We start from the raw sequence: 41855 nt of genomic DNA, 5'->3' as shown, positions 1-41855 counted from the left end.
GGGCTTTTGCGTAAAATAATCAAGTAAGGTTGATTTAAGATTCCCATAAATGTACATAATAACCAAAAATCTTAAAAACAAGCCTGTTGATAAGTTTATTTATCCACAGGCTCGAAATTCAGGATAATTTATTTACAAAGGTGACCGAATGAATTTGAAACCACTACTTAGCGAAGAGAAAATTAAAAAAACGGATGAATTATATGATGAATTTCATCAGATTCAAATGGAATATTTAAAGTATTGGCAAGAAACCACTTTATGGCATTGGGAATTTTGGCTATCGATTTCATTAACAATTTTCCCCTGGATTATATGGTTTATTATTCGTAAACGTGGTAGTGAAGCAAGACTTCTTTTGGCGGGGAGTTTTGTATTAATAATTTCTTCTTGGTTCGACTTTCTTGGGGTAGTCTTTGGACTATGGCATTATTCAGGAAAAGCTTTACCTACAATCCCAACCTATTTCCCTTGGGATTTTTCACTGTTACCTGTATGGACCATGCTTTGGTTACAATTCAAACCAACCTTTAATCCTTTTTTTAAAGCAATCATATATTCAGCGCTTACTTCCTTTTTAGGTGAACCTTTATTTGAGTGGTTAGGATTGTACTCATCAGAAAAGTGGAATGTTTTTTATTCCTTCCTGGTTTACATATTTATTTATTTAATTGCTTATAGAATTAGTAAAGCTAAAACATTTGATACCTTATAATTTTGCGAAAAGCTTTAGCGGAATTGTGAAGGTTTACATCTTAAAGTAAAGGGAGCGTACTTAAACAAGCTCAAATACCAAAAAAGTCGATTTCCTACAAATGAAATATGACTTTAGTTATAGGAAATGGGTTTCTTGGTTGCTTCCTATTTGATCATCGATGAAAGCTCAGTATTCCCTATTAGTGCTTTTAAACAGTTGACTAAATTGACAAAGACTCAAAGACTAGCTGGCAACTACACACGGCAAATAAGGGTCAGGCACTACAAAAGACAATTGTCCATTTGGAGTGCCTACCCCTTTGCGGGTTCGTGGTCGTAATTTCTTTTTCTATTTCAAATCAATCAGAATAAAACATTGATCATCATGCTGGACTTGCTTATCCTCGCCTTGGAGAGACCGGATAATCGTCGCTTTTGTTTCACTTAAGGAATCCGCCGAACATTCCTTTAATATGGAAAATAAACTGATTGGCTCAAGCGGCTCGGATACACCATCCGTATACAGGAGCAGCCTGCCACCATTTTTGCAATAAATTTTGTTCGGTGTAAACTGTATGCCTTCGAATGTTCCCAACGGTGGTGTTGTAGTTTTTAACGCTTGTTGCTCCCCGTTTAAGTCTTGGAATATTGCAGGTGGATGACCCGCGTTAACATACTCTATTGTTTTTTTATTAGTGTCAATAACTAGGTAAATAGCTGTGCAATAATGCCAGACGTCTTCGCTGTTTTGGAATAATTCGTGTAAATGGTTGTCTAACTCCTTCATTAATAAGCTAGCAGAAATTCCTCTTGAAATTAATCTTTGGAACAGCGAGTGCAGGGACATGGTTATTAGTGAGGAAGAAATCCCATGTCCCATAACATCCAATAATATAATTCCATATTGATCTTTATTCATTTGATAAAATCCGTAAATATCACCCGATAGTTCACTAGACGCCTTATAGTACGTCTCCATCTGAATACTGTCAGTGGTGATAGCTTTGGTTAGCGATGTTTCCTGTATTTTTTTCGCAAGTTGTAATTCATTTTGGGTTTGTTTGTTGACAACCAGTAGTTGTTCTTGTTTATCCTCTAACGATTGAAGGACAAGCTCTAATTCAGATTTCGCATCCTCAGCTACTTTTTTGGCTATACGTAATTGATTTTCGTACGCATCTCTTCTACGCATTGGTACCATGATACATACGATAATAGGGTCTTCTTTGTTATTGTCCAAAGCGGCATTTAGTAGGATTGGAATATCCTCACCATTTTTGTCTGCTAACGAAAGATACATTTCCTCCACTACCTGTTTTTTCATTATAAGTGGAGTGAAATAAAGCTGGAAAAACACACGTGCAGATTTGGAAAGGATGGCATCAATATGTTTCCCAACAAGTTGCTCTTTATTGTATTGGAGCATTTTTAGTAAAGTCCGGTTTATGGATTGTATAATGCCTTCTTTTGAAAGCGTTAGAAACCCACAAGGTGCAGATTCTAACAGTTCATCCATTAGGCCGCACACCTGAATCCTTTGGAATTTGTTTTACTAATGCCGTTTTTAGATAATCTTGTATTACTATCGCTGTCTCTTCCGGATGACTCAAATGTGGACAGTGTCCCGTTGCCTTCATTTGAACAAACTTGTTATGTGGCAGGTGCTTGCTAACATACTCACCTACAGCCGTTGGGGCAATAACATCATTCGCGCATTGCATAATAAGAGATGGTACAGTAACATTCGGTAGCTCCTGCCGATTATCCGCGAAAAAGTTAGCTTCAGCAAACGTACGAGCAATAATCGGGTCCGTAGAACAAAAGCGATCCTCAAGCTCCAGTGCAACCTCTGGCCGGTTAGGATTGTTTGTAACAGTTGATGCAAAGACATTTGCCCAGCCTATGTAATTTTTCTCCATCATATCCATTAACCCAGTAAGCTCTTCCTTCTCAAAACCACCAAAGTACTCTGGAGGATCATTTAGATAACAAGGTGATGGACAAACCATGATTAAGTTGGAAAAATACTCTGGCTTGCGTAACGAGGCGAGCACCCCAATCATGCTACTAACAGAATGGCCAACAAATATTGCATTTTTTAAATCCAGTGCAGAACAAACATCTATTACGTCCTGCGCATATCCGGAAAGTGTGCTATATTTATCTGAATCAAAAGCGCTTGTATCTGAATTACCCATCCCCACATAATCAAATAAGATGACTTGATAATTACTCTCGAAAGATTCTGAAACGGATTTCCAAACAGTTTGATCACAACCAAAACCAGGTGCAAATAGGATCGACTGTTTCCCGTTACCTGCAACTTTCACATTGTTTCGAGTTAAGATATTTTGGCTCATAATATAGCTCCCTTTTTTTGTTGATTATCTAACTATACGTAAACCTATTTACTATCATAACATTTTCCGTTTTAAAAAAGTTGTTAAATGGTGGGTGAGAGCAGATAAGTATTTAGAAGGTTTTTTAATATAATAAGTCAGCTTTAATGTCTGAAAATTCATATAATCAACTTGATGTAGATAAAAAAGTTAATTATCCATAAAAAAAGGGTAGGGTACTACATAAAGGCAGTTAGTTCTTACGTTATGGCTTGCCTTTTCCTACATTCATAACTGGAATAGTTCATCAAGTCTCGATTTATTCGAGATCAAGAGAAGCCGCAAAAATCTACCTCTTTTATCTATGATAAATATTGCTCAACTGCCCATACTACGAGTAGGCATTTTTTGGGAGGAATAGAAATTAGTTTAAAAGGAAGTAGGTGGATGCTATGAAAGTGGCAGAATTATTTATCAAGTGTCTAGAAAAGGAAGGCGTCGAATATATTTTTGGAGTACCGGGTGAGGAAAATATTGATATAATGGATGCCCTTCATGACTCAACGATTCAGTTTATCTTAACACGTCATGAAACGAGTGCAGCTTTTATGGCAGGGACATATGGAAGACTTACAGGGAAACCTGGGGTCTGCCTTGCAACATTAGGACCTGGTGCAACCAATTTATTAACGGGTGTTGCAAATGCCAATATGGATTTATCTCCTGTTGTCGCGATTACTGGACAAGCAGGTCTTGGTCGTCAGCATAAGGTTTCCCACCAATATTACGACATTGTATCTGTTTATGAGGAAGTAACGAAATGGAACGCACAGATAAAAACGCCAGACATTGTGCCTGAAGTCGTGAGAAAGGCATTTCAAGTAGCTACCCAAGAAAAGACTGGAGCAACCCATATTGAACTTCCAGAAGATGTGGCGAAAATGGATGTTGATAGCTCTCCGCTACCTATAACTAATCATCATCTTCAAGAAGCCGATGAACCAGTGATTACTGAGGCTGCTAAGATGATAGAGCAAGCAAATCACCCACTAGTTCTAGTCGGAAATGGGGTAACACGTGGGAGTGCCGCTGTAGAGTTACTTGCTTTAATGAAGAAGGCAAATCTTCCAGTTGTTCATACCTTTATGGGAAAAGGTGTGGTACCGTGGACAGACGAACATAGTTTACTAACTGCTGGGATAGGGGGAAACGATTATATTACGTGTGGATTTACTGAGTCCGATTTAATCATTGCGATTGGCTTTGATATGGTTGAGTACTCACCAAAAAAGTGGAACCCTGAGGGTAAAATACCAATCCTCCATATCGATACACAGGAGGCAGAAATTGATGCGTGCTACCCTGTTCAGTTAAATGTTGTCGGTAATATAAAAGAAAATATAAAAAATGTAAGCAACGCACTTACCGCAACAGAAAGAAATCTAAATTGGGTGTCACACGTTCGTAATAAAGCATTTACCGAATTGGAAACATTTAAAGATGATACGGAATTTCCTGTTAAACCACAAAAAATTATTTCGGATTTACGTTCTGTATTAGATGAAGATAGTATTGTAATCTCTGATGTTGGCGCACATAAAATGTGGATGGCGAGAATGTACCATTGTTATCAACCGAATACGTGCTTGATTTCGAATGGTTTAGCATCGATGGGCGTTGCCGTACCTAGTGCTATTGCTGCAAAAATGGTTCACCCAGAGCGTCAAGTCGTTGCTGTATGTGGCGATGGATCGTTTCAAATGACAAGTGCAGAGCTCGAAACGGCGATGCGGTTGAATTTGCCGATTGTCATTCTATTGTGGCGTGATGATGGTTACGGTTTAATCGAATGGCATCAGATGAAGGCTTTTAACCGTTCCTCCCATATTAAATTTGGTAATCCGGATTTTATTCAGCTAGCAAAGTCCTATGGATTCGAGGCATTAAACGTTGAAAAGACAGAAGATTTAAAAGCCACCATAGCAAAAGCGGTCTCACTTAACAAGCCAGTGCTCATCGATTGTCAAGTTGATTACCGGGAAAATATGAAGCTTACTGAAAGATTAGGAAACATTATTTGTTAAAATGGAGGTCAGAGTATGATGCAAATTGGTTCCATTATTAACGGTCAAGAACGAATGGAAGATCACCGGCAAACCATGACTGTTATTAACCCATTTAATAATGAAAAAATAGCAGAATTAAAACTTGCAACTAAGCAAGATCTAGAAGATGCTGCACAAATTAGTTTTGCTAAGTTTCACTCCACAACGAAAGTAATGCCGGCCCATCAACGTGCAGATATTTTACGAAAAGCAGCAGATTTGTTAGTTGAAAAATCAGAGGACTTCGCTACGATCATCTGCAAGGAAGCAGGTAAACCAATCAAGTATAGCCGCGGGGAAGTGGAGCGGTCTGTTCAAATTCTCCGTTTTGCTTCTGAACTAGCGAAAAATATTACTGGTGAAGTTTTACCAATGGATGCTGCTATTGGTGGGGAGCACCGGATGGGCTTAGTGAAGCGCGAGCCTTTAGGGGTAGTAGGAGCGATCACGCCGTTTAATTTCCCATTAAACCTTTCCCTTCATAAGCTTGCACCAGCCATTGCAGCGGGTAATACAGTCATTTATAAACCAGCAGAAAAAACACCGATATCAGCGTATATGCTTGTCAAACTGTTTGAGGAAGCTGGATTGCCAGAAGGTGTCATCAATTTACTGATTGGAACTGGAAAAGAGGTTGGTGCACCGCTTGTGACCCACGAGAAGGTTCATAAAATAAGCTTTACAGGTAGCCTTCCAGTTGGCAAATCGATCAGGGAAACAGCTGGTTTTAAGAAAGTGACATTAGAGCTTGGGTCGAACTCACCGAACATTCTATTTGAAGATGCCAACATAGACAATGCTGCAACAGAATTAGTAAAAGGTGCTTTTGCATTCTCCGGTCAAGTGTGCATTTCCGCTCAACGTATTTATGTGCATAAAGCTATCTTTGATCGTTTCCTCGAGGATTACATCAGGAAAACAAAAGCATTACAAATTGGTGACCCTATAAGTGATCAAACAGATATTGGGCCAATGATTAACGAAGATGAAGCAAAACGAGCGAAACAATGGATTGATGATGCAGTTAAAGAGGGGGCGAAAATTGAAGTTGGTGGGGAACGGAATGGAACGATTTTATCCCCTACCATCATGACCAATGTCGATGAAAATATGAAAATTATTGCAGAAGAAGTCTTTGCACCAATTGTATCTGTTATTCCTTTTGAATCCGAGGAGGAAGTGATTCAGTACGCCAACAATTCCATTTATGGATTGCAGGCTGGTGTGTTTACAAAAGATATAAATCGCGCCTTACGCGTTGCAGATCGTTTGGAAATGGGTGGCGTCTGGATTAATGAAATTTCTACGTATAGACAAGATAATCACCCGTATGGAGGGGTTAAGCAAAGTGGTGTAGGAAAAGAAGGAGTAAAATACGCCACGGAAGACATGACTGAGATTAAATTTATCGGGATTAAAATTGATCAAACGAATTAAATAGTTATCGTGGTCAGAGCCAAGACATCGAGAAATGTTCAACAGGAAGGCTTTGACCTTTTTTTATTACAAGATAAGAAAAAATCCAAACGTGGATAACATCCAGCTTCAGCACTTTTGTTCATAAACGATGGGACATATGTCAGGTGCAATACCCGGAAACTGATGTATAATGAAATCATAGATTACCTAGGGCAGCACCAACAAAAGGTGGTCACCCCAACCAATATGGTCCACAAGTAAATAAAGACACTAGCTACAAGTGCTTAGAAGGATACTGTTAATCACAGACAAGCAAAATAATTAGAATAAACTACTAATTAACCGGAACCTTTTGGGCCGTTTTTTCGTCTATAATTACTAAGTATAAATGTAGAAATTTTTGCTTACATAGTACTTTTTATCAGTAGGGGTGGAGAAAATGAATGTCAGTTTTGGATTTAAGCGTGTGTTAAAGCACCCAAGCATCCTCTTGCTACCAATTGTTTTACAAGTTTTTATTAGTTTTGTAATGGGGTTCGCGCTCATTTTCGGTGTAAACTTAAGTCCTACTTATTCGTTTGGCGACGCAGCCCCAGCAACATCAGATGTGAATTTTCAATTTACTTTACCAGTTTTTCTTCCATTAATCGAAGACATCAACCAATCACTTTCCTTTGTTCAGTTAACGGAAAGTGGCAATTGGATGCTGTCTAGTCTCTATTTTATTTTTTATCAACTTTTGCTTAGTATGACAATGGCGATGTATCTTGGAAAAATCAAACAAGTAATCCTCCTGGAAAGGCATGACGAGCAGTCGCTTTACAAAATTGGTAAGCACTATGTTGGTAGAATATTAGTGTTTCAGTTAGTTAGTTTCCTTTGCCTACCTGGATTAGCCTTGCTGTTACTAGCCTTTTTTCCTTTAGGTATTCTCGCGTTTATTCTGTTAATTTTGTTTTCCCTAACGCCTTATCTCATTGTACTTGAAGACAAATCATTAGGAGATGCTCTCAGTGATTCACCTAGGTATTTGAAAAAGTACTTCGTTAAATTTCTTCCATTGGCATTAGGTGCATCTGTCTCAATTCTGTTTCTATCACTCATTTTACAGTCTTTCCCGTATGCGATTCAGTATTATATGGGCTTTGTTGCTTATACCTTAATCGGAAGTGGCTTTATTACAGCGTTTATGTACCAATTACATACCTTGCTCCATAATAATGATGAGCTGGAAGGCGCTAATGAGGCTACAATACAAGGTCAGGCAAAATGGAGACGTTGGAGTCTTTTCGGTCTGGTTCTTTTTTTACCACTGCTTGGTGTGAAATTTGCTTTCGGGCAACATGTGACCGCATTTCAAAATCACACTGCATTTGAGAATGCAATCTACTATAAATCAAACTGGTCAGATGCGTTTAATGGATCAGAGCAAACGATGACGACCTATGGCTTCGAACAAAATGACGCACTAGAGTTATCGATGCCCTTACCAGACCGAGGGGGAGATCTATACGGGAGAGGCAATCTTACATGGAAGGTCGACAAAGATAAGTCTGCAACAGCGGGTAACTCTACCTCTCATTGGGAGGAAGAAGAATTTGTTACTTCCGAGTTTATTTATCGGTTAGTTCCTGTATCTCAAAATGGCAAAGAGTATTATGCTACAACGAACGGTGGCTATGTTGAACTTGTTAAGGAAAAACAATCTAACGAGCCAATGGATATCGCTATTTTCGTAATGAATGAGGGCAACGATGTGTTTGTTTTTCAGTACAAAAAGCGGTTTAATCCAGAGACAGTCATTCGGATTGATGACGACGGAAAATACTTTGTGCCAAGTACTAGTAGTTCAAATGTAGAGGACTTTAAATATTTTTGGTATTCGAATGAACCGTTTACAAAAGATAGAATATTAAATCTTGTTAGAGCGAAGAATGAAGTATCACAGTTTGGCGGGAACACAGATCGTTATGTTTTTGAATACATGGTAGCTGCGATGCTGCAGGAGGCTGATGGAGAAGCTTTGCTGCGGTTTGACGAATATAGTAAACAACTTAATCTCACAACTAATCTGTCGGACAAAACGGCAATCGAGTGGACGGCAGAATTAGAAAAACTTTATGGTGATGCTGACTTAACAACATTCTTATCTTATTTTAATAAACAAAATGAACAGAACGAGTATGATCAGGTTGGGTGGTCAGACGAGGAAGAAATAAATGCGTATCAAGTGATTGTTCCTTTTCTAGAAGGAAGTATCACACTCAACTGCACGAGAAAAGAAGGACAGTTAACTAATATAGAGGTAGTGCTACCATGAAAATAGATGTTATTTTGCGAGGAGAAGATGTTGTGAGGAAATTTCTACTTGTTGTTGTCTTGTTTTTTTTGGTAGCAGGTTGCTCGAAAGTAGAAGATGATGTAGCAACGATTTCTGCTAATCGAGATTCAGACTATGTCAACACGTTTAACGATCTAAGTTTAGGAATCTTGTTTGATTTTAACTTTTATTTACCCGATGCAGACGGGAGATGGGTCAATCTTTGGGTGGAAAAATACCAGGATGGAAAAATGGAAGCTAAGACTATAGCCCAGTTATCTTATGGTAATAGTCCTTCTGCGGTTGAGGAAGGACATTTAGGATTTGGGATGATCAACCAAAATGATGATGAGACCTCCGTGTTTTTATATGGACCTGGTGTAAGTATGCGGCCTACCTTAGAGGAAGCATTATTACTAGAGAACGCGATGAGCACTTGGGATTACGCCTTGCCAGAGGATGAGAAGGTAGAGCTTAAATTAAACAAACCAACCATTCTTGCAGGATATAGACAAACTAACGGTAACTCCATGCGTACGTATGCTTTTAATGATGAAACATCGGCGGAGAAGATGATAACCGAGGATGACCTGGTACTTTTGTTAAAAATAAAAATAGAAGAAGAACCTCCGCGGGAATAACGAAATTGGAAATCCGGCTACATTATACTTAATTTTTTCACATGAAATGATGCCTTTTATTCATACTAGTAGTAGGAGGCATGAAAGATTATGAAATTCACCTGCTTTACAATTTTATTGATGTTATTCCACCAGGTCAGCGATTCGAATGATTTAATGTTAACTTATAAAGAAGAACCAATCGCAAGTGTTAACCGAAGTGAGTTTATCGCACCAATTGTTGGTGAGCCATTTCTTGATGAACAACGATATGATGATTTTGTTGAAAAGCTGGATAAAGAAATTTATCAAGCTCCGCAAAATGCAATAATCGGCGAAAACGATGAGATTGTCCCGGGAAAAGTTGGCTACAAACTACATCGTGAAAAATTAAAAGAATTATTTTATAGTTATTTTTTAAATGATGAATCATCTACAATAGAAGTTCCGATTCTTAAAGTATACCCCAAGGTAGATAATGAATTACTCGCGACAATCCGCACACAACGGATCAGTCGCTACATTACTCATTTTAATTCAAATAAAGAAGAGAGATCCCATAATATTTCGCTTGCTGCAGAAGCAATTAATAATTATGTCGTATTTCCTGGTGAAACTTTTTCATTTAATGAAGTCGTTGGAAAAAGGACGGAAGACAAGGGATACAAACGGGCTCCTGAAATTGTAAAAGGTGAAGTTACAGAAGGTGTAGGTGGGGGCATATGCCAAATTTCTTCTACATTATTCAATGCCGTTGACCGCGCAGGAGTTCAAATTGTTCACCGACTTTCTCATAGCAAAAGTGTTCCATATGTGCCACAAGGACGTGATGCAACGGTTAGTTGGTACGGTTCCGATTTTAAATTTAAAAATAATTATAACCAGCCCTTACTAATTCGAGCAAAAGCAGTAAGAGGTCAAGTTATCATTGATGTTTATTCCTCTGATTTACTGGAGTACACGCCACGTAAAGTGCCAAATCCTTCTTGGAAACGATAGGGACAGGTCCAATAGCATAATGCTTTGTCACCTGTCCCGGCTATTCTTTATCTCTCCACTAGTTCTAGCTTCTCTCCATTTGGCCCTTCAAAAAAGGCAATTTTAACAGTTCCATTTAAAATAATCCGTGGTTCTTCATCTACCAATTTTACACCAGCGTCTTTCAACTTAGAAAGTTCTGCATCAATGCTTTGAACAGTAAAAGCTAAGTGGTTAACTATTCCTTCATTTGCAATAGAATTACCATTATAGACAAGTTCTACCTCTACACTTGGCTGGTCTTTGAAAAATAAAAAGGCAAGCTCAACAGTATCATTTAACCATTCTCTATTTCTTAATTCTAACCCGAGGATATTTTGATAAAACGCCAAAGACTCGTCCATATCATTGACCATAATTCCAATATGTTCCATTTTCACAAAGCATTCCTCCTGACAGAAATTTTTATGTACTTTACTATCCTTTATTATAATCCTGATTCGGCAGTTTCGATAGGAAAAGATTATCAAAATTGGATGCATGGCATCTTAACAAACGTTGGGGTACACATAGCTGTATGTAAGAATATAGATTTTAATGGGGTTTCAGGCTCCCTTTTCAGGTGCCTGAAACCTTGCAAGGTAATAGCCAAACAGGTTTTTCCTAATCTCTCGTTGCTCCTGCCTCTCTTGAAGTCATAGATCCTTCACCGTTTCTTACATCCCTTTTAATTTGTTGTTTAACCTTTTTTGCATCTGTTCCGGCGAAATTTGGTTTCATCATAGAATTAACATTTTGATTTGCTTGGTTGCCCATAATTCACCTCCAGTCATATGTTATACCCCTATTGTTTAACAAACAGATGTAAGTTATAACTTTTTCAAAATGAATTACTACCTGTTATGAGTAAAGAAATGAACGAAAAGATTAATCGTATAGATAATAATGGAAAACCATTACTTGTTATTTGGGATATAGTAAAATCATTATTTTCATTGTAGGTCCCGTAATAGCGTTGCGATCGGGATTATTCAAATAGGAAGTTGGATTTTTTAACTAAAAGGGTGTTTACGCGATGTATCTGTGCATTTATCATGATATATTAACCTAAACCATTTACTTTAAGAACAAGGAGGCAGTGAGTATGACAAAAAGCAATAAAGATTTGTCGATAGAGCTACGTGATCAGCTAATCAAAACGTTGAAAACACGATTTGAGCAAAATATGCATCGACATCAAACCATTGAATGGGCTAATGTGCAAACGAAGCTCGAGACGAATACGAGTAAGCTTTGGTCGCTTCATGAAATGGAATTGACAGGCGGTGAACCTGACGTTGTTGCCTATAATAAAGAGACGGACGAATATACGTTCTCGGATTGCTGCAAAGAGAGCCCTAAAGGCCGGAGAAGTGTTTGTTACGACCGTGCAGCACTAGAGTCTAGAAAAAAACATAAGCCAGCAAATTGCGCTATCGATATGGCCGCGTCCATGGGTATTGAACTATTAACGGAAGAACAATACCGGAAGCTGCAGGAAATAGAAAAGTTTGATACGAAAACGTCAAGCTGGGTCCTAACACCTGATAATATAAGAAAACTTGGTGGGGGTATCTTTTGTGATCGCCGTTACGATACTGTTTTCACATATCACAATGGAGCAGAATCGTACTATGCATCAAGAGGGTTCCGTGGTTGGCTTAAAATTTAATGCTAAATAGTTCGAGGATTAGATTATTGTTTTTGGCCAAGCACCGTGGTTTTGATTAATTTTCCCCCTTGTTTTGGAGTTTCTACAACTTCACCTTACTTGATGGCTCTTTTTAACTGACTGAAAGGATCAATCTTGTTTAATGATTGATTTTTCGTGGTATCTAGATTAATAGATTATAGAAAAGGAGAGTCGTAGCAATGATAGAGCAAATAGGTGAATCAGCAATTGCTTCTCTAGGTTTTTTCTGGAAAGCAGGATGGGCCTTTGTTGTAGGATACTTTATCAGTTCGATGATTCAAGCGTTTGTTCCAAAAGATAAAATGGTGAAGTATATGGGAGATGCTAGATTAAAATCGGTAGGATTATCGACAGTGTTTGGTGCGATAAGCTCCTCATGTTCCTTTGCTGCGCTTGCGGCAGGGAAAAGTTTATTTAAAAAGGGAGCACACTTTGTACCAACATTAGCGTTTTTATTCGCCTCTACCAACTTAGTGATAGAATTAGGGATTTTAATCTATATCTTTTTAGGTTGGCAGTTCGTGGTTGCCGAGATTGTTGGGGGCATTCTACTTATTTTTGTTACATGGTTACTCGTCCAGTTGACGTACCCAAAACAACTAGTGGAAGAAGCGAGAGACAAGGCCTCAGATGATACTATGGAAGAAGATTTTAACTGGAAAAAGAAGATCAAAACGAAACAAGGCTGGCTACAGGTTGGCCATGAGTTTGTCATGAATTGGAAAATGGTTTGGAAAGAAATAACGATTGGTTTCACTTTGGCAGGGATGATGGCAACGTTCGTTAGCACGGGAACATGGAAGGCATTCTTTTTAGTAGACCAGTCAGATGGGCTGTTAAAAGTACTAGAAAATGCAATAATCGGTCCAATAGTGGCCATGTTAACCTTTATTGGGTCTATGGGGAATATTCCAATCGCCACCATTTTGGCATCAAGTGGAGTAGCTTTTGCAGGAATTATGGCTTTTATCTATTCGGATTTAGTTGTGCCACCAATGATAGCTGTTCATAAAAAATATTATGGCATGAAAACGGCGCTTTATATTGCCGGAGTCTTTTATCTTGCTATCCTAATTACATCGTTAGGAATTCACTATGGTTTTTCCGCCATTGGCTGGTTACCACAATCGGCAAATCAAATCATGGAGGAAAGTCCATTCCAGATTAATTATACTTTTTGGTTAAACATTATTTTTAGCTTCCTTGCGATATTTGCTATCTATTTGAATAAAAAGTTCAAAGAGCTACATTCACATGCGATGATGATGAAAATGGAAGGTGATTCAACGTTTAAAACCGTTGTAACTTATCTATGTATAACCTATTTGGTAGTGGGATTTTTCATATACCTATTTTAAGAGCGGACTCGTTTTGACAAGCTGAAACATCGGGTGACTAGTTCAAACAGGGATGGTGATGACGACCTTTACTAAAAGTGTCCTCAATCACCATCCCTTTGTGCTTACTAAATGAATAATTTACCAGCAACTATTTCGCTTTGTGTCTCGTATTATAAAGATAGTGAAGGGGGAAGGGAATTGGGGAATTTATTATTATTTTCACTAATCATTAGTTTGGCGGTTGCAGTCATTCTTGTACCATTTTCTAAAATTGACGGTAAAGATGCGGGATTACAAAGGTTAGCGGCCCTATTGATGACGATGTTAGTTGTCATTATCATTGTTGTTTTTTATTATTTATCAAATTTGGACCGAAACTTTTCATCTCTATGGTTTTTTGCAATTCTTGTAACAGCAACAGGAGCATTCTTTTCGTTTGGCAAGGAACAGATCGTTAAAGCTTTTCTATTTGTAGCAAGTCTAATCCTTGGATGCTATTTTATTCTCGCACCGCTTTTCAATGCAGAGGAGAAATACCAGTTATCGCAAATGAATGAGAAAGTTGAAATAGAAGTTTTTGACGAGGACGTAACACCAGCCAGTGTACCACCGCAATTTGCCCGCAATAAAATGCGCAAGGCTTTTGGACAGGTACCTAATACAAGCTACTATGAATTAGGTTCTTTACAAATTCAAAAGGTGAATGGCGCATATGTATATGTTGCACCTGTAGAATTTTCGGGACTTTTTAAATGGTGGAAAGGGAATATGACACCTGGGTATTTTCGCTTAAGTGCTACTGATTCTTCAGCGAATCCAACGTTCATCGAAGCAGAAATGATGTATACACCTTCATCCTATTTTCAAAAGAATATTTACCGTCACATTCGCAATCAATACCCACAGCGAATATTTAAGGGCTCGGCGCAATTAGAAATTGATGAAAATGGAAATCCGTACTATATACGAACGTATGGTGAATTTATATCAGCCCGGAATGGATTTGAACCTAGCGGGATTGTGTCCGTTAATCCGAAAACCGGTGAAACGCTATCCTATACATTAGAGGAAGCACCAGCATTTATCGATGGAGCTGTATCTCCGGAGGCCGTTAGCTTAAAAAATAGTTACTACGGAAAATATGTTAATGGCTTTTGGAATAGTTTGTTTGGGAAATCTGGTGTCAGGTTGCCATCAGATGAGGGAACGGAAGCAAATGTTAGTCCTATATTTGCTGGTAATGGTGACATGTATTATTTTACCGATTTCACAAGTCCTAAAGAGGGTGTCGATTCCATGCTTGGGTACTCGATAACGAATGCGCGAACAGGGGAAGCTACTTTTTACACTGGAAATCAACAGAAGTCATATATGGATTCAGCCGGAGCATTGCAAATTATAGAAAAGAAATTCATTGAAAAACAATGGCAAGGGAAAATGCCTATTCTCTATAATTTCTATGGGGAAGCTAGCTGGTTGACCCCAGTTCTCGATTTGAATGGATTTTTGCAAAACTACTTTATTATATCAGCAGCTAATCCTGAAATCTCAGTCTATGCGGATACCCCTAATCAAGCATTGAAAAAATACAAGACAGCTTTGCAACGAGGGGGCACTTCAGTCGACGGCACATCAAAAGCAGAAGAGAAACAACTAGCAGGTACAGTGCTGAGGGTGTACAAAGAAAATAATGAGGATCAAACGATTGTTTCATTTCTGTTAAATAATCGGCAAAATTATATGATTTCCTCGCAGACTGAGCCGTTAGCAATCTATTTGCGTGAAGGCGACGAAGTTCAACTGACTTATTTAGAAACGGGAGAAGCCTTTTTGCCAGTAAAAGAGTTGGTGATTGTTGGTTTAGAATAATTGCTGAACGCTGATTCGTTTCGAAAAAAGTCTTTCATCGATTGGCTGTCTAGCGCAAGGTGCTACTTGCGCTTTTGTTATTTTGTTTCCTAGTACTAGTGTGCTATCATTTTTACTAGTTTATAGTAAATGAGGGGAAAAGCATGAACCGGACAACTATTGGTTATACCATATTAATTGTTTTATTTATCATTGCAGTAGGATTTTTCTTTTACTTCTATCAACAAGTTCAGGTGTATGATAAGAAGTTAAAAGAAGCCACTTCTACTGATGTTCCCCTCTCAACCTATCATTTTGTCTTAATTGGAGAAGAAGTAGATCATGAATATTGGCGCTTAGTTAGCGAAGGTGCTAAAAAAGCGGAGGCAACATATGGTGTTATTGTTGAATATGAGGGACCAAAACGATCTAATCCTGAGGAACAATTAAAGCTGTTAGACATGGCAATAAAGTCTAAGGTAGACGGTATTATTGTTCAAGCACTGAACGAGCAATTCACACCACTTATAAACGGGGCGGTAACGAACGGGATTCCAGTAATTACGGTCGATACTGACGCACCAGGTAGCTTAAGAGATGCATATATAGGAACAGACAATTACCAGGCGGGTTTTCTAGCTGGGAAGGCTTTGATAGAAGATACCAATGGAAAAGCTACTGTTGGCATTATTACAGGTGGAACTGGCCAGGCGTATCAGCAGCACCAACTTCGTGTTCAGGGTTTTAAAGATGCAGTAGATAAGGTAGAAGGAATTAATATTGTAGCAATTGCAGAATCAAACTTAAAACGCGTCAATGCAGAGGCAAAAGCGTACAAGATGTTAACCGAGCATGAGGAGATTTCTGCATTTTATGGAACAAGTTCATTGGATGGTATGGGTGTTGTTGCAGCAGCTAAAACGTTGAAAAGACAGGATAATTTGTATGTTATTACCTTTGATACGGTGGAAGGGAATATTCAATTATTGAAAAATGGAGATATCGATGCCATCGTAGAACAGGAGCCTTTTGAAATGGGTGAAAAAAGTATCGCGATTATGTTGGACATAATCAAAGGAAAGACGGTCAATGATATCTATCAAACGAATTCATCAATCATTCGTAAAGCAGACTTGCCCACGGAGAAGAATAGTGAAGGGGGAAGTCCTCATGATTAAAATTCGGACAAAATTGCTTATTTATTTTGCTATTAGTATCCTTTTGATTGTTCTTTTATTTTTGATTAGGGAACAGAGTAACAAGGAAGTGAAGGAAGTTTATGAAGATAATGAATCCTATCTTTTTTTATTAAACGAAATCACCAAACAGACAAATGACACCTTTCAATCGTTGCAAATATATGTAGATGAACCATTTATAGAAAACTTAACTTTTTACCATGATAATAAGGATGAACTCCTTGAACTGCAACAAGCCTTTTCTGCTAGAGAAAAAGGTGGAATTCAACAAGAAAATTTCTTAAATATCATAACAACTTTTCTTAGGCAAACAGATAAGACAGTTGAAGCGGTGGACGACCAAGACATTAAACAATATTCTGCGTCTTTAAACGAAGTGGAGAATATGTCTGGATATATTCACGAGATGGCTCTAGAGTTAATTGATAGGAGACTGACAAACTCTCAAGCGATTTCTTCCCTTTTAAATCAAAAAATTAAGCAAACGAAAAATATGTGGTTTATGATTATTATTGCAATCATTCTTCTCAGTATACTATTTGCTCTTTGGTTTTCAAATGGAATCACACAAACCATTCAGCGTCTGACTCGAGCCGCGGAACAAATATCAGCTCGTAATTATTCTGAAAAGGATGTCGTTGTTTCTAGAAAAGACGAGCTTTGGTTTTTAACAAAAACGTTTAATGAAATGAAGAAAAATATTTTAGAATCAGTAAGTGAGATCAAAGAAAAGGCAAGATTAGCCCAACTTCTAAAAGAAATGGAATTGAAGAGTTTGCAAAATCAAATTAATCCTCATTTTCTTTTCAATACTCTAAACACCATCTCCAAAACCTCCTATATTGAAGGGGCAGAACGCACTAACGATTTAATCTCATCTGTTTCAGCGTTACTTCGCTATAATATTAGCAATCTCGAACGAGAAACAACACTGAAAGATGAGGTGAAGATTGTAAAGGAATATTTTTTCATTCAAAAAACACGATTTGGGGACCGAGTAGCATTTATCGAAAATATCGACCCATCCTGTTTAGATGTGCCAATTCCGTGTCTAACCCTACAGCCAATTATTGAGAATGCATTTATCCATGGGATTGAAGATAAAGCTTCAGGAGCGAAAATAGAATTAAAGATATACCAAGAGAGGGAAAGGGTATTGATTGAAGTACATGACAATGGGGTCGGAATGGACAAGCAAACGATTGATCAATTGCTAGATACGAGCGACGAGCAAAAAGTGGCGGTAGATAAAAAAGGTTCAGGGCATTCGACCGGAATAGGAATGAAAAATGTTATTAACCGCCTACGCTTATTCCAGAAGGGAAGTAAAGTTACTATCTCTTCAACGTTAGGAAAAGGAACAACAGTTGCGATCAGCTTAAATAAGGGACGGAGGAATACTCGTGATCACAGTAATGTTGGTCGACGATGAACCAATTGAAAGAGAAGGCTTAAGGCTCATGCTTAGTAAAAATCGCTCTAATTTCGAAATCGTTGCGGAGGCCAAGAACGGACAAGAAGCTGTAGAGCAAGCAGTCGAACATCAGCCAGATTTGATATTTATGGATATTAAGATGCCTGAGTTCGATGGGATTGAAGCAATCAGAAGAATTCTTCCGGATCTGCCTCATACAAAGTACATCATGGTATCAGCGTTTGATACGTTTGAATATGCCCGTGAGGCAATGAAATTTGGCATCAAAGAATATTTGTTAAAGCCGAGTGCAATTTCGGAATTATTAGAAGCATTTGATCGCATGGTAGAAGAAATTGAAATGGATAGACAAGACATATTAGAGAAGGAGCAAATCCAGCATCGGCTTGAGCGGGTGAGCGCATTTGTTGAAACGGAATTTATTGTTTCTTTCATGATGGATCATATCCATGAGTTCAACGACGAGGAGTGGGAAGAGTGGCTCGACCTTGAAGATAAACAAGGATTTGTCTCTGTTTTTTCGTTTGAATCAGATAAGAGAAACCCAGATCGTTCTCGGAAGGGGCAATGGCACCAAACGCTGAAAAAAGTGTTACAGGAACAACAATACGTAAGTCTGGTTGGTCCGTTAACAGGGTTTCAAGTACCAGTTTTGACACTGCTTAACAGTAAGGAGAAGCTAGACGATCAATCTCGGGGGCATTTTGCACGAACGATCATTCATCGTGTTCAACACCTACTTACAGATTGTCGGATTGTGACCGGGGTTGGAAATGTCGCGTTAGATGTTGATCATTTCTCCCGCTCCTATAAGGAAGCAATCGATGCACTAGAGTTAGTATATCATCATCCAAGTGCCTCCTATATGCTATATCGTGAACAATCGAATGAAAAGCGTGGACAGCTAGTTCCTTTTGAGCTAGAGCGAGAACTAGTAAGTGCTGTGAAAAAAGGCGACAGTCAAAAAAGTTTTCAACTGTTTGAGACGTACTTTCAATCGATTCAACAGGCCAATGATTTCCAGGTTCGAACGATTCACAAAGCGATGGAAGATTTCTTTATTGTGTTGACTAGATCTATCAAAGAACTTGGATTCAACGAGGAAATAAAAACGAGTCTAGGACAATTCGATTCAACCACGCAGATTAAAGAAGTAAGTAAAACGCATCTACTCCAGATTATCGAACGTATTGAAAAATGGCGATCGAATGGCGTACAAGCATTACTTTTACAAGCGAAAGACTATATGGACAAATACTTTTATCAATCCATTTCTCTTGAAGAAGTTGCCGAGCAGATTGGGATAAGTTCTTATTACTTAAGTAAGCTGTTTAAAGATACCTTTCACGTTACATTCATCGATTACTTAACGAGTACTCGGTTAGAAAAAGCAAAGGAGCTCTTACTTGACCAACAACTACCATTAAAAGAAATAGCACTTAACATAGGGTATAAAGATCCAAACTATTTTAGTAGAGTTTTCAAAAAAGAAATTGGCATCAGCCCAAGTGAATACCGTCTAAAGAACCAGTAATGAAAATAGGGGCATTTCCTATAAGCAAGCACAAAATAATCTAGGTTTTAACAAGAAAGTGAAGATGAAACTGCTACCAGGAATGCGATTGCATGATAATTTAAATATAGGAATTTAAACTACTTCGATTCATAGTAATGAAGAATGAAAACGACACCATTTAAGGTGGTAAGAGTTTAGGGGGATAGGTCAAGGCTCTAGTGGGAGAAAAATACAGACAAAATGAATTTTACAGGAAGAGGGGGGAAAGAAAGAGAAATTTCTCTTTCGAACAACATGAAAAAGAATAGCTATTTTTATATCGTGTTAATTACATTAGTTGCAACACTAGGTGGGCTGTTATTCGGTTATGATACAGCTGTTATCTCCGGTGCAGAAGCATCACTTCAAGCTTACTTTACAGACAATTTAGGACTTAGTTCCCTTGTCCATGGAATCACTGTCTCCAGTGCCTTAATCGGTTGTATTATTGGTGGATTTGTATCCGGTTTCTTCGCCTCGAATTTCGGGCGAAAGTACTCGCTTGTATTAGCGGCCGCTCTATTTTTAATTTCAGCTCTTGGTTCAGCTTATCCTGAATTTTTATTTTTTGCAAAAGGCGATCCAACTACCGCTTTACTAGTTACTTTTAACATCTACCGGATTATTGGTGGTATTGGTGTAGGGCTTGCCTCTGCGATTGCACCGATGTACATTGGCGAAATGGCACCTGCACATATTAGAGGAACATTGGTTTCATTAAATCAATTTGCAATTATCTTTGGAATGCTCGTTGTTTATTTTGTTAACTGGGGAATTGCTAAAGGACAATCACTTGAGTGGATCAATGATATTGGTTGGCGGTATATGTTCCTTTCAGAAGCCATACCAGCATTTTTATTCCTAGTATTACTATTTACAGTGCCCGAGACACCACGCTATCTTGTTTCGAAAAATCAAGATCAAAAAGCGATGACGATATTGTCTAAAATATATGAGAAAGCAACAGCAAAATCAACAATGTCTGATATTAAGGCATCGTTTGATAAAAATCAAGCAAAAGCAAAACTCTTCGCTTTTGGAAAAACTATTGTAGTTATTGGTATTTTGTTATCTGTCTTCCAACAGTTTGTTGGTATTAACGTAGCCTTGTATTATGCACCAAGAATATTTGAAAGCATGGGCGCGGCCAAAGATGCTTCCATGTTCCAAACAATTATTATGGGTTTAGTTAATGTCGTTTTCACACTTATTGCCATTTTCACAGTCGATAAATTTGGTCGTAAACCGTTATTGATTATCGGTTCGGTTGGTATGACGATTGGTATGTTTGGTGTGGCAGGGATGGCTTTTTCAAACGCAATCGGAATTGGTACATTAATTTTCATCATTGTCTATACGGCATCTTTCATGATGTCATGGGGACCAGTAGTTTGGGTATTAATTTCAGAAATTTTCCCAAATAAAATTAGAGGGCAAGCGGTTGCGATTGCTGTAGCAGCACAATGGGCTGCAAACTATTTCATCTCTTCCACTTATCCTGCCATGATGGAGTTTAGTGGTGGATTGACCTATTCTTTCTATGGAGTTATGAGCCTACTTTCTGCAATCTTTGTTTGGAAGTTTGTTCCTGAAACGAAAGGAAAATCCCTAGAGGAACTAGAGAGTGTACTAGTTAAGAAAAACACCGACTCAAACATCAAAGCATCTTAAACGTTTGAAAAGAAACGGTTGTTTAAACTAAAAACAGAGAGAAAAATCTCACAAATATTTGTAAGATAACGTTAATGGGGGAAGAGTGAGATGTTCGCTTACTGATTCTAAAGTGTAATCATATTATCAGGCTTAATCTTGGAAATCACAAAGAAAGGAACTTGGGTAACTCCAAGTTCCTTTCTTATAAGATAAATAGCTTAATACAAAGAACGACTTGTTTTAGAAATAGAAAAAACAATCTCCAAAAAGGTTTCATTCCTCTCAAGCATCCGTCAAAAATGGATGTGGTCGCATGCTCTGTATTAGATAACGAGTTGTATCGTGCTTGCTTCTTTATCTAATTGGAAACTAACTTTTTTGTCACCACAGAGAAGATCGTGTTCTCCTAGGAATCCTTCGAATAAGACAGTTCCATTTTCATCCGTTGTTGTAGTAACATTGGTATTCCAGTCCTGTTTAATTAGTTTCTTTAGTACGTGATACGCAGGTTTTGGACTGTTATCCTTTCTTAAAAATCCAGCCGGAGCACCGAGCCATGCGCCATCATCACTAAAGGACCAGGCTGTTATTGCTTCTACTAGAGGATGTTTAAACAAAACGGAATACATTTCTTCGACTTCCATTGCCTGACGCTCTTCGAATTCTTGGGTAGATGGCCATTCTGATAGTTGATAATCGTTTAAATCTTCAATTTGAGGTGGCATCACGTGTCCTGATGTTAACGTGTTTTCTGTAAAGTGAATGGGAAGACCAAAATGGGAGAACCGCTCTAACACTTCTTCCAATTTCTCACGTCCCCAATAACCCTGATGCTGGTGTGACTGAATCCCAATGGCATCAATTGGTACACCTGCTTGCAGGCAGCCATCAATTAAGATTTCATAGTTAATCGAGGTATTAAAGTCATTGATTAAAAGAGTCGCATCGGGATTAGATTCACGTGTTTTTGCAAACATTTCTTTAACAATACCAACCCGGCCAAGGTCCTTCGCAATTCTTGTGATACCATTGTCATACTTGTCAAAAATCGGCATGATTACCACTTCATTAATTACATCCCACATATCGATTAATCCTTTAAAATCTGATACGTCACGTTCAATCCTGTTGAACTGTGCTTGTAAAATTTCTTCGTTGCTCATATCTAGCAGCCATGGAGCTGTAACAGTATGCCAGCAAAGCGGGTGACCTTTTACAGCTACATTCCTTTCTTTTAACCAGTTGGCTGCAGCCTTCAATTCTTTTGTCTGAGGCTTTCCTTTTTCCGGTTCAAATCTACCCCAATAGAAGGGGAGTGTGCCAAAATTAAATACATCCAGAAATTTATCCAATTGCTCTTCTAAAAACGCCATTCTTTCTGATGGTACATTTTTATTTGCTAGTTCAACCATATCAAAAATTCCAGCACCAAACAAGAACTTATGATTTGTTTGTTTAAGCTCGACTTTTTTCCCTGCGATTGGATTTCCTGAGGAATCTAAAAGCTTAATAGTCTTAGCTGCCATGCGGTGTGAAAACTCATTTGTTTGTCCCATTTTCTAACCTCCATTTTTAAATAGACTATAAAAGAAACCGCTTTCGTAATAATCAATTAAATTTTATCAGACTTTGTTCATTCAGGGAACTAACTATCTTTAGAAAATTTAATTTTTATGTAAATTTTTTATGGTGGGTGGAGGAGGTAAAATGCAATGTCCTCGTGGGCGGACAAGGCTCTGAAAGTTTTCATAGGCGCATTGTCTTTCGGTTATGAAGATGAAAAGTGCACACATGCTGTTACTGGACGTTATCCACGCTTGGATTTATTCATGCTTTCCTATCTTTCAAAGGCAAACCCACAAGCCAAGTGAGCATCACTTATGCTTGTGGGCCGTTTGTTTGAAGTCTTAATTCCTCAGCTGATACGTCTAGTCTTTATTTAATAAGGACTGAAACAAAATGTTAAGGTTTAACCATGTTTTGGTATCTGTTGAGGCATCGGAGTTTTCATCACAGGAGCTAGAAGTCTGCCCTTCTCCAGTTACACTAGCATCTGCTTGACTACTAGATTTCACGTTCAAAAAGTCTAATAAGAAACTAAATTTCTCACGAATACCCAAGCTAAAACCTGGGTTACCATCGCATGAATTATTTGAAACGTCTGTGTCTACACTTCCGTTACCACGTACATCGTCATTATCACTTGCTTCACTGTTTGAATGGTTAGTCGCTTCAGCACCTGCTTTGACAGATGCATTTGTTTCTGTGCTGCCTTTAATTGTAGTTTTTGATTGTTCTTCTGTGTCAATATCAGCAAAAGCATCAACAGAAGCACTAGCTTCCATCTCCGTATTGCTAGTAGACTCAGCAGTTGTACCAATGTCAGTTTGTGTATTACCATCGGCAACTAAACTAGTGTCGTTATTAGTTGATTCACTAGATACTTCTGTGTTCCCATCCGCTTCAACTTGTGTATTCACATCAACGGAAGAATGATTTTTTTCTAATGAGATTTTTCCTTGAAACTCTGAAAAAAGTCCTAATGCAGAATCAAGTCCCGCCGCTTCACCTTTTACAACAAAACCGAATAATCCTGTAGATAAAACGGTGGTTACAGCTAACATTTTCCATGTCTTTTTTTTCATTAGTAAATCGCTCCTTCTTAATTTTAGTCATTATTCATTTATCTAAGTACCTGATTTAGCTTTCATTTACACATTTCGAATAACTGTCGATTTTATTGGGGGCAAATTAAAATTTGTTCGAAAAAATTAAAAGCAGTTAAATTAACCACGGTAACAACATGTTTGATAAAAAGCACGAAAACATGGTATAAGTATAAAAGAAGCAAAGATATCTTTGCTTTTTACTTTTGGACAATGCTTTCGTTCATGGTCCCATAATGAAAGGTTGAATATCACATGACAGATAATTTTTGGCGTGATTTACCACGACCGTTTTTTATACTTGCACCAATGGAAGATGTAACGGATGTTGTTTTCCGTCATGTAGTAAGTGAAGCTGCTAGACCGGATGCGTTTTTTACAGAGTTTACAAACTCTGATAGTTATTGTCACCCAGAAGGTAAAGCTAGTGTGCGTGGGCGTCTGACTTTTACAGATGATGAACAACCAATTGTGGCCCATATATGGGGAGACAAGCCTGAGTATTTCCGCCAAATGAGTATTGGAATGGCGAAGGAAGGTTTTCGTGGTGTGGATATTAATATGGGTTGTCCGGTGCATAACGTAGCAGCAAACGGGAAGGGAAGCGGTCTAATTCGTCACCCCGAAGTTGCAGCAGAGCTGATTCAAGCAGCTAAAGCAGGAGGATTACCCGTCAGTGTGAAGACGAGGCTTGGTTATACAGAAGTAGAGGAATGGCGCGGTTGGCTTACCCACTTATTGAAGCAAGACATCGTTAATCTATCGATTCATCTTCGGACAAAAAAAGAAATGAGTAATGTCGATGCGCATTGGGAACTGATTCCGGAGATTAAAAAGCTTCGTGATGAAGTAGCACCAGATACACTTTTGACAATCAATGGGGATATTCCTGATCGTCAAACCGGTTTGGAGCTCGCTCATAAGTACGGTGTTGACGGCGTGATGATTGGACGAGGTATTTTTAAAAATCCATTTGCCTTTGAACAGGAGAAAAAAGAGCACAGTAGCAAGGAATTGCTGGATCTCTTAAGGTTACATCTTGACCTCTATGATCAATACTCAAAGGAACTCGAGACACGGCCATTTAAAACTCTCCGGCGCTTTTTCAAAATATATGTTCGTGGATTTCGAGGGGCAAGTGAATTAAGAAATCAATTGATGGAAACCGAGTCTACCGACGAAGTACGTGGTTTGCTTGATGCCTTTGACTCAGTGAATGTTGAAACAACTATCATGTAGTAGGTGTTGCCGGGAAATTGATTGGTTGAATTAGATTGAAAAATCGAGCAAGCAACTATACATTCAATAAAAGAGTTGAGGCCAACTAATCAGTCCTCAGGTTAATCAGGTTAATGGTGAAAAATGGAGGATAGTAATCATGGATAATACTTCCAACCGAAAAAACTTAATAGATAAGTTAGTGGAAATCGCTAACAAGCATCATATAAATTATTCAATTCCTGAAGGTGGATCCGACAATGCAGATTTTGCAGATTTTATTTTTAAGCTAGCAGAAGATATGATGTTAGGGGTTCAACTTGCACCAGTTGGATCTGTCAAGCCTTTATTAACGTTTCCCGATGGACAAGAATTGAGTTTTGCCGACCTGGATGAACTGTTACTCGATATCGCTTAAATAACATAAGCGCAGGGAAACAATCATCATAAATTCCGCACCCCATTTCGCAGTATAAAACAGCCAAACAAAAACGCTCAGAAAACCTTCTGAGCGTTTTTATCGTGATACTAAACTAATTATAATGGTCAAATAATTTCATGTATCATGTTTATTTAGTTTTCACCTGGAAAAAGGATAGCTAAAATAACAACATCATTCTCAATCAATTTATAATAAACGCTAAACCTTTTAATAACTACCCCTAGTAACCCCTTTATATTTGCCTAATTCTTCAGTGTATGTTTTTCCAATTAGACGATTCTTTAATAGATCTTCTTTCTATGATAAACTGAGAGATAAAATCGAAAGTCTCTATTCATATTCTCAATATATTTCATAAGCTCTTCTGAAGATTGGATTTTTCCCATAGTAATTTATCGCCACCGATATCCTTTATCTTATAAGATCATAACAACTCATATATGTAATGAATCAAAAATTCTTAGTATGTATAATGCCTCCGTTAATTGAATAACTACATTCAAAATCTTAAAAGCTTCTATAATCAGGGGAATGAGTATAACAAGTATTTTGGTAATGCAGCAGGGTTCTATTACAGTTAAAACGTACTCGTTTAACAAGCTGAAACATCGGGTCTAACTATGGATATGAAAGCCTTTTTATTTCACGGTTTAGAACCTGATTTAATTGGGGATTCCGATTTTGAATATTTTGATAAAGAAGGTAACAAATTAGCTAATTGATATAACAAGTGGAGAGTTGAACAAGAATTTATTGAAAAAGTTGTTAAAAATTCATACAAATGGTTCCAGTTACCTTTAAGGAGCTTAATCGAAATCCTTGCTACGGTCCTCAATAGCTGCACACACCATTCGTAATCTTTTGGGTATAATTGAAACAAGCGAAAAAAGGGAATAGGAGTTGAAGTTCCATATACTCCGGTGAGACAAGTGTTTGTTTTTCTACCTGTTTAAACATTAGCTATGTGATAAAGTATGGAAATAAAGTCTTTGGTAGTTGAGTTGTTGGCCAAATAAGGGATAGACGCTTTATAATGGCGTGTTACCGCAACAACGGTAATGCCATAAACTTTTTATAAGGACAAAGAAATCCCTAGTCAAAGATTTCGAAATAAGATCAAAGTCAGAAATACACCACAACCTGGCTTACAGAAACTTTGGATCTCGTGATTGCATCCTATTTAACCAAATAAGTACCCATGAAGGAGGGATTTCGGTGGAAATCATTATTGGATATTTCTTAGGTGCTTTTGTCTTAGTCTTGCTTTTTATTTCCCTTTTCAAAATGGCATCCAATCGAATGACAAATTCCAAGAGAGAATTAAATGAGAGAATAGATAACTTAGAAAGACGGATAAAGGACTTAGATAATAAATAAGATTCTCTTTAACTATCGAGGCTCCGTTTTTGTAACAAAGACTGGAGAAGATTAGGCGAATCCATTGGGTACCTATTTGCTATGGGCAGCTGTGGCAATAGTACTGATGGATAAGAAATTTCCCCCTGTATTCGACTAACACACCATGTTACTGGAAGTAGTATAATTGAATAAGGGATTAGAAAATGTTACTTAAAAAGATATTGCTAGACTCCCATTTGCTTATAATCATTCGAAAACGAGGGAATTCAATACGGTAGCTCTTATTGTGTTAAATAAATTGTTCAATCACAAAATTAATAGAAGGGGGACGTAATATGAAGAAAATACTATTGGTCTTTGCATCAATAATGTTGATTGTTATTACGGGATGTGGATATTCCCCCGACAGTGATGATGTCGTTAATGAATATGGAAAAATAACAAATATTGAAGTGTTTCAACAGTTTGTGAAAAATGCTAAACAAGGTAAGCAAGATAAGATAAGAATTGTACACTATACTGATGAAGGAGACCCGATACTACGAGATGTCGAATATGATGGGGAAAAATTCACTTCAAAGGTGGACTCTTCAAGAGATAAATATGGTAGTCGAGGAAAAAGTTCCATAACTTGTAAGGCCTTAAATATAGAAGAGGATGGAAAAACAAAAATATATGAATTAAAAGAATGCGATAAACCTGATAGCAACCCAACTTTGTTAGTGATAAGAGACTATTGAATGGATTATTCTGTGTTTGTTTGTGTTGCCCAAAGATTGCCAATCGCACTCTTAGGTGTATTTTTAATAGGGTTAGGAACTACTTGGATTCGTGGTAGTAAAAAGTAGGAATTGCTTAACAAAGGGGGAGAAAATTATTAAGAACCAGAAATGTCTGATTTGCGAAAAAGAGTTTAGTTGGCGAGAAGTAGGAAAGTCCACAGGCAACTTACTTATACGTCCAAAGATTGAGTGTTCCAACTGTGGTGAAGAATACAAAATTACTATTTTCTCTTATATTTTAGCAATTATATTGAGATTAATCCTAATAATTGTAATATCTTCCTTGATAACATTAGCCAATATTCCAAATGGTATTAAAAATATTTTACTTTTGTAATTATAGCATTTTTCTTTTTTATAGAACCATTTTTGATTAAATATAAGAAGGTTAAAGGTTAGTTTTATATATTAAAACATAATTTCAATTGCAGCAAAATTTAATTTGAAGCCTTTCACTTAAACAAGCAGGAGAGTGGAACAATGGTGTTGTCGCGCAAGGCAGCTTGTCTATTGTAAAGAAAAATCATCACCTTATCTATCCAGAGAAGGTTGAACAGGGGGAGATTTTATGAATAGATTGTACAGATGTTAAACTTTGTCAGGTTTTACATTTATGTAGTTTTATGTTGACATAGATAACTTAATGGACTAACATATGTTGCGGGAACGTTCCCTCGCGATTTTAATTTAAAGGAGGTAGAAGATGAAATTAGCATTTATAGGTTGTGGTAACATATCAATTGATCATCTTAAAGGGTTAGCTGAATTAAAGAAATCGGGTAGAAATCCGTTTGAACTCGTTGCAGTATGTGATATTCAGAGCGAAAGGGCAGAAGCGTTTGCCAGTGAAACTACAAGACTACTAGGGAATAATCCTAGTGTTTACACAAATTATCGAGAGATGCTAGAGAAAGAGGAGATCGATGCTGTTTCGGTTTTGCTAAGCCATGATCTACACCACACAGTTGCAGAAGATTGTTTTGCGGCAGGTGTTCATGTTCAAATGCAAAAACCGTTAGCGATTTCGCCATCTTTCGGAAAAAAAATGATAGTGGACGCAAAGAAATATCAACGTGTTTTAACCGTAGCCGAGCCGATTGTACTAGGAGCGGAGGCCGTTGCTGTAGCTCGTGCTGTCAAAGATGGTTTTATTGGCCCCGTACATTTAGTAGTAGACTATGCAGCAACTACCGAGGTAGCTGAACGTGGTTTCTTTGGTGGGACACCTTGGAGGCATATGAAGGGAAATGCTGGTGCAGGTTGGATTAACGATCACGGTGTTCATCATGCGCATCTATTTACAGAAGTTAATGGATCAATTAAAGAAATATTTGCTTATACAGATATTTTTGAAAAAGAGTTGAGTGATGGGAAGGTAACGATTCAACCAACTGGAGAAGATACCGCTGTAACGGTTTTTCGTTTTGAAAACGGTGGCCTCGGACATTGGATGTGTACATCAGCTGCACACGGTGAAGGTACCAATGGAACATGGTTCTATGGTGGAAAAGGGTGTGTACGTCACGGTGAATATGTGTCTTTAGATGGTGGAAACATCGTAACAATGAAGGAACTTATTAAAAGATACGCTGCAGACATTGAAGATAATCCATTTGCTCACTCCTATATAGAACTAAAAGAGGCAATTATAGATGGAATAACACCCATATCAAGTGCTGAAAAGGGGCTAGAAGCATTATCAGTAGTCTTTGCAGCGTTAGAATCTGCTGAAATACATCAACCCGTTAAAATACAAGAGATTATAGACGGAATAAAACATACATATGAAGATACAGTCATCAAAGAAATGGAGGAAATGAAGGCCCAGGCTTAATGGGACCAATAACAATGGCGACGATAATTGATGTGGCAAAAAGAGCTGGAGTATCAAAATCCACCGTGTCGCGTGTTTTGACAAACAGCGGCCGTATTGATGCGGACACGAAAAAAAGGGTAATAAAGGCAATGGAAGAACTAGGTTATCAACCAAGCCGAGCTGCTCAAACCCTTCGTAACAAAAAGACAAAACTTATCGCAGTGTTAGTTCCAAGAGTATCAAATCATTTCTTTTCAACACTCATACAAGGAATGGAACGTGAAGCAGTAAAACACGATTACCAAATCGTTTTATGTAATACAGGAAATGATCCGAAAAAAGAGTATAACTATTTAAAGATGCTAGAGAATCACCAAATAGATGGACTAATTTTAACAGCCTTTCGAAACCCTGTTGAACTTATTCAACAGTTTTCATCATTTGGTCCAATTATCCTTGTAGAAGAATACACAAAAGATGACATATTTCCGACTATTACAATTGATCATCAAGAAGCAGCTTATAAGGCAACAGAGCATCTTATAAAACTAGGACATCAACATATCGGGATGGTCAATGGACCGGAAGAATCGATTATCACAAAAGACCGAGAAAAAGGATTTCTAAAGGCTTTAGAGACTTATCACATTCCTATTCAGGAAAAATGGATTTGTTTTGAATCGTTTGGGATTCAACAAGGAAGAAGATATATACAAAGGGTTTTGAATAATGATTTTTATCCCACAGCTGTTTTTGCAGGAAATGATGAATTAGCCGTTGGTGTCATCCAGGAAGCGAAACAGCAAGGATTGGATGTTCCACAGGATTTAGCGGTTGTAGGGTTTGATGATCAAGATATTGCGACAATCATTGAACCCAACTTGACAACTATTAAGCAGCCCGTTGAACAACTTGGGGAAAAAGCGATGTTGTTGTTAATTGACACTTTACAAGGAAACAAAAACATATCTAAAAAAAAGATTCTTGAAACAAAGCTTATTATAAGGGAATCGTGTGGTATGAGAGTTTAGCCTAAAAGAGGTTTATTAACATACATTTAGAGGGAAATATGCATGAAATATCGTACAAAATGAAGTGAAGTAGGTGAATAGTATGGGAAATAGGGTTGTGATTATTACTGGGGCAAGTGACGGACTCGGTAAAGGAACAGCTGAAATTTTTGTTCGTGATGGCTGGAATGTTGTTTTGGCTTCTCGTACAAAAGAAAAGCTAGAGTTAGTGGCAGCAGAGTTACAGGATGAAAAAGGGGAAGTACTTGTAGTTCCTACTGATGTGTCAAAATATGAACAAGTGCAACATTTGGTTAGACAAACGGTTAAAACCTTTGGAAGAGTTGATGTTCTAATTAATAGTGCAGGCATTGATTACCCCAACTCCATTGAAAAATTAGAGGTAGAACAGTGGAATAAGGTGATTGATGTTAATTTAAATGGGGTCTTTTATTCGTCAAAAGCAGTATTTTCGCATATGAAGGAACAGAAATCCGGTTACATTATTAATATTTCATCCGTTGCAGGGAAAAAGGGATGGCCAAATGCAACAGCATATTGTGCTTCAAAGTTTGCTTTAACCGGGTTTACGCAGGCATTAAATGGAGAAGGAAAGGCACATAACATTCGTTGTTCTGTTGTGTATCCTGGAGGGATGGATACGAACTGGCATGCAGAAAAAAATCCAGAGTTTTTAAATCCTCAAGATTGCGGGAAATTTCTTTTACATATGGTTACACAGAACCCTCGTTTCGTAGTCAATGAAGCGGTCATATCACCTATTGTAGAGCAAGGGTATCCTTAAAATTATTACTAGAAAAAGGAGGGTTAACCTCTTTTTTCTTTTTTAGAGAACATTTATAATTGATTACGGTATGGAGGTATTACACATATGAAGTTACTAACGTTAAACTGCCATTCCTGGCAAGAGGAAAATCAACTAGAAAAGATAACATATCTAGCAGAAACGATTAAAGAAAAATCGTATGATGTCATTGCTCTACAGGAGGTAAGTCAACCTATCGAGGGAGAATTACTATCTGGGCGTGTTAAAAAAGGTAATTATGCATTGGTATTATTGCAAGAGCTTGAAAAGCTAGGCATGATGGATTATGCATTAGTGTGGGATATTTCTCATATTGGGTATGAAGTATATGAAGAAGGTTTAGCGATTCTAACAAAACACGAAATTATAAAGGAACACTCCTTCTTTGCTTCACAAGGCATGGACACTAACTATTGGAAAACACGAAAAATTGTCGGTGCTAAAATTATCTATAATAATAAACCAATTTCCTTCTATTCGTGTCATACAGGATGGTGGCAGGATGAAGAGGAGCCCTTTAAATACCAAGCCGACAACATTCTTCAACAAGTAAATAAAGCAGAGCAGTTTTTTCTTATGGGAGACTTTAATAACAGTACAACAGTAAAAGGGGAGGGCTATGATTATCTCCTTAAACAAGGACTTTTTGATACCTATTCCTTAGCAAAAGAGAAAGATCAAGGTATAACTGTCAAAGGAAAAATTGCAGGCTGGACGGACAATAAAAACGACTTAAGGATTGATTTGATTTTATCAAGTATGCCTGTCCATGTAGAGTTTTCGCACGTCATCTTTAATAATAGTAATAAATCAATGGTATCAGACCATTTTGGTGTTGAAGTAATGCTGTCACTTTCATAAATAAGTATTATCTACTGCGCAGTAGACTTAATTGTGCGATAAACGCTTTTATTTTCTCGTTACTTTGTAAAAAAGTGACGGGAATTTAGTTGTTTTCAACGGTACGCTAGTGAGTTCAAGTATTCGCCCAGTTACTGACATAATGGCATTAAAACACATCATACACATTTTTCAGCATGGGGAATCAGATCTTTCACTGCCGTGGAAACAAAGGTATAAACTGAACACGGACAAAATAAAAACAGGTAAACTGCAAGAAGGCGCTGAAGTTGTACGTGATTTAAGGCGTATGAAGAAAGAGAAAGCGCTCAATACAAGCGAAAAAAAATGTTTGATAACGCATATGAATTTCTGATTAGTGAACTGAGATTAATTAAAGGAATAACTGAAAAACAAATAGAAATTTTCAGTTAGGTGAATGAAAGATAATGGATTACTTCTCCCTAAAATATTCTAAATATTTTGGGAATATGATTTAAAATTTCATTTCAGAGATATTCAACTTACTTTTAGAGCATTGGTATGTCAACACTAGATTGGATAAATGTTTTTGGAGCAATGTTTTCATTCAGCTGGTGTTTGATAATCTAATGAACCAACTGTGGATACGAATACGCAATACCATTGGACCTTATCCATAAGTTTAAGGTAAAGTTCTTGTCAGTCCGGTGTCCGAATTCAGTTTTAATAGTTTGAAAGATAGCTTCTGCAACGGCATTGTCATTGATGTGCCTTTATTTTATCATCGCTCGATTCCAAATGTTTTTAAAAAGTTTTTTTATTCACTTCCCCGATCAGTACGAAATCACTCCATATGATAAAGATTAGTTAATTCCGCACGCTGAACTAAAGCTACATCCTTGTTAAGACCACTGCATCTTATAATTTCACGGTTACAAAGCCGACAATCCGACAAGCCGACCCATCACTTCCAACAAAGCTGAGAGAGTAGCTCTTAGCTTTTTTTTCAATTTTACTTCGACCCAAAAGAAATACCCCTTTTCAGTTCACGTCCGTAAATCCAAATAAAGGGGAGCAATGAAACGAAAGGTAAATCTGTAGCATTGTAATCATTTTAGGTTTAGGAAGCCTATAAAACCCACTTAGAAAATAGAATAGAAAAAAATATTTAACTAAACAGTTCCCTACATTTAAAAGGTATCATCATTTCTTGTTCACCCAACAAGAGCAAGAATGGAACAAGATTATTCACTACTATTGAAACAAATTATACACTTCAATCGTCTAAATCAGTGAAGGGGGTGTTAATGTGATTAGAAAAGTTATTCCATCTTTACTATTTACTACTTTTGTTTTAGTTGTGTTGTACGGATGTAATGGTTCGGGAGAAGGTTCGTATGCTGGGATATTAATGATTGATGGAATAGATTATACATGGCAAGGTGATATTGAAAATAAAGAATTCACTATAGCAAACAAAATTGGAGAAGTTGAAAAGACAGTGGATAAAGAAATAATACCTAAAACTAATTTTTCATCAAATATGTTAGAGGTGGGTGCAGAAATATTCACGTCGAATGAAGACGCTGGAGTTATTATAGTAAAACGTGAACACGATGGCGAATATGATAAATTTATAGAAAAAGGCTACTATAAAGACATAAGAGAAATTGCTTGGAACTTCTTAGTAGATAAAGGTTGGAGCGATAGTGCTAGCGAAGAATGGGAAAGTGCAACGGTAACTAAAATTACCGTGAATGAAGCCTATCATTTATTAGATAATAGTTATGAGGGCGAAGAGGTATTTTCTGTCTCTTTTGCCGACAGAGAGAATGTTGTAACAACTACACCAATAATACTTGTTGATGCTTATAGAAACAAAGAATACATTTCAAGTTAACGAACTCTCGAACCTGACTTATAAAGGTGATTTTGAACAAATCAGTAAGGAACAGGTAGAAGGGGACGGCACCCCAGTTCACTCCTTTTTTGAAGGTGTAAATATGAGTGGTGGTGGTACTAGCAGTAAAATACAAGATACTACTGGATGGAATATTTCGAGTAGTGATTCAGATAAATATGCAATAAAAGACAATGAATTCAAAGTTGTTGTAGAATGGGATAATCAAAAGGAAACTTTTATAATGACCTATAACGATGAAAAAACTTCAAAGGCACAAAGACTTGATAGAGAGGAGGCGCGTAGGTATTTTTATGAGCAGCAAAAATAAACTTGTATAATTTCATTGGTTCGCTACTGGCATAATGCTTGAAGAAGGTTAGTTGGATTTTCGGGGTGTAATTACTAAAACAATGGTTCGTTCAGGGGAGGGCATAGAATGAGATTGTTATCTGCATTTGTTGCTTGGGTTATTATTATGTTTATTGAAGTTGTTTGGCTAGTAATCAATATTTCAGGTGGTGCCAGAAACAAAGAAGAGATTTATGTAGTAATTATTATTTCTCTAGTTATGGGGGCTACTGGACTTAACCTATACAGTAATCATTTACGGAAATGACATGTACAGAGACATTTTGTAATTAAGCTAACGTGGGCAAGAAAACTTACTTGACTGAGTTGGTCGTGAAACTGGCAGGTAGGTAAAAATTTAAAGGGGGGCAAAACTGTGAAGGTAGTATCAGTTTCAGTAGCTGTTCAAATTATTTTAACATTTTTCTTGTTTCTTGTCTTAATAGGATGTTCAAATAATTCTGATGATTTTGATTTTCCTCAACTGACAAGTGAACTTGAAAAATCAGGAGTAAAATACACAGTTCTGGATAATGATCAAAAAGATGAATTCCTTTCTGCTGTGCCTAAAGTAATAAAAGTTAATGAAGATTTTTTCTTGATATTTGAATATCCATCGAACAAAGAGATGGAAAATGATGCTGCCTTGATACGTGAGGATGGAAATATTGGACTTGCTAAAATTGAATGGATCTCAGACCCCCAGTTTTTCAAAAAGGGAAACATTATCGTTCAATATGTAGGGAAAAATAAAGAAATCTTAAACCAACTCGAGAAAATATTCGGGAAACAATTTGCTGGGCGATAGGGAGTCAATTGAGATCCAATCAAAAGGAGATTGGGGTGCAAACATAAAACATCTTTACTTCATATGTTTTCCTGTTATTGGAAAGAGATTTTAATTAATTTTTATAAGGGAAAGAACGAAATGTCTCAATCTATAATTTTTGATATGGATGGAACACTTTTCAAACAGATAAAGAGTCTATAATTATTAGTCCGGAAAGGGCGTATATTGGGGTACGTCTATCAGTTTATGTTCAGATATATCCGAACATAAGTCAGTATCACATTAGGAAAGTAGAGAATCTTTTATGTTGATATCCTCTTATGTAGAAAATCCTTCAGTTTCGTTCGGCTGCTTTTTGACTTTCCACATGTTGCTTAACTGTATTTTAAATTCGCCCTTTTTTCCTTGAATAAAAGGATTTTACCATTTAATGGAAAATGAGAACCTAGAAAAAGTAATAAAGGATATCATTTAATAAAGAAATAGTATTTATGAATGTGAGAGTTTTCACTTAAACTAACTGAACAGCAAAAAAGGAGGAGGAGATAATGGTTAAAACATATAAGAATACCAAAACAGTCTTACTCATGTTTGTACTTATTATTTTTACAGTGGCATGTTCTAAACCAGATATTGAAGGTTATGTAATTGCCATTGATGAGCAGAGACTTTTAGTTACAGAGGATATATCCTTAGAAAAATATGAGGAAATTAAGAATAAAACTGTTAATGAGATAGATAGATTATCAGGACATATAAGCCTTATATATCTAAGTTATGATGATGCAAATGCCTTTACAAAAGGTGATAATGTGCGAGTTTGGATAGACGGCGGAATTGACCAATCCTCCCCAGCGCAAGCAGGCGCAAAAAAAATTGAGGCTATAAAGTAAAGATTTATTAAACAAACGGGGGCTTATCTTTAATAAATCTTTGCAAATACAAAATAAAAATCCATTCTCAAGCTGAATCGCCAGCAGCACAAGCGGGTCTACAAGAACTCGATGTTATTGTTGCTTTAGATGGAGAGCCGATAAGAGACGCGCTTTGGTTAAGAAAGCATCTGAATAGAGAATGGATTTTACAATTTTTCTGTATGTTTTATTATTGCTGAAACAATTTCCTCAAACGTGTATTTATGGTTCACAACATCAACTGTAAAGTCTTGTTCTTCTTCAATTCCCATCGTCCAACGAAAATGGTTTATTTTCAAAAAGACAATTAAGGAAGCAAGGGCTGTTCGCTTATTTGCATTGTGGAAGGCATGGTTCTTAGCTATTGACTCAAAAAATGCCGCTGCTTTTTCGTAAATAGTTGGATAAGCATCACTACCAAACACGGATTGTTTTGGGCGGTTAATAGCTGAATCAAGTAGGTTTGGATCTCTTACACCTAATGGTTCATCTGGGGAATATAAACGAATTTGTACCGTATTAATAGCAATCACTTGGTTTATTGTAAGATAAATGACTTCATCCATTATCTGTTCACTAATCCTTTAAACGCTTTGTCATGCTCATTAATGACATCATTTAAAATATCCATGAATTCTGCATCGACACCTTCAGGAAGTGTTACTTGCTCTTTTTTTCTCAAAACAATTTTCCCATCCTTCACTTCAACTTGGACATCATCTCCTTGTGCTAAGCCCACTTGTTTTAGTAATTCAGTAGGAAGGGTAATTCCAAAACTATTTCCAATCTTAGTAACTTTTCTTTCGAATTGTTCCAAAAAATCACATCCTCGTTATAATTGTTATAACGATTATAACATATAAAAGTGAGTTAGAAAAAAGTCTCTTTGTATGTGAAATGCTACACTTGAAGTAACGGGTGCGTTATTCGAATAAGAAATCGTATAAGGAGGGAGTTCTTTGCAAAAGAAAATAAAAATAATTGTTATTACGGCATTGCTTAATCATAAGCATTTTATCTTATCAATTGTATGTTACACATACTTTATTAAATGTCCAACAAGATAGGGATTTTTCACTTATCGAAACACACTTTAAGGAGTTATCTGACCGTTCTAATCAGGTGCTAACAGAATGGGATGATGAACATTCGGAAGCTTCTACTTTACTTTATAATCAATTTTTAATAACAGAAGGAATGCTTTGGGGCAAACCAGCTACAAAATTCTATAAAGTTAATTTAACCTCCAATCATACTGTAAGTTTCTCTGACTTATCACAATTTATAAGTATCTACCGAGGTACAATTGAAGAGGATTCAAAACAAGTGTCAACAAATGAACGTTTGCGATTCTTAATAAGAAGTTGTCGGATGCGGCAGCTTTTTTTGTGTTAAATGGCAGTATAATTCCACAAGGGGGATTTTCAATGAAGAAAACAATATTAGGAATAGCAATAATGCTTATTTCACTGAACTTAATTGAATGTTCCAAAAAAGATGATCTTCCTTATGCTTACCAGGTGAACAATATAAAGTCATCTATGTTAGCGCAGATGATTCTCCAGATAACGAACACCACGGAGAAAATCATCTAATGGTTAATGGAGTTTAGTAGAAATGAGGGCGATGATTTGGGTCTTATTGTTAATGGATTAGGAATACAAGATATTGAAAAGTTTTTAAATGGTTAAAGACAAAGACATGGTATAATCTGATTAAGAGTAGTGAAGAATGTGAGGGATTCGTTATGTTACATGATGTTCTTCAAGAAAAGCGTGATTTAATTTTGAAAATAGCTGATAATCATGGGATCCAAAATGTACGGGTTTTTGGTTCAGTTGCAAGGCATGAAGATGGACCTACAAGCGACCTTGATTTACTTGTAGAATTTGAGAAAGAGAGGAGTTTGTTTGATTTAATTCGATTTAAACAAGAGATTGAAAACCTACTCAATATTAAAGTCGATGTCGTAACAGAAAACGCGGTTCATTGGAGTATGAAAGAAGATGTGTTAAACGGAGCTATTCGATTATGAAAAATGACAAAATCTATTTGCTTCATATTTTGGAGTGTATAGAAAGTATTGAATCCTATATTCCAAATGGTGAAAATGACTTTTTCAGTTCTAAACTAATTCAAGATGCGGTCATTCGCAATTTGGAAATTGTCGGAGAAGCAACTAAACGTGTATCAAAAGATTTTCGAAACCAACATCCCAATGTGCCCTGGCGTGAAATGGCGGGATTAAGAGATGTTCTGATTCACGATTATTTTGGTGTGGATAATGGAATAGTGTGGAACGTGGTTGAAAAAGAAATACCACTTTTGAAAGATAAAATAACCGATATACTTGATCGATACTAACATATGTAAAAAGGCTTAGGTTGTAAAGAATCTAAAGTCTTTTTTTAAATTGCAAAATTTTATCTTTCGCTAAAAGGTGCTGAAACAAACAAATCCAATAGTTCACATTGATGCTTAACGGACAACTCGTTATGCCATGCAGCCAACCCAGGAAGAAATCGACATTAAAAATGCGATTGACAAAATCCATTTCCGTGAGCCAGCATTTGGTTGTCGTAGAATTCAGTTTGAATTGAACAAGCTCGGATTTAGTATTGGTCTCAAACGCACCCGCTGATACATGCAGGAGATGGATATCTTAGCTTTTTATCCTGGACCAAACTTGAGCAAACGAGATTTACAGGAACGAACCTTTCCCTGCTTGCTTCGTAATGTCACCATTACCCATAGAAATCAGGTTTTGGGGAATTGATATTTCGTATTGCGGAACACACTTATGTATTTTGTAGCTATTATTGACTGGTACCTATGGAAAGTTAATTAGATAATAGCTTAAAAGTGTAGTGAAGAATACATTTCAACTTTCCATAGTCAATACGGCTATAATCTGTATTGTTTTAAGAATTCTGTTAATTCCTTTTTTTCTTTTATGCTATATTTCTCAGTTCCTATCGTACTAACCGCATTATTTTCTTCAATTGCCTTCCTCATAAATTCCGGATTGGTCTTAGCATAAATTTCAGTTGTTATGACAGAAGCATGTCCGAGAAAATCCCTGATGTATATGAGATTTACGCCGCTCAATAGTAAATTTGTGGCTTTGGAATGACGAACCATATGAGCGGATACTGTTTTTGTGAAATACCCCGGATTTTTGTCCCTTGCCATCGCTACATATTTCTGCAAAATATAAGTTACTCCGGGGCGCGTCAGACGATTATTGCTCCTATTAAAGAATAATGGAGATCCAGTTTGATCCATGTCAATGCCATTTGATTTAAAATAGGCTTTTAATATATTTCCAGTCTTAGGCGAAATCGGTATGAGGCGCATTTTATTTCCTTTTCCTATTACCCGGACAGTTATTTTTCCGGATAATCTTAAATCTCCTCTGTTTAGGTGTATCCAGCTCACTAATTCTGGTTCCTGTGTCATAAAGCAACGCAAGAATGGCAAGATCACGAATTCCTTCTCGGGTATGCACATCCGGCTCGGCCAATAACATTTTTATTTCAATGTCCGTTAAATGTTCAGGTGTCTTTTTAGGACTCTTCTTCATAGGTATAGCAAGAATATCACTACACATAGATGCGTATTTAGGGGTTTCTGACAGGACATATCTAAAAAAGGAAGGCAATGCTGTAAGTCTAAGATTTCTCGTTTTGACGCTACAGTTTCGTTCGGATTCTATCCAATTGCAGAAATCCATAATGAATTCTTTACTGAATAAAGAAAAATCAATTTGCTCCTGTCTAATGGAACAAGATTCCCGGCAATATTGAAAAAACAGAATGAATGTATCGCTGTATGAAGCAATAGTATTTTCGCTCAGTCCTTTGTGAAGTGTGAGATGTTTTGTGAAAAAAGCTGTAAGGTGCTCCGGAAAACTATTTTTCATCCCAATTCACCTCCGGAATCATACCCTGTACCAATTCCCGGCTTGATAATGCAACTTCGTCATGTTTGAAATAGGGAAGGCGCAGATATTTTTCTGTAGAACGGATATCTTTGTGTCCAAGATAACTGCAAAGAATCGGCAAACTGTAATATAGATCCATTCCTTCTGATTGCATTTTTTCTAATGCATGGACAGCTTGGGTGTGTCTGATATCATGAACTCTAGGATAACTGCCACTTGGAAGCTTTGAAATTCCTGCTTTGGCATACATATTCTGAATGGTAGACCTTACTGAATGCCTGCTGTATTTTCCGCCATTCGGTGCTGGGAAAAAGTAGCCATCACTATTAGCATTGAATGACATCCTTTTAGCGTAATCCCTGCAAAATTCGGTCATGGATTGTGACATAGGAACAATCCGGCTCTTACCTTTCTTTGATTTTTCTATAAAAAGTATGCCCTTGGTTAGATCTACGTCCTGACACTTTAAAGACAGTGCTTCAGATATGCGCAGCCCGCAACTGTATAAAAGTCGCATAAGTACAGGATAAATTAATGTATATGTCGGATAGCGTGATACGGCTGGCAATTGATCTGAAACATCCAAAATGGATGCAATCTCCTCATAACTAAATATATATGGCACAAAGCTACTACTTTCATTATGACGGCTGATTAATGGATAAATGTATGCATTAATCCCCTTATTCCTCAGGAATGTAGCAAACTGCCGAAGCATTCCAATCCTTTTGGATTGGGTAGAGTAGGTCTCATGTGGTCGTTTGGCGCAAATTTTCTCCACCACACGTTTTATTAGTTCAGGTTCCCTGACATGGTATCTGTTTAGCTGCTGGTTTATGCACCGGAGTGTATATAGCATTGAATCTTCATATTGCAGTCCATATCCGCGTTTATAGGTTACAAAGTCTATGAACAGTTCTTTGAATGGATGGATAGGTTATACTTAGTTGGACAGATTAGTTAAGGTCATATAAACTTGATTCAATGAATGTCGGAGGAGAATCAATGATGACCAAAAGAGAACGAAGATCATTTTCAAAAGAATTTAAAGAACAAATTGTCCAGTTACATGCTTCAGGTAAGCCAAGAGCTGAAATTATCAAAGAATACGAGCTGACGCCTTCTGCCTTTGATAAGTGGGTTCGCCAACATAGCACAACTGGATCATTTGATGAGAAAGACAATAGAACGCCAGAACAAGAAGAATTAATCAAACTTCGTAAAGAAGAAAATCAAAAACTTTTGATGGAAAATGATATTTTAAAGCAAGCAGCGCTGATCATGGGACGAAAGTAGATGTGATCCGTAATAATAGTCACAAATACTCGGTATCAGCAATGTGTCACGTCCTACAAATACCAAAAAGCACGTATTATTATGAAGCGAAAAATCGTGATAATCAGGATGAAGAACTAACAGAATTGATTGGTGAAATTTTTAAAAAACAGTCGAAATATCTACGGACAGAGAAAAATTAAAGAAGAACTGAAAAAACTTGGCTGGCAAGTCTCACGCCGTCGTATTGGGCGCATTATGACAGAACGAGGACTTGTATCAAAAAAATACACAGTAGCTCAATTTAAACCAAGGAAAGCTACTGTAAATGAATCCGAAGTTGGCAATACGCTTAATCGGGAATTTGATCAAGACGAAGAACTAAAAGTGGTTGTGAGTGATTTAACCTATGTAAGAGTAAAGCAAAATTGGCATTATATTTGCGTATTAGTAGACTTATATAATCGTGAAATTATTGGCTACAGCGCTGGACCTAACAAAA

43 protein-coding genes and 2 pseudogenes are annotated in these 41855 nt (G+C 37.1%); 34 read left to right on the top strand and 11 right to left on the bottom strand.

What is annotated here, in order from left to right:
* Positions 1-148 precede the first annotated feature (148 nt).
* Positions 149-715: a CBO0543 family protein gene (locus NC799_RS16205; RefSeq protein WP_272447485.1), complete on the top strand. Its 567-nt coding sequence runs from the start codon at positions 149-151 to the stop codon at positions 713-715.
* A gap of 330 nt (positions 716-1045) precedes the next feature.
* Here NC799_RS16205 and NC799_RS16200 read toward each other — a convergent pair whose 3' ends face one another.
* Entirely contained in the window at positions 1046-2212 is a 1167-nt protein-coding gene (locus NC799_RS16200) for a SpoIIE family protein phosphatase (protein WP_272447484.1), read from the bottom strand.
* A complete protein-coding gene (locus NC799_RS16195; protein WP_272447482.1) occupies positions 2205-3056 on the bottom strand; it encodes an alpha/beta fold hydrolase in 852 nt (283 codons plus the stop codon). The genes NC799_RS16200 and NC799_RS16195 overlap by 8 nt, the downstream gene beginning before the upstream one ends.
* A gap of 431 nt (positions 3057-3487) precedes the next feature.
* On the opposite strand from NC799_RS16195, the gene NC799_RS16190 reads away from it, so the two are divergent.
* The 5 genes from NC799_RS16190 (at position 3488) to NC799_RS16170 (ending at position 10498) form a co-directional block, all read left to right on the top strand.
* Positions 3488-5119, top strand: coding sequence for an acetolactate synthase large subunit (locus NC799_RS16190; protein WP_272447481.1), 1632 nt, complete (start codon positions 3488-3490; stop codon positions 5117-5119).
* A gap of 15 nt (positions 5120-5134) precedes the next feature.
* On the top strand, positions 5135-6577 hold the full coding sequence (locus NC799_RS16185; protein WP_272447480.1) for an aldehyde dehydrogenase family protein: 1443 nt from the start codon (positions 5135-5137) through the stop codon (positions 6575-6577).
* 421 nt (positions 6578-6998) lie between these two features.
* Positions 6999-8879 (top strand): hypothetical protein, encoded by a 1881-nt coding sequence (locus NC799_RS16180; RefSeq protein WP_272447479.1) that lies wholly within the window; start codon positions 6999-7001, stop codon positions 8877-8879.
* Positions 8880-8911: 32 nt separating this feature from the next.
* The gene (locus NC799_RS16175; protein WP_272447478.1) at positions 8912-9520 is read left to right on the top strand and encodes a hypothetical protein; all 609 of its coding nucleotides are present in this window, start codon (positions 8912-8914) and stop codon (positions 9518-9520) included.
* Between the two features lie 90 nt (positions 9521-9610).
* Complete coding sequence (locus tag NC799_RS16170; protein ID WP_272447476.1) at positions 9611-10498, top strand: VanW family protein; 888 nt, start codon at positions 9611-9613, stop codon at positions 10496-10498.
* Positions 10499-10545: 47 nt separating this feature from the next.
* Here NC799_RS16170 and NC799_RS16165 read toward each other — a convergent pair whose 3' ends face one another.
* Complete coding sequence (locus NC799_RS16165; RefSeq protein ID WP_272447487.1) at positions 10546-10911, bottom strand: VOC family protein; 366 nt, start codon at positions 10909-10911, stop codon at positions 10546-10548.
* A 229-nt stretch (positions 10912-11140) separates the two neighbouring features.
* Entirely contained in the window at positions 11141-11293 is a 153-nt protein-coding gene (locus tag NC799_RS16160; RefSeq protein WP_272447475.1) for a hypothetical protein, read from the bottom strand.
* A gap of 328 nt (positions 11294-11621) precedes the next feature.
* Between NC799_RS16160 and NC799_RS16155 the strand changes: the two genes are divergently transcribed.
* From NC799_RS16155 to xylE, 7 genes are all read left to right on the top strand, one after another.
* Positions 11622-12188, top strand: a complete 567-nt coding sequence (locus NC799_RS16155; RefSeq protein ID WP_272447474.1) for a DUF4256 domain-containing protein — start codon at positions 11622-11624, stop codon at positions 12186-12188.
* A gap of 200 nt (positions 12189-12388) precedes the next feature.
* Complete coding sequence (locus NC799_RS16150) at positions 12389-13567, top strand: permease (RefSeq protein ID WP_272447473.1); 1179 nt, start codon at positions 12389-12391, stop codon at positions 13565-13567.
* A 180-nt stretch (positions 13568-13747) separates the two neighbouring features.
* Positions 13748-15418 (top strand): hypothetical protein, encoded by a 1671-nt coding sequence (locus tag NC799_RS16145; protein WP_272447472.1) that lies wholly within the window; start codon positions 13748-13750, stop codon positions 15416-15418.
* Between the two features lie 143 nt (positions 15419-15561).
* On the top strand, positions 15562-16575 hold the full coding sequence (locus NC799_RS16140) for a sugar-binding protein (RefSeq protein ID WP_272447470.1): 1014 nt from the start codon (positions 15562-15564) through the stop codon (positions 16573-16575).
* Complete coding sequence (locus tag NC799_RS16135; RefSeq protein WP_272447469.1) at positions 16568-18028, top strand: sensor histidine kinase; 1461 nt, start codon at positions 16568-16570, stop codon at positions 18026-18028. Before NC799_RS16140 ends, NC799_RS16135 begins: the two co-directional genes overlap by 8 nt.
* A complete protein-coding gene (locus tag NC799_RS16130; protein ID WP_272447468.1) occupies positions 18000-19565 on the top strand; it encodes a response regulator in 1566 nt (521 codons plus the stop codon). Before NC799_RS16135 ends, NC799_RS16130 begins: the two co-directional genes overlap by 29 nt.
* 276 nt (positions 19566-19841) lie before the next feature.
* Positions 19842-21257: a D-xylose transporter XylE gene (gene xylE / locus NC799_RS16125; RefSeq protein ID WP_417006699.1), complete on the top strand. Its 1416-nt coding sequence runs from the start codon at positions 19842-19844 to the stop codon at positions 21255-21257.
* A gap of 305 nt (positions 21258-21562) precedes the next feature.
* Here xylE and NC799_RS16120 read toward each other — a convergent pair whose 3' ends face one another.
* On the bottom strand, positions 21563-22795 hold the full coding sequence (locus NC799_RS16120) for an endo-1,4-beta-xylanase (protein ID WP_272447466.1): 1233 nt from the start codon (positions 22793-22795) through the stop codon (positions 21563-21565).
* A gap of 156 nt (positions 22796-22951) precedes the next feature.
* Between NC799_RS16120 and NC799_RS16115 the strand changes: the two genes are divergently transcribed.
* A complete protein-coding gene (locus NC799_RS16115; protein ID WP_272447465.1) occupies positions 22952-23110 on the top strand; it encodes a hypothetical protein in 159 nt (52 codons plus the stop codon).
* A gap of 57 nt (positions 23111-23167) precedes the next feature.
* Here the strand turns inward: NC799_RS16115 and NC799_RS16110 are convergent, their stop codons facing one another.
* The gene (locus NC799_RS16110; protein ID WP_272447464.1) at positions 23168-23884 is read right to left on the bottom strand and encodes a hypothetical protein; all 717 of its coding nucleotides are present in this window, start codon (positions 23882-23884) and stop codon (positions 23168-23170) included.
* Between the two features lie 276 nt (positions 23885-24160).
* Here NC799_RS16110 and NC799_RS16105 point away from each other — a divergent pair, with 276 nt between their 5' ends.
* The 15 genes and pseudogenes from NC799_RS16105 (at position 24161) to NC799_RS18455 (ending at position 36335) form a co-directional block, all read left to right on the top strand.
* Positions 24161-25144, top strand: coding sequence for a tRNA dihydrouridine synthase (locus tag NC799_RS16105; RefSeq protein ID WP_272447463.1), 984 nt, complete (start codon positions 24161-24163; stop codon positions 25142-25144).
* A 139-nt stretch (positions 25145-25283) separates the two neighbouring features.
* The gene (locus tag NC799_RS16100) at positions 25284-25541 is read left to right on the top strand and encodes a hypothetical protein (protein WP_272447462.1); all 258 of its coding nucleotides are present in this window, start codon (positions 25284-25286) and stop codon (positions 25539-25541) included.
* A gap of 1239 nt (positions 25542-26780) precedes the next feature.
* Positions 26781-26942, top strand: a complete 162-nt coding sequence (locus tag NC799_RS16095) for a hypothetical protein (RefSeq protein WP_272447461.1) — start codon at positions 26781-26783, stop codon at positions 26940-26942.
* Positions 26943-27259: 317 nt separating this feature from the next.
* On the top strand, positions 27260-27664 hold the full coding sequence (locus NC799_RS16090; protein ID WP_272447460.1) for a DUF4362 domain-containing protein: 405 nt from the start codon (positions 27260-27262) through the stop codon (positions 27662-27664).
* Between the two features lie 745 nt (positions 27665-28409).
* Positions 28410-29540 (top strand): Gfo/Idh/MocA family protein, encoded by a 1131-nt coding sequence (locus NC799_RS16085; RefSeq protein ID WP_272447458.1) that lies wholly within the window; start codon positions 28410-28412, stop codon positions 29538-29540.
* Positions 29540-30553, top strand: a complete 1014-nt coding sequence (locus NC799_RS16080; RefSeq protein WP_272447457.1) for a LacI family DNA-binding transcriptional regulator — start codon at positions 29540-29542, stop codon at positions 30551-30553. The genes NC799_RS16085 and NC799_RS16080 overlap by 1 nt, the downstream gene beginning before the upstream one ends.
* 82 nt (positions 30554-30635) lie before the next feature.
* Entirely contained in the window at positions 30636-31337 is a 702-nt protein-coding gene (locus NC799_RS16075; protein ID WP_272447456.1) for an SDR family oxidoreductase, read from the top strand.
* A gap of 87 nt (positions 31338-31424) precedes the next feature.
* Positions 31425-32219, top strand: coding sequence for an endonuclease/exonuclease/phosphatase family protein (locus NC799_RS16070; RefSeq protein WP_272447455.1), 795 nt, complete (start codon positions 31425-31427; stop codon positions 32217-32219).
* 112 nt (positions 32220-32331) lie between these two features.
* Positions 32332-32633, top strand: a pseudogene (locus tag NC799_RS16065) (CarD family transcriptional regulator); the annotation flags it as partial.
* A gap of 856 nt (positions 32634-33489) precedes the next feature.
* A complete protein-coding gene (locus tag NC799_RS16060) occupies positions 33490-34080 on the top strand; it encodes a hypothetical protein (protein ID WP_272447454.1) in 591 nt (196 codons plus the stop codon).
* Positions 34081-34183: 103 nt separating this feature from the next.
* Positions 34184-34411 (top strand): hypothetical protein, encoded by a 228-nt coding sequence (locus NC799_RS16055; RefSeq protein WP_272447453.1) that lies wholly within the window; start codon positions 34184-34186, stop codon positions 34409-34411.
* Between the two features lie 108 nt (positions 34412-34519).
* Positions 34520-34699 (top strand): hypothetical protein, encoded by a 180-nt coding sequence (locus NC799_RS16050; RefSeq protein WP_272447452.1) that lies wholly within the window; start codon positions 34520-34522, stop codon positions 34697-34699.
* A 108-nt stretch (positions 34700-34807) separates the two neighbouring features.
* Positions 34808-35239: a hypothetical protein gene (locus tag NC799_RS16045; protein WP_272447451.1), complete on the top strand. Its 432-nt coding sequence runs from the start codon at positions 34808-34810 to the stop codon at positions 35237-35239.
* A 530-nt stretch (positions 35240-35769) separates the two neighbouring features.
* Positions 35770-36114, top strand: a complete 345-nt coding sequence (locus tag NC799_RS16040; protein ID WP_272447450.1) for a DUF3221 domain-containing protein — start codon at positions 35770-35772, stop codon at positions 36112-36114.
* A 32-nt stretch (positions 36115-36146) separates the two neighbouring features.
* The gene (locus NC799_RS18455) at positions 36147-36335 is read left to right on the top strand and encodes a PDZ domain-containing protein (RefSeq protein ID WP_417006698.1); all 189 of its coding nucleotides are present in this window, start codon (positions 36147-36149) and stop codon (positions 36333-36335) included.
* Here the strand turns inward: NC799_RS18455 and NC799_RS16030 are convergent.
* Complete coding sequence (locus NC799_RS16030) at positions 36303-36701, bottom strand: type II toxin-antitoxin system death-on-curing family toxin (RefSeq protein WP_272447449.1); 399 nt, start codon at positions 36699-36701, stop codon at positions 36303-36305. The genes NC799_RS18455 and NC799_RS16030 overlap by 33 nt on opposite strands.
* Positions 36701-36952, bottom strand: coding sequence for an AbrB/MazE/SpoVT family DNA-binding domain-containing protein (locus NC799_RS16025; RefSeq protein ID WP_272447448.1), 252 nt, complete (start codon positions 36950-36952; stop codon positions 36701-36703). Before NC799_RS16025 ends, NC799_RS16030 begins: the two co-directional genes overlap by 1 nt.
* Before the next feature lie 164 nt (positions 36953-37116).
* Between NC799_RS16025 and NC799_RS16020 the strand changes: the two genes are divergently transcribed.
* The 4 genes from NC799_RS16020 to NC799_RS16005 all read left to right on the top strand — a co-directional run bounded on the left by NC799_RS16020 (position 37117) and on the right by NC799_RS16005 (position 38499).
* Entirely contained in the window at positions 37117-37530 is a 414-nt protein-coding gene (locus NC799_RS16020) for a hypothetical protein (RefSeq protein WP_272447447.1), read from the top strand.
* Between the two features lie 32 nt (positions 37531-37562).
* Positions 37563-37730, top strand: a complete 168-nt coding sequence (locus NC799_RS16015; protein ID WP_272447446.1) for a hypothetical protein — start codon at positions 37563-37565, stop codon at positions 37728-37730.
* Between the two features lie 152 nt (positions 37731-37882).
* The gene (locus NC799_RS16010; RefSeq protein WP_272447445.1) at positions 37883-38170 is read left to right on the top strand and encodes a nucleotidyltransferase family protein; all 288 of its coding nucleotides are present in this window, start codon (positions 37883-37885) and stop codon (positions 38168-38170) included.
* On the top strand, positions 38167-38499 hold the full coding sequence (locus tag NC799_RS16005) for a HepT-like ribonuclease domain-containing protein (RefSeq protein ID WP_272447444.1): 333 nt from the start codon (positions 38167-38169) through the stop codon (positions 38497-38499). The genes NC799_RS16010 and NC799_RS16005 overlap by 4 nt, the downstream gene beginning before the upstream one ends.
* A 540-nt stretch (positions 38500-39039) precedes the next feature.
* On the opposite strand, the gene NC799_RS16000 is transcribed toward NC799_RS16005, so the two are convergent.
* From NC799_RS16000 to NC799_RS15990, 3 genes are read right to left on the bottom strand one after another with little or no spacing between them, the layout of a single operon-like run.
* Positions 39040-39492, bottom strand: a complete 453-nt coding sequence (locus tag NC799_RS16000; RefSeq protein ID WP_417006697.1) for a tyrosine-type recombinase/integrase — start codon at positions 39490-39492, stop codon at positions 39040-39042.
* Between the two features lies 1 nt (position 39493).
* The gene (locus NC799_RS15995; RefSeq protein ID WP_272447443.1) at positions 39494-40057 is read right to left on the bottom strand and encodes a tyrosine-type recombinase/integrase; all 564 of its coding nucleotides are present in this window, start codon (positions 40055-40057) and stop codon (positions 39494-39496) included.
* Positions 40047-40796, bottom strand: coding sequence for a tyrosine-type recombinase/integrase (locus NC799_RS15990; RefSeq protein ID WP_272447442.1), 750 nt, complete (start codon positions 40794-40796; stop codon positions 40047-40049). The genes NC799_RS15995 and NC799_RS15990 overlap by 11 nt, the downstream gene beginning before the upstream one ends.
* A 290-nt stretch (positions 40797-41086) precedes the next feature.
* On the opposite strand from NC799_RS15990, the pseudogene NC799_RS15985 reads away from it, so the two are divergent.
* Positions 41087-41855: pseudogene (locus NC799_RS15985) on the top strand (IS3 family transposase); the annotation flags it as partial.

This window comes from Aquibacillus salsiterrae, assembly GCF_028416595.1.
In the GTDB taxonomy this organism is placed as follows: domain Bacteria; phylum Bacillota; class Bacilli; order Bacillales; family Amphibacillaceae; genus Aquibacillus_A; species Aquibacillus_A salsiterrae.
The sequence above is the reverse complement of the archived record's forward strand: the minus strand, read 5'-3'. Positions and strand labels throughout refer to the sequence as shown.

Bases quoted from the DNA above. Each gene is read 5' to 3' on its own strand.
- NC799_RS16205 (WP_272447485.1), top strand. From the start codon at position 149: ATGAATTTGAAACCACTACTTAGCGAAGAGAAAATTAAAAAAACGGAT.
- NC799_RS16200 (WP_272447484.1), bottom strand. From the start codon at position 2,212: ATGGATGAACTGTTAGAATCTGCACCTTGTGGGTTTCTAACGCTTTCA.
- NC799_RS16195 (WP_272447482.1), bottom strand. From the start codon at position 3,056: ATGAGCCAAAATATCTTAACTCGAAACAATGTGAAAGTTGCAGGTAAC.
- NC799_RS16190 (WP_272447481.1), top strand. From the start codon at position 3,488: ATGAAAGTGGCAGAATTATTTATCAAGTGTCTAGAAAAGGAAGGCGTC.
- NC799_RS16185 (WP_272447480.1), top strand. From the start codon at position 5,135: ATGATGCAAATTGGTTCCATTATTAACGGTCAAGAACGAATGGAAGAT.
- NC799_RS16180 (WP_272447479.1), top strand. From the start codon at position 6,999: ATGAATGTCAGTTTTGGATTTAAGCGTGTGTTAAAGCACCCAAGCATC.
- NC799_RS16170 (WP_272447476.1), top strand. From the start codon at position 9,611: ATGAAATTCACCTGCTTTACAATTTTATTGATGTTATTCCACCAGGTC.
- NC799_RS16165 (WP_272447487.1), bottom strand. From the start codon at position 10,911: ATGGAACATATTGGAATTATGGTCAATGATATGGACGAGTCTTTGGCG.
- NC799_RS16160 (WP_272447475.1), bottom strand. From the start codon at position 11,293: ATGGGCAACCAAGCAAATCAAAATGTTAATTCTATGATGAAACCAAAT.
- NC799_RS16155 (WP_272447474.1), top strand. From the start codon at position 11,622: ATGACAAAAAGCAATAAAGATTTGTCGATAGAGCTACGTGATCAGCTA.
- NC799_RS16150 (WP_272447473.1), top strand. From the start codon at position 12,389: ATGATAGAGCAAATAGGTGAATCAGCAATTGCTTCTCTAGGTTTTTTC.
- NC799_RS16140 (WP_272447470.1), top strand. From the start codon at position 15,562: ATGAACCGGACAACTATTGGTTATACCATATTAATTGTTTTATTTATC.
- NC799_RS16135 (WP_272447469.1), top strand. From the start codon at position 16,568: ATGATTAAAATTCGGACAAAATTGCTTATTTATTTTGCTATTAGTATC.
- xylE (WP_417006699.1), top strand. From the start codon at position 19,842: ATGAAAAAGAATAGCTATTTTTATATCGTGTTAATTACATTAGTTGCA.
- NC799_RS16120 (WP_272447466.1), bottom strand. From the start codon at position 22,795: ATGGGACAAACAAATGAGTTTTCACACCGCATGGCAGCTAAGACTATT.
- NC799_RS16115 (WP_272447465.1), top strand. From the start codon at position 22,952: ATGTCCTCGTGGGCGGACAAGGCTCTGAAAGTTTTCATAGGCGCATTG.
- NC799_RS16110 (WP_272447464.1), bottom strand. From the start codon at position 23,884: ATGAAAAAAAAGACATGGAAAATGTTAGCTGTAACCACCGTTTTATCT.
- NC799_RS16105 (WP_272447463.1), top strand. From the start codon at position 24,161: ATGACAGATAATTTTTGGCGTGATTTACCACGACCGTTTTTTATACTT.
- NC799_RS16100 (WP_272447462.1), top strand. From the start codon at position 25,284: ATGGATAATACTTCCAACCGAAAAAACTTAATAGATAAGTTAGTGGAA.
- NC799_RS16090 (WP_272447460.1), top strand. From the start codon at position 27,260: ATGAAGAAAATACTATTGGTCTTTGCATCAATAATGTTGATTGTTATT.
- NC799_RS16085 (WP_272447458.1), top strand. From the start codon at position 28,410: ATGAAATTAGCATTTATAGGTTGTGGTAACATATCAATTGATCATCTT.
- NC799_RS16080 (WP_272447457.1), top strand. From the start codon at position 29,540: ATGGGACCAATAACAATGGCGACGATAATTGATGTGGCAAAAAGAGCT.
- NC799_RS16075 (WP_272447456.1), top strand. From the start codon at position 30,636: ATGGGAAATAGGGTTGTGATTATTACTGGGGCAAGTGACGGACTCGGT.
- NC799_RS16070 (WP_272447455.1), top strand. From the start codon at position 31,425: ATGAAGTTACTAACGTTAAACTGCCATTCCTGGCAAGAGGAAAATCAA.
- NC799_RS16055 (WP_272447453.1), top strand. From the start codon at position 34,184: ATGAGTGGTGGTGGTACTAGCAGTAAAATACAAGATACTACTGGATGG.
- NC799_RS16050 (WP_272447452.1), top strand. From the start codon at position 34,520: ATGAGATTGTTATCTGCATTTGTTGCTTGGGTTATTATTATGTTTATT.
- NC799_RS16040 (WP_272447450.1), top strand. From the start codon at position 35,770: ATGGTTAAAACATATAAGAATACCAAAACAGTCTTACTCATGTTTGTA.
- NC799_RS16030 (WP_272447449.1), bottom strand. From the start codon at position 36,701: ATGGATGAAGTCATTTATCTTACAATAAACCAAGTGATTGCTATTAAT.
- NC799_RS16015 (WP_272447446.1), top strand. From the start codon at position 37,563: ATGAAGAAAACAATATTAGGAATAGCAATAATGCTTATTTCACTGAAC.
- NC799_RS16010 (WP_272447445.1), top strand. From the start codon at position 37,883: ATGTTACATGATGTTCTTCAAGAAAAGCGTGATTTAATTTTGAAAATA.
- NC799_RS16005 (WP_272447444.1), top strand. From the start codon at position 38,167: ATGAAAAATGACAAAATCTATTTGCTTCATATTTTGGAGTGTATAGAA.
- NC799_RS16000 (WP_417006697.1), bottom strand. From the start codon at position 39,492: ATGCGCCTCATACCGATTTCGCCTAAGACTGGAAATATATTAAAAGCC.
- NC799_RS15995 (WP_272447443.1), bottom strand. From the start codon at position 40,057: ATGAAAAATAGTTTTCCGGAGCACCTTACAGCTTTTTTCACAAAACAT.
- NC799_RS15990 (WP_272447442.1), bottom strand. From the start codon at position 40,796: ATGCTTCGGCAGTTTGCTACATTCCTGAGGAATAAGGGGATTAATGCA.